General features: G+C 57.2%; 53 protein-coding genes (2 of these 53 cut by a window edge). 21 read left to right on the top strand and 32 right to left on the bottom strand.

Translation table 11 applies throughout. From position 1 onward, the window contains the following. The 7 genes in view from ACMGGQ_RS10175 to ACMGGQ_RS10145 are tightly spaced (at most 28 nt apart) and all read right to left on the bottom strand, a layout consistent with a single transcriptional unit that may run on beyond the window. Positions 1-425 carry the 5' portion of a Zn-dependent hydrolase gene (locus tag ACMGGQ_RS10175; protein WP_420289970.1) on the bottom strand. 802 nt of this gene lie to the left of the window's left edge, so only the first 425 of its 1,227 coding nucleotides appear in the window; its start codon is at positions 423-425; its stop codon lies off the left edge, out of view. Then, positions 422-904 (bottom strand): L-2-amino-thiazoline-4-carboxylic acid hydrolase, encoded by a 483-nt coding sequence (locus ACMGGQ_RS10170; RefSeq protein WP_023619185.1) that lies wholly within the window; start codon positions 902-904, stop codon positions 422-424. Before ACMGGQ_RS10170 ends, ACMGGQ_RS10175 begins: the two co-directional genes overlap by 4 nt. Before the next feature lie 17 nt (positions 905-921). Then, complete coding sequence (locus ACMGGQ_RS10165) at positions 922-2,079, bottom strand: branched-chain amino acid ABC transporter substrate-binding protein (RefSeq protein ID WP_045908804.1); 1,158 nt, start codon at positions 2,077-2,079, stop codon at positions 922-924. Positions 2,080-2,107: 28 nt separating this feature from the next. Then, entirely contained in the window at positions 2,108-2,827 is a 720-nt protein-coding gene (locus ACMGGQ_RS10160) for an ABC transporter ATP-binding protein (RefSeq protein ID WP_420289969.1), read from the bottom strand. After that, the gene (locus ACMGGQ_RS10155) at positions 2,820-3,587 is read right to left on the bottom strand and encodes an ABC transporter ATP-binding protein (protein ID WP_420289968.1); all 768 of its coding nucleotides are present in this window, start codon (positions 3,585-3,587) and stop codon (positions 2,820-2,822) included. Before ACMGGQ_RS10155 ends, ACMGGQ_RS10160 begins: the two co-directional genes overlap by 8 nt. Next, a complete protein-coding gene (locus tag ACMGGQ_RS10150) occupies positions 3,584-4,690 on the bottom strand; it encodes a branched-chain amino acid ABC transporter permease (protein ID WP_420289967.1) in 1,107 nt (368 codons plus the stop codon). The genes ACMGGQ_RS10155 and ACMGGQ_RS10150 overlap by 4 nt, the downstream gene beginning before the upstream one ends. An 8-nt stretch (positions 4,691-4,698) precedes the next feature. Further along, entirely contained in the window at positions 4,699-5,649 is a 951-nt protein-coding gene (locus ACMGGQ_RS10145; protein ID WP_069719169.1) for a branched-chain amino acid ABC transporter permease, read from the bottom strand. A 170-nt stretch (positions 5,650-5,819) separates the two neighbouring features. Here ACMGGQ_RS10145 and ACMGGQ_RS10140 point away from each other — a divergent pair, with 170 nt between their 5' ends. Beyond that, positions 5,820-6,764: a LysR substrate-binding domain-containing protein gene (locus ACMGGQ_RS10140; RefSeq protein WP_048223352.1), complete on the top strand. Its 945-nt coding sequence runs from the start codon at positions 5,820-5,822 to the stop codon at positions 6,762-6,764. Between the two features lie 54 nt (positions 6,765-6,818). Here the strand turns inward: ACMGGQ_RS10140 and ACMGGQ_RS10135 are convergent, their stop codons facing one another. After that, positions 6,819-7,928 (bottom strand): porin OmpC, encoded by a 1,110-nt coding sequence (locus tag ACMGGQ_RS10135; RefSeq protein WP_032647384.1) that lies wholly within the window; start codon positions 7,926-7,928, stop codon positions 6,819-6,821. A gap of 630 nt (positions 7,929-8,558) precedes the next feature. Next, complete coding sequence (gene yddG, locus ACMGGQ_RS10130; protein WP_262749864.1) at positions 8,559-9,437, bottom strand: aromatic amino acid DMT transporter YddG; 879 nt, start codon at positions 9,435-9,437, stop codon at positions 8,559-8,561. A gap of 221 nt (positions 9,438-9,658) precedes the next feature. On the opposite strand from yddG, the gene fdnG reads away from it, so the two are divergent. From fdnG to fdnI, 3 genes are read left to right on the top strand one after another with little or no spacing between them, the layout of a single operon-like run. Continuing rightward, positions 9,659-12,706, top strand: coding sequence for a formate dehydrogenase-N subunit alpha (gene fdnG / locus ACMGGQ_RS10125; RefSeq protein WP_420289966.1), 3,048 nt, complete (start codon positions 9,659-9,661; stop codon positions 12,704-12,706). A gap of 11 nt (positions 12,707-12,717) precedes the next feature. Continuing rightward, entirely contained in the window at positions 12,718-13,602 is an 885-nt protein-coding gene (gene fdxH, locus ACMGGQ_RS10120) for a formate dehydrogenase subunit beta (protein ID WP_048029865.1), read from the top strand. After that, positions 13,595-14,251 (top strand): formate dehydrogenase-N subunit gamma, encoded by a 657-nt coding sequence (fdnI, locus tag ACMGGQ_RS10115; protein ID WP_252073249.1) that lies wholly within the window; start codon positions 13,595-13,597, stop codon positions 14,249-14,251. Before fdxH ends, fdnI begins: the two co-directional genes overlap by 8 nt. A gap of 58 nt (positions 14,252-14,309) precedes the next feature. Here the strand turns inward: fdnI and ppk2 are convergent, their stop codons facing one another. Beyond that, the gene (ppk2, locus tag ACMGGQ_RS10110; protein WP_045908792.1) at positions 14,310-15,128 is read right to left on the bottom strand and encodes a polyphosphate kinase 2; all 819 of its coding nucleotides are present in this window, start codon (positions 15,126-15,128) and stop codon (positions 14,310-14,312) included. A 165-nt stretch (positions 15,129-15,293) separates the two neighbouring features. On the opposite strand from ppk2, the gene araJ reads away from it, so the two are divergent. Next, positions 15,294-16,469 (top strand): MFS transporter AraJ, encoded by a 1,176-nt coding sequence (gene araJ / locus ACMGGQ_RS10105; protein ID WP_420289965.1) that lies wholly within the window; start codon positions 15,294-15,296, stop codon positions 16,467-16,469. 6 nt (positions 16,470-16,475) lie between these two features. Here araJ and ACMGGQ_RS10100 read toward each other — a convergent pair whose 3' ends face one another. The 14 genes from ACMGGQ_RS10100 to ACMGGQ_RS10035 all read right to left on the bottom strand — a co-directional run bounded on the left by ACMGGQ_RS10100 (position 16,476) and on the right by ACMGGQ_RS10035 (position 32,121). Beyond that, complete coding sequence (locus ACMGGQ_RS10100; RefSeq protein ID WP_023327543.1) at positions 16,476-17,567, bottom strand: alkylhydroperoxidase domain protein; 1,092 nt, start codon at positions 17,565-17,567, stop codon at positions 16,476-16,478. A gap of 10 nt (positions 17,568-17,577) precedes the next feature. Continuing rightward, positions 17,578-18,567: a putative FMN-dependent luciferase-like monooxygenase gene (locus tag ACMGGQ_RS10095; RefSeq protein WP_325818288.1), complete on the bottom strand. Its 990-nt coding sequence runs from the start codon at positions 18,565-18,567 to the stop codon at positions 17,578-17,580. After that, positions 18,564-20,171 (bottom strand): dipeptide ABC transporter ATP-binding protein, encoded by a 1,608-nt coding sequence (locus ACMGGQ_RS10090; RefSeq protein WP_229225921.1) that lies wholly within the window; start codon positions 20,169-20,171, stop codon positions 18,564-18,566. Before ACMGGQ_RS10090 ends, ACMGGQ_RS10095 begins: the two co-directional genes overlap by 4 nt. Next, positions 20,168-21,019 (bottom strand): ABC transporter permease, encoded by an 852-nt coding sequence (locus ACMGGQ_RS10085; protein WP_420289964.1) that lies wholly within the window; start codon positions 21,017-21,019, stop codon positions 20,168-20,170. Before ACMGGQ_RS10085 ends, ACMGGQ_RS10090 begins: the two co-directional genes overlap by 4 nt. Beyond that, the gene (locus ACMGGQ_RS10080) at positions 21,016-21,960 is read right to left on the bottom strand and encodes an ABC transporter permease (protein WP_023327539.1); all 945 of its coding nucleotides are present in this window, start codon (positions 21,958-21,960) and stop codon (positions 21,016-21,018) included. The genes ACMGGQ_RS10085 and ACMGGQ_RS10080 overlap by 4 nt, the downstream gene beginning before the upstream one ends. Positions 21,961-21,970: 10 nt before the next feature. Then, positions 21,971-23,590: a TIGR04028 family ABC transporter substrate-binding protein gene (locus tag ACMGGQ_RS10075; protein ID WP_048029875.1), complete on the bottom strand. Its 1,620-nt coding sequence runs from the start codon at positions 23,588-23,590 to the stop codon at positions 21,971-21,973. 150 nt (positions 23,591-23,740) lie between these two features. Further along, positions 23,741-24,751 carry an alcohol dehydrogenase AdhP gene (adhP, locus tag ACMGGQ_RS10070; protein WP_045908784.1) on the bottom strand — a complete coding sequence of 337 codons (1,011 nt, stop codon included), beginning with the start codon at positions 24,749-24,751 and terminating at the stop codon, positions 23,741-23,743. A 196-nt stretch (positions 24,752-24,947) separates the two neighbouring features. Further along, on the bottom strand, positions 24,948-26,660 hold the full coding sequence (locus ACMGGQ_RS10065) for an ABC-F family ATP-binding cassette domain-containing protein (protein ID WP_420289963.1): 1,713 nt from the start codon (positions 26,658-26,660) through the stop codon (positions 24,948-24,950). A gap of 313 nt (positions 26,661-26,973) precedes the next feature. Further along, positions 26,974-27,453: an Hcp family type VI secretion system effector gene (locus tag ACMGGQ_RS10060; protein ID WP_028013237.1), complete on the bottom strand. Its 480-nt coding sequence runs from the start codon at positions 27,451-27,453 to the stop codon at positions 26,974-26,976. Positions 27,454-27,687: 234 nt separating this feature from the next. Next, positions 27,688-28,380, bottom strand: a complete 693-nt coding sequence (locus ACMGGQ_RS10055; RefSeq protein WP_048029878.1) for a hypothetical protein — start codon at positions 28,378-28,380, stop codon at positions 27,688-27,690. Between the two features lie 334 nt (positions 28,381-28,714). Then, positions 28,715-30,412 (bottom strand): NAD-dependent malic enzyme, encoded by a 1,698-nt coding sequence (locus tag ACMGGQ_RS10050; protein ID WP_032674848.1) that lies wholly within the window; start codon positions 30,410-30,412, stop codon positions 28,715-28,717. Positions 30,413-30,588: 176 nt separating this feature from the next. After that, complete coding sequence (sra, locus tag ACMGGQ_RS10045; RefSeq protein ID WP_008501714.1) at positions 30,589-30,726, bottom strand: stationary-phase-induced ribosome-associated protein; 138 nt, start codon at positions 30,724-30,726, stop codon at positions 30,589-30,591. A 95-nt stretch (positions 30,727-30,821) separates the two neighbouring features. Further along, positions 30,822-31,037: a biofilm-dependent modulation protein gene (bdm, locus tag ACMGGQ_RS10040; protein ID WP_262805204.1), complete on the bottom strand. Its 216-nt coding sequence runs from the start codon at positions 31,035-31,037 to the stop codon at positions 30,822-30,824. 232 nt (positions 31,038-31,269) lie between these two features. Further along, the gene (locus tag ACMGGQ_RS10035) at positions 31,270-32,121 is read right to left on the bottom strand and encodes a Vmh family MBL fold metallo-hydrolase (protein WP_420289962.1); all 852 of its coding nucleotides are present in this window, start codon (positions 32,119-32,121) and stop codon (positions 31,270-31,272) included. A 110-nt stretch (positions 32,122-32,231) separates the two neighbouring features. Here ACMGGQ_RS10035 and ACMGGQ_RS10030 point away from each other — a divergent pair, with 110 nt between their 5' ends. Continuing rightward, on the top strand, positions 32,232-33,113 hold the full coding sequence (locus ACMGGQ_RS10030; RefSeq protein ID WP_063621742.1) for a LysR family transcriptional regulator: 882 nt from the start codon (positions 32,232-32,234) through the stop codon (positions 33,111-33,113). A 75-nt stretch (positions 33,114-33,188) separates the two neighbouring features. Beyond that, positions 33,189-33,617, top strand: a complete 429-nt coding sequence (locus ACMGGQ_RS10025; RefSeq protein WP_008501708.1) for an OsmC family protein — start codon at positions 33,189-33,191, stop codon at positions 33,615-33,617. A gap of 23 nt (positions 33,618-33,640) precedes the next feature. Here the strand turns inward: ACMGGQ_RS10025 and ACMGGQ_RS10020 are convergent, their stop codons facing one another. Then, entirely contained in the window at positions 33,641-34,546 is a 906-nt protein-coding gene (locus ACMGGQ_RS10020) for a LysR family transcriptional regulator (protein WP_420289961.1), read from the bottom strand. Positions 34,547-34,661: 115 nt separating this feature from the next. Between ACMGGQ_RS10020 and ACMGGQ_RS10015 the strand changes: the two genes are divergently transcribed. After that, positions 34,662-35,411, top strand: coding sequence for an SDR family NAD(P)-dependent oxidoreductase (locus ACMGGQ_RS10015; RefSeq protein ID WP_008501706.1), 750 nt, complete (start codon positions 34,662-34,664; stop codon positions 35,409-35,411). On the opposite strand, the gene ACMGGQ_RS10010 is transcribed toward ACMGGQ_RS10015, so the two are convergent. Genes ACMGGQ_RS10010 through ACMGGQ_RS09980 form a run of 7 tightly spaced genes read right to left on the bottom strand, consistent with a single transcriptional unit; the run spans position 35,408 to position 42,241 of the window. After that, on the bottom strand, positions 35,408-36,337 hold the full coding sequence (locus ACMGGQ_RS10010; RefSeq protein ID WP_045908778.1) for an oligopeptide/dipeptide ABC transporter ATP-binding protein: 930 nt from the start codon (positions 36,335-36,337) through the stop codon (positions 35,408-35,410). The genes ACMGGQ_RS10015 and ACMGGQ_RS10010 overlap by 4 nt on opposite strands. Then, positions 36,330-37,316: an ABC transporter ATP-binding protein gene (locus tag ACMGGQ_RS10005; protein WP_420289960.1), complete on the bottom strand. Its 987-nt coding sequence runs from the start codon at positions 37,314-37,316 to the stop codon at positions 36,330-36,332. Before ACMGGQ_RS10005 ends, ACMGGQ_RS10010 begins: the two co-directional genes overlap by 8 nt. Beyond that, a complete protein-coding gene (ddpC, locus tag ACMGGQ_RS10000; protein ID WP_420289959.1) occupies positions 37,316-38,209 on the bottom strand; it encodes a D,D-dipeptide ABC transporter permease in 894 nt (297 codons plus the stop codon). Before ddpC ends, ACMGGQ_RS10005 begins: the two co-directional genes overlap by 1 nt. Next, the gene (locus tag ACMGGQ_RS09995; protein ID WP_023327529.1) at positions 38,206-39,228 is read right to left on the bottom strand and encodes an ABC transporter permease; all 1,023 of its coding nucleotides are present in this window, start codon (positions 39,226-39,228) and stop codon (positions 38,206-38,208) included. The genes ddpC and ACMGGQ_RS09995 overlap by 4 nt, the downstream gene beginning before the upstream one ends. Before the next feature lie 22 nt (positions 39,229-39,250). Then, entirely contained in the window at positions 39,251-40,783 is a 1,533-nt protein-coding gene (locus ACMGGQ_RS09990; protein ID WP_325841348.1) for an ABC transporter substrate-binding protein, read from the bottom strand. 15 nt (positions 40,784-40,798) lie between these two features. After that, entirely contained in the window at positions 40,799-41,374 is a 576-nt protein-coding gene (gene ddpX / locus ACMGGQ_RS09985; protein ID WP_025911023.1) for a D-alanyl-D-alanine dipeptidase, read from the bottom strand. A 12-nt stretch (positions 41,375-41,386) separates the two neighbouring features. Next, entirely contained in the window at positions 41,387-42,241 is an 855-nt protein-coding gene (locus ACMGGQ_RS09980; RefSeq protein ID WP_045410261.1) for a MurR/RpiR family transcriptional regulator, read from the bottom strand. Positions 42,242-42,506: 265 nt separating this feature from the next. On the opposite strand from ACMGGQ_RS09980, the gene ACMGGQ_RS09975 reads away from it, so the two are divergent. From ACMGGQ_RS09975 to ACMGGQ_RS09915, 13 genes are all read left to right on the top strand, one after another. Beyond that, entirely contained in the window at positions 42,507-43,988 is a 1,482-nt protein-coding gene (locus ACMGGQ_RS09975) for an alpha/beta hydrolase (RefSeq protein WP_420289958.1), read from the top strand. Positions 43,989-44,083: 95 nt separating this feature from the next. Next, positions 44,084-45,295, top strand: a complete 1,212-nt coding sequence (locus ACMGGQ_RS09970) for a diguanylate phosphodiesterase (RefSeq protein WP_420289957.1) — start codon at positions 44,084-44,086, stop codon at positions 45,293-45,295. Between the two features lie 88 nt (positions 45,296-45,383). Continuing rightward, complete coding sequence (locus ACMGGQ_RS09965) at positions 45,384-46,274, top strand: aminoimidazole riboside kinase (RefSeq protein ID WP_420289956.1); 891 nt, start codon at positions 45,384-45,386, stop codon at positions 46,272-46,274. Positions 46,275-46,446: 172 nt separating this feature from the next. Beyond that, on the top strand, positions 46,447-47,964 hold the full coding sequence (locus tag ACMGGQ_RS09960; protein WP_111966628.1) for a carbohydrate porin: 1,518 nt from the start codon (positions 46,447-46,449) through the stop codon (positions 47,962-47,964). A 66-nt stretch (positions 47,965-48,030) separates the two neighbouring features. Then, a complete protein-coding gene (locus tag ACMGGQ_RS09955) occupies positions 48,031-49,401 on the top strand; it encodes a sucrose-specific PTS transporter subunit IIBC (protein ID WP_023619263.1) in 1,371 nt (456 codons plus the stop codon). Next, positions 49,401-50,807, top strand: a complete 1,407-nt coding sequence (locus ACMGGQ_RS09950) for a sucrose-6-phosphate hydrolase (RefSeq protein ID WP_420289955.1) — start codon at positions 49,401-49,403, stop codon at positions 50,805-50,807. The genes ACMGGQ_RS09955 and ACMGGQ_RS09950 overlap by 1 nt, the downstream gene beginning before the upstream one ends. Positions 50,808-50,835: 28 nt before the next feature. After that, positions 50,836-51,852: a LacI family DNA-binding transcriptional regulator gene (locus tag ACMGGQ_RS09945; protein ID WP_023344186.1), complete on the top strand. Its 1,017-nt coding sequence runs from the start codon at positions 50,836-50,838 to the stop codon at positions 51,850-51,852. Between the two features lie 89 nt (positions 51,853-51,941). Beyond that, positions 51,942-53,492: a methyl-accepting chemotaxis protein gene (locus tag ACMGGQ_RS09940; RefSeq protein WP_420289954.1), complete on the top strand. Its 1,551-nt coding sequence runs from the start codon at positions 51,942-51,944 to the stop codon at positions 53,490-53,492. Between the two features lie 197 nt (positions 53,493-53,689). Further along, complete coding sequence (locus ACMGGQ_RS09935) at positions 53,690-54,433, top strand: hypothetical protein (protein ID WP_420289953.1); 744 nt, start codon at positions 53,690-53,692, stop codon at positions 54,431-54,433. Positions 54,434-54,851: 418 nt separating this feature from the next. Then, positions 54,852-55,091, top strand: a complete 240-nt coding sequence (locus ACMGGQ_RS09930; RefSeq protein WP_420289952.1) for a hypothetical protein — start codon at positions 54,852-54,854, stop codon at positions 55,089-55,091. 156 nt (positions 55,092-55,247) lie between these two features. Further along, positions 55,248-55,667 (top strand): hypothetical protein, encoded by a 420-nt coding sequence (locus tag ACMGGQ_RS09925; RefSeq protein ID WP_063617702.1) that lies wholly within the window; start codon positions 55,248-55,250, stop codon positions 55,665-55,667. Between the two features lie 5 nt (positions 55,668-55,672). Then, positions 55,673-56,230 (top strand): RNA polymerase sigma factor, encoded by a 558-nt coding sequence (locus ACMGGQ_RS09920; RefSeq protein ID WP_420290563.1) that lies wholly within the window; start codon positions 55,673-55,675, stop codon positions 56,228-56,230. 87 nt (positions 56,231-56,317) lie between these two features. Beyond that, positions 56,318-56,479, top strand: partial view of a hypothetical protein gene (locus tag ACMGGQ_RS09915; RefSeq protein WP_045910602.1) — the beginning only. The gene runs 210 nt beyond the window's last position; 162 of the gene's 372 nt are visible here — the first part of the coding sequence; its start codon is at positions 56,318-56,320; its stop codon lies beyond the right edge, outside the window.

Raw genomic sequence — 56,479 nt, 5'->3', positions numbered from 1 at the left:
GTCCAGACCCCTGAAGCGAGCATGGCTGGCGCGAAGCGCGCGCCTTCTTCATTGGTCCAGTTAACCAGCACGATGTCACGCTCCGTCTCAACGTGATGGTCATTGAGGGTACGCAGCAGCTCCAGCCCGGCCAGCACGCCGTAAACCCCGTCGTAGTTCCCCCCCAGCGGCTGGGTATCCACGTGCGAACCGGTCATAACCGGGGCAAGCTGCGGGTTTTTTCCCGCGCGGCGGATAAACATATTGCCCATGCTGTCGACGTCACAGGTAAAACCGGCGTCCAGCGCCCAGTCGCGCAGCAGGTTACGCGCAACACGATCTTCCTCGCTTAATGCCAGACGGGTGACGCCACCGGCAGGCGTGCCGCCGATCTGCGCCATCATCTCAAGCGTTGACCACAACCGTTCGGCGTTGACGCGCATCATGGCTTGTCCTTGCTGCTGCGGTAGCGGAAATCACAGCACGCACCGCCTTGCATAATGGTAGTGGTGCGGGTTAGCTCAACGTCCGGCGCATAGCCAACGATGAATTTTTCATCGCGCGCGCAGGAGAGCAGGTGGCCAATCTCGCCCAGCCCCATCTCGTGGTACATCTCCGCGTAGCGACAGCGGGTCACGTTGTAGTTGTACTGCTGGTCGTCGGCGTCGATCACCTTCACCTCCAGGGCGTTATCTTTCTCCCACAGATACTGCAGGGCGATAAAGCTCTTGATGTTCGCGCCGTTGGGTTCTTTGCTGGCAAACGCTTTGCCAGCGTCAATCGCGGCCTGCTCAATGGCCTCGCCAATCACCGCCTGGGCGCGGGCTTTCCCTATCTCGCGCACCAGGATTTCATAAATTGGCTTAATAATTTCGGCTTCAATTTTGCGGCGGGCGAGAATGCCCAGCTCGTTATTATCACTCATCACATTGCCTCGCTGCGTTACTTCGCTTTTGCGCCGCCCAGCACGGTCTGCGGCTGCCATTTGCCGTCGACAACCTTGTAGACCGTGAACGACGGCGATTTCAGGTTGCCCTCTTTATCAAACGCGATCTGCCCGGTGACGCCGGAATAGCTGATGGCGCGCAGGGCAGGCAGATACGCGGAAGGCTCAACGGAGTCTGCTTTTTCCATCGCCGCAACCAGCACGCGGGTGGCGTCATAGGCGAACGGGGCGTGCAGTTCGATATGGGTGTGGTAGCGGGACTGATAGGCCTGCTCGAATGCCTTTCCACCCGGCATCTGGTCAACGGGCAGACCCGGCTCCAGCGCCACAACGCCTTCGCCTTCTTTCTGCGCCAGCTTCAGGAACGTCTGGCTGACGAATCCGCCTGCGCCCATCAGCGTGGCATTCATGCCCAGCTGTTTGATGCGACGGGCCAGCGGTGCGGCCTGGCTGTCGACGCCGCCGAAGAAGATCAGATCGGCGTTTTTACTGCGGATAGCGGTCAGTACGGCGCTGAAATCGACCGTTTTGTCATCCACGTACTGACGATCGACAATTTTCACGCCCTGGGCTTCCAGCGATTTAATAAACTGGTCTGCAAGCCCCTGACCAAATGCGGTGCGGTCGTCGATCACCGCGATGCGTTTGGCTTTCAGGGTATTGACCGCATACTGACCGGCGAGCTGGCCGCCGTCATCGTCGTGTCCCATCACGCGGAAGCTGGTATCAAAACCTTGTTGCGTATAGGCGTGACCGGTCGCGACCGGTGCCACCTGGGCGATGCCTGCATCGTGATAAATGCGGGCCGCAGGAATGCTGGTGCCGGTGTTCCAGTGGCCGACCACGCCCGCCACATCGCTGTCCACCAGACGCTGCGCGACGGCCACGGCGGTACGCGGGTCAGACTGATCGTCTTCGGACTGCAGTTTAAAGGTGACCGCTTTGCCGCCGATGGTCGGGTGCTGCTTGTTAATATCGTCAATGGCCAGCTGCGCGCCGTTCTCCAGATCTTTCCCGATACGGGCTGATGGGCCGGTCAGCGGCCCCGCCAGACCGATGACCACGGTTTCGCTGTCAGCGGCCCACGTGGCCGTCGAGGCAAAGCTGCCGAGGAGAATAGCGGCGCTGAGCGCACTGATTTTTACTGTTTTCATTGTATTTCCCTGATATTGGCTGGTGTGGTTAAACGGGCATTTCGCCCAAATAAATCTGTGCAATCTGGTCGTCGTTAAGCAGTGCAGTCGATTCGCCATGATGAACAATGCTGCCGCTGTCCATCACCCACGCGCTGTCGGTCACTTCCAGCGCGAGCCGGGCGTTTTGTTCAATAAGCAGCAGGGCGACACCGCGCTCACGCAGCCCGGCGATCACGGCAAAAATGTTCTCGACCATTTTCGGGGCAAGGCCCATCGAGGGCTCGTCGAGGATCAGCAGACGTGGGCGGCTGAGCAGGGCGCGGTTAAGGGCCAGCAGCTGTTGCTCACCGCCGGACAACAGCCCGGCAAGCTGATGCTGGCGTTCGCCCAGACGCGGGAAGCGCTCGAATATCTCGTTCATTTCGCGTTTAACGGTGACCGTGTCACGCCTTAGCCAGGCGCCCATCTGCAGGTTTTCCAGTACCGTCATGCGGGAGAAGATCCCGCGGCCCTCCGGGACCATCACCAGTCCATCGCGAAGCAGGGTCTCCGGGCTCTGTTTACACACCGCTTTACCGCTGAATTCAATACTGCCGCTAAAGCTTTCCAGCCCGGTAATGGCGCGTACGGTGGAGCTTTTCCCCGCGCCGTTCGCGCCGATCAGCGTAGCCTGTTCGCCCTCGCGCAGGGTAAAGGAGACGTCGCGTACGGCCTGAATGCCGCCGTAATGCACGTCCAGACGTTCTACCTTCAGTAATTCAGACATGGGCGTTGCCTCCAAGCCAGGCGGCGATCACTGCCGGATCGCGCCGCACGTTTTCCGGCGTGCCGCTGGCAAGCGTTTTGCCGTAATCAAGGACCGTCAGGCGGTCGCAGATGCCCATCACCAGCTTGACGTCATGTTCAATCATCAGCAGGGTTTTGCCGTCATCGCGGATGCGGATGAGCAGCTCGCCGAGCGCCACTTTTTCCGCCGCGTTCATCCCGGCGGCGGGTTCGTCCAGCGCCAGCAGCAGCGGATCTGTTGCCAGCGCGCGGGCGATTTCAAGGCGACGCTGATGGCCATAGGCCAGATCGCAGGCGCGATAGTGGGCGAACTGCGCAATGCCGGTATAGTCCAGCCAGTGCCAGGCCAGTTCGCGGGTCTTTTTCTCTTCCTCACGGGCGCGTTTGTGGTGGCTCAGCGCGGCCCACAGGCCGTTACGGGTGCGCACGTGGCGGCCCACCATCACGTTTTCCAGTACCGACATGTCGTTGAAGAGGCGCACGTTCTGGAAGGTGCGCGCAATCCCGGCGGCGGTCACTTTCTCTATGTGTTTAGGGAAATAGGGCTTATCCGCTATCGAAAACTCGCCGCTGTCCGCCGGATAAAGGCCAGTGATGAGGTTAAAGCAGGTGGTTTTTCCTGCGCCGTTGGGGCCGATCAGCCCGTAGATCTCGCCTCTGTTCACGGTTATCGAAACGTCATCTACAGCAGTCAGCCCGCCGAAGCGTTTTGTCATGTTGCGTACGGTTAACAGGCTCATGCCTTCGCCTCCTTGTGGCGTACCGGCCAGATCCCGGACGGGCGTACCAGCATGACTAGCACCAGTGCCAGACCGTAAAACAGCTGGCGCAGCACTTCCGGGTCAATCAGCACCGTACCGAACAGCGCCTGCTGAACCGGCGCTGCCTGGCTGCGCAGCAGTTCCGGCAGGGCGGTAAGCAGTACCGCGCCCAGGATCACGCCCGGAATGTGCCCCATGCCGCCCAGCACCACCATTGCCAGTACGGCAATCGATTCCTGTAACGTGAAGGATTCCGGGGAGACAAACCCCTGAAACGCGCCGAAAAGCGCACCCGCCACGCCGCCAAAGGAGGCGCCCATCGCAAAGGCGAGCAGCTTATAGTTACGCACGTTGATGCCCATCGCGCGCGCCACATCTTCATCCTCGCGGATGGCGTGCCAGGCGCGACCAATGCGGGAATGCTGCAGGCGCAGGCAGACAAAAATAATCGCCACAATGACCAGCATCAGCAGGTAGTACCACAGCCACAGGGCAGGCACTTTGAAACCAAACCAGTGGTATACGCCGCTGAACTTCAGGCCGAACAGGTTCAGCGTATCCACCCCGGTAATGCCCTTTGCGCCGTTGGTAATGTTTACCGGACGGTCGAGGTTACGCATCAGGATGCGGATAATTTCGCCAAAGCCGAGGGTCACTATCGCCAGGTAGTCCCCGCGCAGCTTGAGCGTAGGAGCACCGAGTAAAATCCCGCAGACTGCCGCGACGAGGGCGGCCAGCGGAATAATGAGCAAATACGAGGTGTGCAGCCCGCCCGGGAACCAGACGCCGAGGATCGGAAACACCTCCAGCAGGTGTGGGGAGGCCATCAGTGCCGCGAGGTAGGCGCCGACCGCGTAAAAGGCGATAAAGCCCATGTCCAGCAGGCCGGTATAGCCGACCACAATATTAAGCCCGAGCGCCAGCATGATGTAGAGCAGAGCGAAGTCGATGACGCGCACCCAGTAGTTGCCGCCAAGCTGCGTGGCCACCACGGGAGCAATCAGCAGCGCAAGGCAGAACAGGCTCATGCCTGACCAGAATTTGCGTGTCGTCGTCGGGGTCTGGAGTTGAAGTGTTGTCATGGTATTCCTTACGCCCTGTGCGCCACGCGCTCGCCCAGCAGGCCAGCCGGACGAAAGACCAACACCAGGATCAGCACCATAAAGGCAAAGACATCCTGATAGTTGCTGCCAAATACGCCATGGGTCAGTTCACCGAGGTAACCTGCGCCCAGCGCTTCGATAATGCCGAGCAGGATACCGCCAATCATGGCGCCACGAATGTTACCAATGCCCCCCAGCACGGCGGCGGTAAAGGCCTTGATCCCGGGCAAAAAGCCCATCGAGAAGCTGGCGTTACCGTAGTTGCTGGCCATCATCACGCCTGCCAGCGCGGCAAACACGCCGCCAATGGCAAACGTCAGGGTGATGATGGCGTTTGGGTTAACCCCCATCAGCGTGGCCACGCGTGGGTTTTCCGCCACGGCGCGCATGCCGCGCCCCAGACGGGTGTATTCCACCAGCAGCCACAGGCCGGTCATCACAGCCAGCGCCAGCGCCACGGTGACAATGCCGGTAACGGTCACGATGGCGGGCGGGTGCGTTTCACTTCCAGACGTCACGGCAATCGGATCCATGGGCAGGATCTGCGGGAACATCAGCGGGTTGCGCGTCCAGATAATCATCGCCACGGTTTGCAGCAGGACGGAGACGCCGATACCCGAGATCAGCGGCGCGAGCCGCGGAGCGTTGCGCAGTCGACGGTAGGCAAAGCGTTCCACGGCCATCGCCAGCACGGCGCAAACGGCCATGGCAATCATCAGGGCAATGCCAAGCTGCAACAGCAGCGGCATATGCGGGAAGGTGGTGTTCAGGGCGTTCATGGCGGAGAGCGTGGTGAGCGCGCCGACCATCAGAATATCGCCGTGAGCAAAGTTAATAATGCGCAAAATGCCATACACCATGGTATAGCCCAGCGCGATCAGCGCGTAGATGCTTCCCAGCATCACACCGTTGATCAGTTGTTGTATGAGTGTATCCAACGTCTGTACCCGCAAAGTGCTCGTTCTGCGGCTACCATCCAATAAATGAATTAAATTGTAAAATACGCATCTATTATTTCTTATGATAAATAAATATTGTTTTATCTTTATGATTTATATGAAAATAGTTTATGCCTGCTTTTGGGTGAAAAGCCTAAAGAAATCAACATATGAATAAAACAGAACAATTGGCGAATCTGGCGGCGTATGCAGAAAGCCGCCTGGCAAACGATCCGCCGCTTCGGGCCGTACGTGCCTTTGAGGCCATCGCCCGGCTGGGCAGCGTCACGCTGGCCGCACAGGAGCTGAATATCTCTCCGTCGGCCGTCAGCCATCAGCTCAAGGTGCTCGAAGGATACCTGCAAATGCCGCTCACGGAACGTCAGGGGCGCAGGCTGGTGCTGAGCCAGCACGGGCGGGAATATTACCGCTCGATCCGTGCGGCGTTTAACGTGCTGCGCCAGGCGACGGAGCACCTGGCGGAGCAGGCGCAAACGCGTCAGGTCACCATCAGCCTGATCCCGCTGTTTGGTATGGGGTGGTTTATTCCACGTTTGCCTGCGTTTATGCGCGCCAATCCCCAAACCGAGATCAACGTGGTGTATGCCAACCACCGTAACTATCTGAGCGACGCGTCGGATATGTCGATTCGTTTTGGCAACGGGCAGTGGGCGGGCTATCAGAGTGAAAAGCTGATTTCCGGTCAGATGGTGCCGGTGTGCAGCCGTGCGTTTTTACGCATTCATGGCCATATCGATACGCCTGAGCAGTTGCTGCAAATGCCGCTCCTGCACGATGAAGAGCGTACAAGCTGGACGCAGTGGTTTTTGTTGCAGGGGGTAAAACGTCCTCTCCGGCGCAGCGGCCCGCTGTTTGAAGACGGACTGTTGACGCTGGCGGGCGTACAGGCTGGTCTGGGCTGTGCGCTAATGCGTGAGCCGCTGATTGCGCCGTATCTTGAGAGCGGTGAGCTGGTGAAGATATTTGACCTACCGATTGATGACGGGCGCGATTATTACCTCTGCGTGCGTTCGGATTCAGAGATGACCGAGGACGGCAAGCTGCTGCAAACCTGGCTGCGTCGGGCGGCGGGCGGGGAGTCGTCCGTCGGGTAAAGGACGGCGAAAAAAAAGCCAGCTTGTTCAGCTGGCTTTTGGACAGACAAGGTTTTAGAACTGGTAGGTCAGACCCAGCGCCACGATGTTGTCGGTACCGATGCCTGCCTGGCGAGTGAACTTGTTGTCGTCGAGCAGGTTGATTTTGTAATCCACGTAGGTGGACATGTTTTTGTTAAAATAATAGGTCGTGCCAACATCGATGTATTTAACCAGATCCTGGTCGCCGAAGTTTTCGATGTCTTTGCCTTTAGACTGCAGGTAAGCGATGGATGGACGCAGGCCAAAGTCGAACTGATACTGAGCCACAACTTCGAAGTTTTGCGCCTTGTTTGCAAAGCCGTAGATGTCGGTACGCTTGTTGTTAGAAGTACCGAAGCGGGTTGCGTTATAGGTCTGAGAGTACTGCGCCGCGAGGTAAACGTTGTTCGCGTCGTATTTCACACCACCGCTGTACACTTCTGCGCGGTCGCCTTCACCGTATACGCCAGCCGCATTCTGGTCAGCGGTACGACGGGAAGAAGACATTGCACCACCTACGCTGAAGCCTTCGCCCAGATCGTAAGTCAGGGATGCGCCATAGCCGTCACCGTTCTGGTTCAGCAGGCTGCGGCCGCTGGTGTTTTCACCGCTTACGCTGCCGTTTTTACCCTGATACTGCAGAGCAAAGTTCAGGCCATCAACCAGACCGAAGAAGTCCTGGTTACGGTAGGTTGCCACGCCGTTAGCACGAGACTGCAGGAAGTTGTCGGCACCATAGGTGTCACCGCCGAATTCTGGCAGCACGTCGGTCCAGGAGGTCACGTCGTAAATCACGCCGTAGTTACGACCGTAATCGAATGAACCCGCTTCCGCGAATTTCAGACCTGCAAACGCCACACGCGTCCAGGACTGGTTGTCGCCTTCGTCTTTGTTGCCCTGAATCTGGTATTCCCACTGGCCGTAACCGGACAGCTGATCGTTAACCTGGGTTTCACCCTTGAAGCCGATACGCATGTAGGTTTTATCGCCATCTGCGCCAGCGTCATCAGAGAAATAGTGCAGACCTGTCACTTTACCGTACAGATCCAGCTTGTTACCGTCTTTGTTGTAAATTTCGGCAGCGTTAACAACGCCTGCTGCCAGCATGGAAGTGACTGCCACTGCAACTAATTTAAGTTTCATCTTAAATGTTCCTTATAATTTTTTTGGGTATTTCCTGAACCACTTTGAACGATTTCTAAACGAGGCTGTTCGTCAATGGCATGCTATTCTTAAAAATCTCGTAGTCTTATTTCAATAATAAGTTTCAAAATATTAGAGATAATTTCAATTAGTGTGATCTCGATCGTGTGGGGAGGGTGTTATTTAAACAATGTGACCGGAATTTATACGATTAATATGTGTTTAATGCGTGGGATTATTGCTGTCGCTATAATTTCTAAACGTTTTAGTATCGTGCGTTAGATTTCGGTATATTCGAGGGTTTGAGGCGGATTCTATTACTGTTTTTCTTTAAAATTAGTGGGTTGGTCTGAATATTCGACGGCTATTCCGCATATTTCCACAAATGTGTCAGATCTGAATTATTGCAGTCATGGCTATCCATGGCGTTAATATTGATGGTTGAGTAATTTCAAGTCGTTGTCAGTTTATGTCAATTCCTTTCAGGGGGCTTTACAGATAACAGCAAATATAAACCGAATTTAAACAGACTGTCTGTTATCAGGATAAATATTCTGAAGTGCGATCACATTTTAAATTTATGTTAATTATGTTGCCGGGTTGATATTCCCCCGGCCACGGGAGAAAACCTTATTTTCGCGTTGCGTACCAGCAGAGCAACGACCCGGCGCAGACCATCAGCGCGCCTTGCCAGAACGAGAATGAAAGGGGGGAGCTTAACACTGCGGCAGCAAGCGCAGCAGAGAGGACGGGGGTAAAATAGGACACGGCAGCCAGCACCGTGACGTTACCGTGCAGAATACCAATATTCCATGCGGCATAACCAAACCCAAGCGCAATGCCGCACATAACGAGCTTCACCACCACCGGGAGGGTAAACACCATGTCGGGCTGATCGCTCAGGGCATATTTCACCCACAGACTTAGCGCGGTCAGCAAGACAAACAGGGTGATGCCGTTTTGTCCTTTCGCAAATTTGCTGGTGACCGTGCAATAGGCGGCCCAGATAAAGGCCCCGGCAAACGCCAGCGCATAGCTGAGAGGGCTGGAAACGACATTGCGGGTTATTTCTTCAAGGTGTAATCCTTCTCCGCCACCCAATACCCAGCAGACGCCCAGCAGCGAAATGACCAGGCCTGGGATCACCCACAGGGTAGATTTTTGCCCGTTGAACAAAATCGCAAATACGATCGTCAGGCTCGGCCAGAGGTAATTCACCATACCGACTTCAATCGCCTGCGCGCGCGTGGCGGCATAGCCCAGCGACAGCGCCAGGCATATTTCGTAGCTGACAAATAAAACGCTGCCCGCAATAAGATACCGCGGCGAGAACCGTCTGATATCAGGAAATCCTACCGTCACCAGGCACAGCAATCCGCTGAGGGTATAGATCATCGCTGCACCGCCTACCGGGCCCAGTCCCTCACTCACGCTGCGAATAAGGCCGACCATGGTGCTCCATAACAATATCGCCGCCAGCCCAATAAGCGTTGCTCTCTTTCTGTCCATTACTTCGCCATCGCAATAAAAATCAAAGGAAAAATGTATCGCATTACGCCTGTCGCTGTCGTGAATTATTCTCTTAAGCCGTTAATCAAAAAGGGGTAATGAAATATTGCGGGGGTGACTATTAAGGGGGGGAAGACAGATGACCTTGATTTGACGCAAAAAAATCAGGGGCTTTGCTGTTAGTTTGCGGCGCGAAGTCTTTTCAGATAACGAGGACAACAATGGACGTCAGCCGCAGACAATTTTTTAAAATCTGCGCGGGCGGTATGGCCGGAACAACAGCCGCAATGCTGGGATTTGCTCCCAAAATGGCGCTGGCTCAGGCACGCAACTATAAGCTGCTGCGCGCGAAAGAGATCCGTAACACCTGCACATACTGCTCCGTGGGTTGTGGGCTTTTAATGTATAGCCTGGGCGATGGCGCGAAGAACGCCAGAGAAGCGATTTACCACATTGAAGGGGATCCGGATCATCCGGTGAGCCGCGGGGCGCTTTGCCCGAAAGGGGCGGGGCTGTTGGACTACGTTCACAGCGAAAACCGCCTGCGCTACCCGGAATACCGCGCGCCGGGTTCTGATAAATGGCAGCGTATCTCCTGGGATGAGGCCTTCTCCCGTATTGCAAAATTAATGAAAGCCGACCGCGACGCCAACTTTATTGAAAAGAACGCGCAGGGCGTGACGGTCAACCGCTGGCTGACCACCGGCATGTTATGCGCATCTGCGGCCAGTAATGAAACCGGCATGTTGACGCAAAAATTTGTGCGCTCTCTCGGCATGCTGGCGGTAGACAACCAGGCGCGCGTCTGACACGGACCAACGGTAGCAAGTCTTGCTCCAACATTTGGTCGCGGTGCGATGACCAACCACTGGGTTGATATCAAAAACGCGAACGTCGTGGTGGTGATGGGCGGTAACGCCGCTGAAGCCCATCCGGTGGGGTTCCGCTGGGCGATGGAAGCGAAAAACAACAATGATGCGACGCTTATCGTCGTCGATCCGCGCTTTACGCGTACGGCATCGGTGGCCGATATCTATGCGCCAATCCGCTCCGGTACGGACATTACGTTCCTGTCCGGTGTGCTGCTGTACCTGATCGAAAACAACAAAATTAACGCGGAATACGTTAAGCACTACACCAACGCGAACCTGCTGGTGCGGGATGACTTTGCCTTCGATGACGGACTGTTTAGCGGCTATGACGCCGAAAAACGCCAGTACGATAAAACGTCCTGGAACTATCAGTTCGATGAAAACGGCTATGCGATGCGGGATGAAACCCTGACGCATCCGCGCTGCGTGTGGAGCCTGCTGAAACAGCATGTTTCCCGCTACACGCCGGAGGTTGTGGAAAACATCTGCGGCACGCCGAAAGCGGACTTCCTGAAGGTGTGTGAGGTGCTGGCCTCCACCAGCGCCGCCGACAGAACCACCACGTTCCTGTACGCGCTGGGCTGGACGCAGCACACCGTTGGCGCGCAGAACATCCGCACCATGGCGATGATCCAGCTGCTGCTCGGCAACATGGGCATGGCCGGGGGTGGCGTGAACGCGCTGCGGGGTCACTCCAACATTCAGGGGCTGACCGACCTCGGCCTGCTCTCGACCAGCCTGCCGGGCTACCTGACGCTGCCATCTGAAAAGCAGACGGATCTGCAAAGCTATCTGGCGGAGAACACGCCAAAAGCGACGCTGCCGGACCAGGTGAACTACTGGAGCAACTATCCGAAGTTCTACGTCAGCCTGATGAAATCCTTCTACGGTGATGCGGCGCAGAAAGAGAACGACTGGGGCTTTGAGTGGCTGCCGAAATGGGATCAGGCTTATGACGTCATCAAGTATTTCAACATGATGGATAAGGGCGACGTCACGGGATATATCTGCCAGGGCTTCAACCCGGTGGCCTCCTTCCCGGACAAGAACAAAGTCGTTCGCAGCCTGAGCAAGCTGAAGTACATGGTCGTTATCGATCCGCTGGTGACCGAGACCTCCACCTTCTGGCAGAACCACGGGGAATCAAACGATGTCGATCCGGCGTCGATTCAGACCGAAGTGTTCCGCCTGCCGTCCACCTGCTTTGCGGAAGAGGATGGCTCCATTGCCAACTCCGGCCGCTGGCTGCAGTGGCACTGGAAAGGTCAGGATGCACCGGGTGAAGCGCGCAACGACGGCGAGATCCTGGCCGGGATTTATCACCGTCTGCGCGAAATGTACCGCACCGAAGGCGGCAAAGGCGCGGAGCCGCTGCTGAAGATGAGCTGGCGCTACAAGCAGCCGGATCGTCCCGAGTCTGAAGAAGTCGCGAAAGAGAACAACGGCGTGGCGCTGGCGGATCTGTATGACGCGAGCGGCAATCTGGTGGCGAAGAAAGGTCAGCTGCTGAACAGCTTCGCGCTGCTGCGCGACGACGGCACCACGGCATCGTCCTGCTGGATCTACATCGGTAGCTGGACCGAGCAGGGTAACCAGATGGCCAACCGCGATAACGCCGATCCGTCAGGTCTGGGCAATACCCTGGGCTGGGCATGGGCGTGGCCGCTGAACCGTCGCGTGCTGTACAACCGCGCGTCGGCGGACATCAACGGCAAGCCGTGGGATCCGAAGCGCATGCTGATCCAGTGGAACGGGGCGAAATGGACGGGGAACGATATCCCGGACTACAGCACCGCCGCACCGGGCAGCAACACCGGGCCGTTTATCATGCAGCCGGAAGGGCTGGGGCGCCTGTTTGCTCTCAACAAGCTGGCGGAAGGGCCATTCCCGGAGCACTACGAGCCGATGGAAACGCCGCTGGGGACAAATCCGCTGCACCCGAACGTGGTCTCCAGTCCGGTGGTGCGTATCTACGAAGACGACGCGCTGCGTCTGGGCAAAAAGGACAAATTCCCGTACGTGGGGACGACCTACCGCCTGACCGAGCATTTCCATACCTGGACCAAGCACGCGCGGCTTAACGCTATCGCGCAGCCGGAACAGTTTGTGGAGATAAGCGAAACGCTGGCGAAGGCGAAAGGCATTGCCAACGGCGATCGCGTGAAGGTGAGCAGCAAGCGCGGCTTTATTCGCGCGGTGGCGGTGGTCACCCGCCGCCTGCAGTCGCTGAACGTGCACGGCCAGCGGGTGGAAACCGTCGGCATCCCGCTGCACTGGGGCTTTGAAGGGGTGGCGCAGAAAGGCTACATCGCTAATACCCTGACGCCAAACGTTGGCGATTCCAACTCGCAAACGCCGGAGTACAAAGCGTTTCTGGTCAACATCGAGAAAGCGTAAGGAGCGATTAAATGACGATGGAAACACAAGACATTATTAAACGCTCCGCGACGAACCCGATTACCCCCGCGCCTCGCGCGCGGGACTACAAGGCAGAAGTCGCCAAGCTTATCGACGTCTCCTCCTGCGTGGGCTGTAAGGCCTGCCAGGTGGCCTGCTCGGAGTGGAACGACATCCGCGATGAGGTGGGGCATTGCGTAGGGGTTTACGATAATCCGGCGGATCTGAGCGCCAAATCCTGGACGGTGATGCGTTTTAGCGAAACCGACCAGAACGGCAAGCTGGAGTGGCTGATCCGCAAAGACGGCTGCATGCACTGTGAAGATCCGGGCTGCCTGAAGGCGTGCCCGTCTGCCGGGGCAATTATCCAGTATGCCAACGGGATCGTTGATTTCCAGCAGGACAACTGCATCGGCTGCGGCTACTGCATCGCGGGCTGTCCGTTTAATATTCCGCGCCTCAATAAAGAGGATAACCGGGTATACAAATGTACCCTGTGCGTGGACCGCGTCAGCGTCGGTCAGGAACCTGCCTGCGTGAAGACCTGTCCCACCGGGGCGATCCACTTCGGCACCAAAAAAGAGATGCTGGAGGTGGCGCAGCAGCGCGTCGATAAGCTCAAAGCACGGGGCTACAACAAAGCGGGCATTTACAACCCGCAGGGCGTGGGCGGTACGCACGTGATGTATGTGCTGCACCATAGCGACCAGCCGGAGCTGTACCACAACCTGCCGAAGGATCCGGCGATCGATACCTCCATCAACCTGTGGAAAGGGGCGCTTAAACCGCTCTCCGCGGCGGGCTTTATCGCCACCTTTGCCGGGTTGATCTATCACTACATCGGTATCGGGCCAAACAAAGAGGTGGATGACGACGAGGAGGAGCATCATGAGTAAGTCGAAAATGATCGTGCGCACCAAATTTGTCGATCGCGCCTGTCACTGGACGGTGGTGGTCTGCTTCTTCCTGGTGGCGGTATCGGGAATTTCGTTCTTCTTCCCGACGCTGCAGTGGCTGACCGAAACCTTCGGTACGCCGCAGATGGGGCGCATTCTGCACCCGTTCTTCGGCGTGCTGATTTTCGTGGTGCTGATGTTTATGTTCGTGCGCTTCGTCCATCACAATATTCCTGACAAGCAGGATATCCCGTGGGTGAAAGGGATTGTCGAAGTCCTGAAGGGTAACGAGCATAAAGTCGCGAAGGTGGGGAAATACAACGCCGGGCAGAAGATGATGTTCTGGACCATCATGAGCATGATTTTTGTGCTGCTGGTGACCGGCGTGATGATCTGGCGTCCGTATTTTGCGCATTATTTCCCGATTCAGGTGGTGCGTTACGCGCTGCTGATCCACGCGACGTCGGCCATCATCCTGATTCATGCCATCCTGATCCATATGTATATGGCGTTCTGGGTGAAAGGGTCAATCAAAGGGATGATTGAAGGGAAGGTGAGCCGCCGCTGGGCCCAGAAACACCACCCGCGCTGGTACCGTGATGTGGAGCGACTGGAAGCAAAACAGGAAAGTACGGAAGGGATTAAGTAAGACCTGCGCCGTCGGCTTTGCCCGGCGGCGCTGCGCTTGCGCGGGCCTACTCTTCAAATCAGAACCGCTCCTCCACATACCGGAACGGATATTTTGTGGGTTTGATTTTACCGATTTTGCGTTTCGGTAAATCCACTTTCTCAACGTGTATTTCTTTATACGGGATCTGCGAAAGCAGATGCGAAATAATGTTCAATCGCACGCGTTTTTTATCCTCTGAACGCGCCACAAACCACGGTGCCCAGGCTGTGTCGGTGGCTTCAAACATGGCGTCGCGGGCGCGGGTGTACTCGTCCCACAGGTTAAAGGATTTAATATCCATCGGCGACAGCTTCCAGATCTTACGCCCATCGTTAATACGGTCGCGCAGGCGTCGCTCCTGCTCTTTCGGCGTCACCTCCAGCCAGTACTTCAGGAGGATAATCCCGGCATCGACCATCGCTTTTTCCATAACCGGCGCGCCGTCTAAAAATTTCTCCGCCTGTTCCTCCGTGCAGAACCCCATCACTCGCTCAACGCCCGCGCGGTTATACCAGCTGCGATCGAAGATCACGATTTCACCCGCCGAAGGCAGGTGGGGCACATAGCGCTGGAAGTAAAGCTGGCTTTTTTCCTTTTCAGTCGGCGCAGGGAGCGCAACAACGCGAAACACGCGCGGGCTGACGCGCTCGGTGATCGCTTTAATGGTGCCGCCTTTGCCGGCACCGTCGCGTCCTTCAAAAACAATACACACTTTTAACCCTTTGGCGACGACCCATTGCTGGAGCTTAACCAGTTCGACGTGCAGGCGGCGGAGCTCTTTCTCATACTCTTTGGTCTTAAGCGGTGCATTCGTTACGACATCAACAGCGACAGGGGTTTTCTTTTTGCTTCCCATGATTGTCATCCTCAGGTTGTCCGGTGCGGAAAAAGCGAGGCCGCACTATGAAGTGTAATCCACCTGAATTAATGGATTAACCTGTCAGCCAGCTGATTTGAACTGGCTCACCATACAAGATTATTCAATAATGCCCGTTGCGAGTGATTAACCCGTGGTTGAGGTATGAAAAAGACAATAATTTCGTTGGCGCTTGGCACATTTGGCCTGGGCATGGCTGAATTTGGCATTATGGGCGTGTTAACCGAGCTGGCGCATGACACCGGTATTTCGATACCCTCCGCCGGGAATATGATCTCGTTTTATGCCTTCGGCGTGGTGATTGGCGCCCCGATTGTGGCGCTGTTCTCAGGCAAGTTCTCGTTAAAAACCACGCTGCTGTTTCTGGTTGCCCTGTGCGCGGTCGGGAACGCTCTGTTTACGTTTTCTACGTCATATTTCTGGCTGGCGACCGGGCGCCTGATTTCCGGTTTTCCGCACGGCGCGATTTTCGGCGTCGGGGCGATTATTCTGTCTAAAATTGCGCCGCCGGGGAAGGTGACGGTCGCGGTGGCCGGGATGATCGCCGGGATGACCGTGGCTAACCTGGTGGGCGTCCCGCTCGGCACCTGGCTGGGACACCAGTTCAGCTGGCGTTATACCTTTTTCCTGATCGCCCTGTTCGATGCGCTGGTGATCCTCTCGGTGCTGATCTGGGTACCGGACATCCATGACAAATCAGAAATTAAACTGACCGAGCAGTTCCAGTTCCTGAAGAAACCGGAGCCCTGGCTGATTTTTGCCGCCACGATGTTTGGCAATGCTGGTGTATTCGCGTGGTTCAGCTTCGTTAAACCGTTTATGGTCAACGTTTCTGGCTTCTCCGAAGGCATGATGACCATCATCATGATGTTGATGGGCCTTGGCATGGTGTTGGGCAATCTGTTGAGCGGCAAACTCTCGGGACGCTTTAGCCCGCTGCGCATTGCGGCAACCACCGACATGGTGATTGTTGCCTCGCTGCTGCTGCTTTTCGCCTGCGGTGAACTGAAAACGGCTTCGCTAATCACGGGCTTTATCTGCTGTGCCGGGCTGTTCGCGCTCTCTGCGCCGCTGCAGATCCTCCTTCTGCAAAATGCGAAGGGCGGCGAGATGCTGGGGGCGGCCGGAGGGCAGATGGCGTTTAATCTCGGCAGTGCGATCGGGGCGTACTTTGGCGGGATGATGATTACCCTCGGCTTTAGCTGGCGCTACGTCACGCTGCCTGCGGCGTTACTCTCGTTCTCGGCCATGAGTGCATTACTGATCTACGGTTATCTGCGGGCCAGACAGGCTCAGGCTAACGCTCGCGCGCTAGCCTGAATGAAGTCAGGCAAGCCAGGGCTCGCCCAGGGTCAGCATCAGGCGGTTGGCCCAGGCGAAGAACGCGGCGGACTGCACCAGGTCAAGCTGGGCTAAGGTGTCCAGCCCCTCTTTTTCCAGCGCGGCAAGGTGCAGCGGCGTGGCGGCAGGCGGGGTTACCGACAGCGCTGCCGCAAAATTAATCTCCGCCTGCCAGCGCGCAGATTGCCCCTCGCTCAGGGATTGTCCCGGACGCACGGCCAGCAGGGCCTCTACCGCCGCGTCATCCTTTGACAGCTGGCTGGCTTTCCGCGCATGGACAGATGCGCAGTAGATGCAGCCGTTAATTTTACTGGCGACCGTTGCGGCCAGCTCGCGCTCGGCGCGCGGTAATCCCCCCGGCGTATAAAAAATCCCTTTATCCGTTAGCGTACGCTGTTCAAGCACCGGCAGGTTGCGCCCCAGCAGGCGGAAATAATCGGAATCGGTGTGGCCAAACTTCGCCAGTATAGCAACCTCGTCATCACGAAAATCCGCCAGCGGTTTGGCGGCGATCCACGGCTCCCAGCCCAGTTCCTGCTGGGTGAAGGCGACGGGAGCCGCCTTTCCGGTGGCCGTGGTGGCGGTCGTGTGCCAGACGCCTGCCGCGACCGGCGCATCGCTTGTGGCGACAGGCCTGTCGTTCAGCAGCCGCAGCCCGGCAATCAGTCGGCTCTGGAAGCTGACAAAGGCGATCAGCTGCGCCAGAGTCACGATGCCTTCCTTGCTCCATCCCGCCTGGGTCAGCGCCCTTAACGATGTCGGCGTGGCTTCGACGGGGGAGAAGGTCAGCAGGCGCGCGAAATTGAGTGCAGGGGTCAGACGGTCTGAGGTCGGGTCTGCCAGGCCAAACCCCGCATAGTGCGCGGCCAGCGCCTCCGCGTTGTGCCACCTCGCGACTTTTGCCGCGACGGCGAAGCGCTCGTCCAGCGCAAAATCGCTATCCTGCTGAGTAAATAAGATTTCGTAGCTGCCCTGTGCGTGGCGCGTGGCGGCGTCCCGCGTGGCGCGCGCCTCTGCCAGAGGGGAACCGGGTTTAATTTCCGCCAGCTCGGCGAGAATGTCGTGACTTAATGACATAGGTATCTCCTCAATGGATATGGGGGGCAATATGTTCGGCGATCAGTTCGATGGAGCGCAGCGTGTCGCGATGGGTGGGCTCGACCGAATGGACCTGGAATGAGATGTCCGTGGCGCGCCGGAGAACGGAATCGGCCTGCAGCGAACGCAGCACCGTCTCGGGCGAACCGATATGGGCATCGAACTGGCGACGAAAATCTGTGACAGTGTCACTTTTAACCACGTGTCCGGCAGCGCGATGCTGCTGGGCCTGTTTCGTGAGACCCGGCGTTGCAACCTTCAGCGCATAGTCATCGCTGTCGGCGACGAATGCCGTACGAGAAGCCAGAATGCGCGGTGAGGTACCGGCGGGTAGCGCCTCAAGATAGGCATCCACAATCGGGTTCTGGATCGCGTCGAGCGTTAAATCCAACTGGTCTGCCGGGCGCGGCTGCGTGCGGGAGAGCATTAAACCGTGTCCGGCTTGCGCGGCGCGAACGGCACCGTCGACGGAAAAGGTGGCAATCCAGATCCGGTCAGCGAGCTGTGGCGCTGGCGGGTAAAGGTGGTTATCCGGATGGGTGAGCGAATCCCCGCGCCAGGCGCTCTGGATCACATGTAGATGGTCGGCAAAGACCGCACTGCGCTGTTCAAACGTCAGTCCGAACGGCAGGAAAGAGGTCGGTGTGCCGCCCGAACCAAAACCGACTTCGAGACGTCCATCGGCGAGTAAGTCCAGCACGGCGGCATCTTCCGCCACACGCAGCGGGTTTTCCATCGGCAGGGTTATGATGGCCGTACCCAGCCGAATGGTTTCGGTATGCGCCGCAACGTGGGCCAGAAACAGCAGTGGCGACGGCAGGCCGCCTTCATTCTCATGGAAGTGGTGCTGCGCAATCCAGGCGCTGTCAAAACCGTGGCGTTCAGCGTGGCGGATCTGTTCTGTAGCAAGACGATAGCGCTCTTTTGGCGTGGCATCGTCAAGCAGGCGGGTGAAAAATCCCAGGCGTTTTCGCGTCATGCGAACTCCTCCGTAGCGGGTGAAAAATGGGGAATGGCGGCAATCAGTTCGCGGGTATAGTCGTTCTGTGGCGACGTGAATAAGGTTTCGACGTCACCGTGTTCGACCACCTGACCGCTGCGCAGCACCGTGACGCTGTGGGCGATCCGGCGAACGGTGGAGAGATCGTGCGTGATGAACAGATAGGTTAATCCCAGCTGTTGCTGCAGCTGCTGAAGCAGAGCCAGAATTTGCGCCTGTACGGTCACGTCCAGCGCGGAGGTGGCTTCGTCCAGCACCAGAATAGTCGGCTCCAGGATCAGCGCACGGGCGATGGCCACGCGCTGGCGCTGCCCGCCTGAAAGCTCTCTGGCCGTACGGGTCAGGAGTTCGACGGGCAGGGCAACCCGCTGCGCCACGGTCTCCACCCGGGCCTTTCGCTCCGCCTTAGCGAGGCGAGAAAAGTTCTTCAGGGGCTCTTCGATGATGTCAAACAGCGTCTGACGCGGGTCGAGAGAGGCGAACGGGTTCTGGTAGACAAACTGGATCTTCTGGCGCAGCTGACGGCGGGCCTCGCGGCTGAGCGCGGTGGCATCAATGTCATCAATAATGACCTGTCCGTTATCCGCCTGTTCAAAACCCAGCAAAATACGGGCGAGGGTGGTCTTTCCGGAGCCGGATTCACCGACCAGCGCATGGGTGCTGCCGCGTCTGACGTCAAACGTCACCCGATCCAGCGCCTGAAGCTGATGACCTTTACCCAGCGAGAACCGTTTGCTGATGGCGCGGGCGCGAATGGCCGGTGACGAGAGCGGAAGACCTGATACCGGGGCGATGGTCAGACGCTGGCCCTGGAGATCGCTCAGTAGCTGACGGGTGTAGGCGTGCTGCGGCGTGCGGACAATGTCGGCGGTGTCGCCGTGCTCCTGAACCTCACCGTTGCGAAACACCAGCAGCCTGTCCGCGCGCTGGGCAGCCAGCGCCAGATCGTGGGTGACAAACAGAACCGCAGTACCCGATTCCCGGCGCAGGATATCCAGCAGATCGAGAATGCGTTTTTGCACCGTCACGTCCAGCGCGCTGGTGGGCTCATCGGCAACGATCACGTCCGGGCGCAGGGCAATGGCGATGGCAATCAGCACGCGCTGTTTCATCCCGCCGGAGAGCTGATGCGGATACTGCGTCATGCGCTGTTCGGGGTGGCTCAGGCCGACCTTTCTCAGCAGGGCGAGCACCTGCTCGTCGCGCTGGAGAGCCGTTACCTTTTGGTGCAGCTGAATAATTTCCCCGACCTGCACGCCGATCGTCTTGACCGGGTTGAGGGAATTACCCGGATCCTGCGGAACCAGGCTGATTCGCGCCCCGCGAAGGGTATCGAGACGCTTCGCTGACCACCGGCTAATCTCCTCGCCGTTGAGCACGATTTTTCCCGCATCGCGCCGGGCGTTATCCGCCAGCAGGCCAATGATTGCCTGTGCCGTGGTCGTTTTGCCGGATCCGGATTCGCCGACAAAGGCCAGCATTTCCCCTCGCCTGAGGGTAAAGCTGACGTTATGTACCACCTCGCGCCACTGGCGCGCGGTACGGTAGCTGATGGTCAGGTTTTCTACCGAGAGTACGGTCATTTCTGGCCTCCGCTGAACTGTTGGCTGATACGGTTGGTGGCAAGCACCACGGCGATGACGACCACGCCGGGGAAGGTGGTTAGCCACCATGCGGTAGAGAGATAGTTACGGCCTTCGGCGATCAATAAGCCCCATTCCGGTACGGGCGGCGGGGTGCCGTAGCCGAGAAAGCTCAGCGTGGAGAGGGCCAGAATGGCCTGACCAAACTGCAGCGTGGCAAAGGCGAGGACGGCGGTTAAGGCATTGGGCAGGATGTGTCGCCACAGCACCGCCAGGAACGTCCCGCCGCTGCCGAACGCTGCCTCGACATAATCCGTATGGCGGATGCGCACCACTTCACCGCGCGCGAGGCGGGCGAAGCTGGCAATGGAGGCCACGCCGACGGCAATCGCGGCATTAACGGTGCCAAATCCGAGCAGAATAATGACCGTCAGCGAGAGCAGCAGAGACTGAATGGACAACAGCACGTCGACAAAACGCATCAGGAAAGACTCGACGCGTCCGGCGAACGCCCCGGCAATGACCCCCAGGCCGGTGCCTGCCACCAGCCCCATCGTGACGGCAGCGAGCGCCGCGCTCAGGGAGTGGGACGCACCATACACAATACGGGTATAAACATCGCGGCCAAGCTGATCGGTGCCGAGCCAGTGGCCCGCCTGCGGCGCCAGACGTTGCGCTCCGGCGATGCCCTCAATCGGGCTGTAGTGGGTTAACAGGCCGGGCGCCACGGCGGCAAAAAGCGCAATAATAATGACCGCCCATGCCAGCCACAGTCCCGGCTGCCACGCGACGCCCTGCCAGCCGGGAACGCGTTTTCGCGCGGCGGCAGCGTAATCGACCAGGCTCATGATGCACCTCCGGTAACGGTTTGCAGACGGGGATCCAGCAGCGGCATCAGCAGATCCACCAGCAGATTGATCAGGACAAAACCGAGAGCGGAAATCATGACCACCGCCTGGAGCACGGCGATGTCCTGGTTGTTCACCGCCTGCTGGGTCAGCTGCCCGAGCCCGCTGCGGCCAAAAACGGTTTCGGTGATCAGCGCCCCGGCAATCAGCTCGCCCAGCAGCAGCCCGGCAATGTTCAGGACCGGCAGCAGGGCGTTGCCGGTGACGTGACGCCACAGCACGGCGGTTTCACTCAGCCCTTTAGCCCTGGCCACGGCGACAAACGGCTGCGTCGCCACCTGGTCGAGGCTGCGCATCAGGATTTGTGCCAGCGGGGCGGAGATCGGGATCGCGACGGTCACGATCGGCAGGATCAGCCCCTGCAGCGGAGTCGGGTTAATCACCGGGATCAGCCGCAGCTGGAAAGAAAAGAGCTGGATGAGGGCAATCCCCAGCCAGAACGTCGGTAAGGAGATAAACAGGACCGGCAGAGACTGGAGGGTATTACTTAGCCAGCGCAGACCCGGCAGGCGCGACGCAAAGGCCAGCGCAAACGCCAGCAGGACCGCGAGTAAAAAGGCGGGCAGGGCGAGGCTCAGGGTATCCGGCAGATTGCTGGCAATCAGCTCGCTGACCGGCACCCCGGCCTGTAACGAGTAGCCGAAATCCCCGCGCAGCATCGCCAGCAGCGTGTGGCCGTATTGCTGCCACAGCGGGCTGTCCGCGCCATAGGCCACGCGCATCTCCTCGATTTGCGCCGGGCTTAAGCCCAGGTCCGGGTTCTGAAATTTAATCAGCACCGCGTCGCCCGGCAGCACCTGGAGCAACACGAACGAGAGGGTAAAGGCGGCCCACAAGACCAGTAGCCCGTGCCCAAAACGTTGAAGAAGTGCGTGGCGCATCGTCAGCTCCTCAGTGTTTCTCTATCCACGCGCCGTAGAACGACGGGCGGCCGACCGCTTCAAAATTGACGCCTTTCAGCCACGGCGCACCGGCAAAGACCTGCGGCTCTTCGAAAATCGGAATGACGTAGGCGTTATCCAGCAGGTAACGCTGGGCATCGCCGGTCAGCTGCAGGCGTTTTTGCGGATCAACCTCTGAGGAGATATTCACCAGCAGCGCATTCAGCTTGTCGTCACGGAAGCTTTTGACCTTGTCGCTGGAGCCGCCTTTTTGCAGCAGGGCGTCGCGGTTAGCGGGGTAGAACATGCTCTTCACCACGTCCGGATCGGCGCGGCCCACTTCGGAGACGGTTAACGGGGTTTTCAGCGGATCAAGGTTATCCAGCGTGCGGCTGCCTGCGTCGCCGGCTTTCACGTTCAGCGCCACGCCCACCTGTCGCCACTGCTGGGCAACCAGCTGCAGCACCTCTTTATTTTGTGGCTGCGGCAGGGATTCATACACCGTCAGCGCCAGCCGCTGTCCATCTTTGGCGCGGATCCCGTCGCTGCCTGCTTTCCAGCCTGCCTCGTCCAGCAGCTGGTTGGCTTTTGCCGGGTCGAAGGACAATTTGTCGCTGAGATCGACAAAGCCAGCGGCGGAATCGGCAATCACCGACTTCGCCTGCGGATAGTTAGCCGAGAAGAGGGTCTCAACCACCTGTTTTGCATTGGTGGCATGCAGCAGCGCCTGGCGCACGCGAATATCGGAGACCAGCGGGTTATCCGGACGGAAACTAATGCTGTCATTCACCCCGCGCGTCGGGGCGGCGTAGATTTTATAGCCCTGATCGGTCGCCTGCTTTTCGTCATATGCCTGCACCTGGCGAATAAAGTCGGCCTGACCGGCCAGCAGGGCGCCGACGCGCACGCTGTCTTCCTGAGTCACGATAAACTTGATGCCATCAAGATTGGCTGGCCCCTGTTGCGCCAGATTTTTGGGCCCCCATTGGTAGTCCTTACGTGCTTCCAGCGTCACTTCGCGACCCAGCTTCTCGTCCTTAACCACAAACGGGCCTGAGCCAATGATATGCCGGGCGTCACCCAGCTCTTCAAAATTGCGCTTGAGCGTGCTGAGCGAGACCAGGCCTGACCCGATGGTGGCGGTGCCCTGCAGGAATCCCGGTGACGGCTTTTTGAAGTAGAACTTCACGGTCAGCGGGTCGACCACTTCACTGCGATCGTAGTTATTGATCACTTCTGACACCGGCAGGCGCTGCGCCTTGTTACCTAAGCCGTAGGTATCAAAGTTTTTTGCTACGGCGTTGGCGTCCAGCGGCGTGCCGTCGGAGAAGGTGATCCCCGGGCGAATTTTGAAGGTGTATTCGGTTTTATCGGCATTGGTGGTCCAGCTTTCGGCCACCCACGGTTCGACCTGCAGCGTCTTTGGGTTCTGCCACGTCAGTTTGTCGGTAATCTGGTTCAGAATGCCGCCGTTCGGGTAGAAGCCGCCGGCAGGCGGATAGAGGTTGGTGTGCGCCTGTTGCTCCAGATAAATCAGCGTGCCGCCTTTAACAGGCGCATCCGCGGACCAGGCGGCGGTGGTCGTCAGAATCAGCGCCGTCAGCAGCGGCAGACGAAATGGGGTTTGCATGGTGAATTCCTTTGTTATCTTCTTGTTAGCGTCGGATTCATCATCGGGCGCAGGGGAAAACAAGGGAACAAAGGAATTAAGATAAGGATTGCCGGAAAATGGCTATAAAAAAACCGCCCCTGTCAGGAGCGGTAATTGAACGGTGGGTGATTATGAACGCAGGTCAATCACCATACGGCCACGGATCTGGCCCTGTTCCATCTCTTTGAAGATGGCGTTGATGTCCTCGATCGGGCGCATCGTGACTTTCGGCACGACTTTACCTTCAGCGGCGAACTGGAACGCTTCCTGCAGATCCTGACGGGTACCGACCAGCGAACCCACCACCTGAATGCCGTCCAGCACCAGGCGAGGAATGTCGAGGCTCATCGCTTCCGGCGGCAGGCCAACGGCGACCACTCGGCCACCGGCACGCACGGCATCCACCGCCGAGTTGAAGGCGGCTTTTGCGACGGCAGTGACGACGGCGGCATGCGCGCCGCCGGTTTTTTCCTGCACAATTTTAGCGGCATCTTCGCTGCGGGAGTTGATGGTGAGATCCGCACCCATGCTGGCCGCCAGCTTCAGCTGTTCGTCGTTAACGTCAAGGGCGATGACTTTGGCGTTAAAGACGTTTTTGGCGTACTGCAGCGCGAGGTTACCCAACCCGCCGAGACCGTAAATCGCAATCCACTGGCCCGGTTTAATACCCGATACCTTCACTGCTTTGTAGGTGGTGACCCCAGCGCAGGTAATGCTGCTGGCCGCCGCCGAATCCAGACCTTCCGGCACTTTTACCGCGTAATCCGCGGTGACGATGCACTCTTCCGCCATGCCGCCGTCAACGGAGTAACCGGCGTTTTTCACGTCACGACACAGGGTTTCGTTGCCGGAATTACAGTATTCGCAGTGCCCGCAGCCTTCAAAGAACCAGGCCACGCTTGCGCGGTCGCCGACTTTCAGCGACTTCACGCCAGGGCCGACTTCTTTCACGATACCAATCCCTTCATGGCCCAGGATGACCCCGGTTTTATCGCCGAAATCACCGTTCTTCACGTGGAGGTCGGTATGGCATACGCCACAGCACTCCATCTTCAGCAGGGCTTCCCCATGCTTTAGCGGGCGTAAGGTTTTTTCGGTAACGTTGACCTGGTGATCCTGAGTGACAACAGCAGCCTTCATGTGTATCTCCTTGTTCATGATAAGAATCTGCATAGCAGGTGTAGTACCTCTTAAGGATTAATACATTAGCCTGGTAATGCAAGGCTGCAGCAACATAATGTCATCATTTGATTCGATTTCAGATTAAGAATACGGCGTTCCTCTAATAATTAAGGGGGAAAATTCTGGCCCGGCGAGGCGCTCGCCGGGCGCAGACTTACAGCTGGGCTTCTATCTCCTCTATCTCTTTACGCCATTGCGCCTGCAGCTGCGGCTTTTGATGCTTCGGCTTACGCGCCAGATCGTTTTCCAGCAGCGTTTCCAGCGCGACCAGGCGTTCAAGCAGATCGTCATACGGCGAGGGGCGATCCGTCGGCGCCGCGATGTCAGGCGCAGTGGATGTGACCAGCCCCGCGCGTTCACGCAGCCGCTCAAACACCGCTTCTGCATCGTGCCACTCGCTCAGTTTTCCCTCTTCAATCAACCAGAAACGGTTGCAGCTTTGGCTAATTAACTGACGGTCATGGCTGACCAGCAGGACGCCGCCTTCGAACTGCTGAAGGGTGTGCGCCAGCGCCTCTTTGCCTTCCATGTCCAGGTGGTTGGTAGGCTCATCCAGCATCAGCAGGCTATAGCGGGCAAGTGTCAGGCCAACGAACAGCAGGCGTGAGCGTTCGCCTCCGCTGAGCGTGCTGACCGTTTGTCCGTGACGCGCCCACGGGAAACCGGCGCTTATCAGGGCCATTTTGCGGTTCTGCGGATCCGGAGCGAAAGGCTCCAGCGCGTCGAGTAGCGTGGCGTTGTCGGGAAGCTGATTCAGCGTCTGGTCGTAATAGCCCGTCGACACGCGCGGGTGCAGCTTCAGCCCGTCGTGGGTCAGTTCATCGGTAAACTGTCGCCAGATAAGCTTCATCAGCGACGATTTACCGCAGCCGTTACGACCGACAATCGCCACGCGATCGCCGCTTTTTAACCGCGCAACGTCGATGCTGAACAACGCAGGCAGGCCAGGAGCAGGAGGCACGTCAAGGTTTTCCATCTCCAGTAAACGGTCGGCCCGCAGCGCGTCGCCGCGAAGGGTTAGCGTCCACGGGCTACCTGCCGTGAGTTCCGTCTGGCTCTCCCTGAGCCGTTCGACCTGCTTTTCCATCTGTTTGGCTTTTCGGGCCAGGTCTTCGTTGTCGTAAACCTTGCCCCAGGTCGCCAGCCGCTTCGCGCTGGCGATCACGCGGTCGATCTCCTTTTGCTCCGCCTTGTGACGCTGCGCATCGCTCTCATCTTTTGCTTCAAGCGCCTTGCGTGCTGCCGTACAGGGAAGGGCAAAGTAGTGCAGCGTTTTATCGCGCAGGATCCAGCTGCCGTTGGTGACGGCATCCAGCAACTGTCTGTCATGCGAGACCAGCACAAAGCTGCCCGACCAGTTCTGTAGGAAGTGTTCCAGCCAGAGCATGGTCGGAAGGTCCAGGTGGTTGCTGGGTTCATCCAGCAGGAGCAGGTCCGGCTCGTGAATCAGCGCCCTCGCCAGCAGCAGGCGGGTGTGCTGTCCGCCGCTCAGCGTGGCGGATTGCAGCATCGTATCCTGCGGCGTGAAGCCCATGCTTGCCAGCAGCGTTTCGGCTTTCCAGCGCAGGCTATCGCGCTCAGCAAAAGGCAGCTGTGCGAGTACGGCATCCAGCATGGTCAGCGGAAAAATAGCGTCCGGGAGATGTTGCTCCACGCGCGCCATCAGGCAGTGCCCGGCCAGCGAGACCGTTCCGGCGGCGGGGGAGTCAGTGCCGTCCAGCACCTTCAGCAGCGTACTTTTACCGCAGCCGTTGTCGCCCAGCAGGCCAATGCGGTCGCCTTTTTTCAGCGTAAAGGAGAGTGAGTCGAAGAGCGTGCCAAACGCCGTATCAACGCGTAAAGATTGTGCAGTGAGTAAAGTGCTCATTGTTGCTTACCCAAGAGTTACAGGCATGTTTATGCCTCGTCAAACATCGCTGACGATAACTCAGTAAGCCCGAGAGAAGGGATTTCAGGGGTTGGTGTCTTCGCTCAAGCAGAAGTTATCGCAGCACGATACCGATAACGCTTGAGCGGGTGCGATCACCAAATGTATGTGAAACATTGAAAATTTCACGATACAGCATAATTGGCCTCCTTATATGTTATGAGTTTGTAGGTGACTATCACTATACAACGTTTCTTTGTATATACCAAACAGAGGGGCAGCATTGCAGCCAGTGCAAATGCCGCCTTCGTCATCATGCACAACAACGATCGTTCCATGAATCACGATAGATAATATTACCCTCCGTATACTTCCAGGTAATCGCTTCATAACGTAATTCGAGCGTTTCAAGATGTGTGCTGCTTATACCGTTAGGAGACAGGTAGGGTGCAACCGTTGTAAACTTGACGTTTTCCAGAATGATATTGAAATACTCGGCCTCAATACCTGATTCCAGAATACGGTACATTTTAATTGTGGCTTTCTTCATGGTTCGGCCTTCACAGACAGCGCGGTACAAAAGTGGTGTTGTTTGGTCAAACTCCTTTACTATCGTGATAGGGCGATGGACTCGCGTTCCTGTTAGTTTTCCCCAGCTTGGATCTACCGGGATAGTGACACCGTGAGAAAAGGATTTTAACTCGATAGACCCCAGGCGAAGTGGCATCATGCAGCTACCGATTACCGGAGAACCGTTCTCATCTTCAAGCCATAAGTGTGCGGGTGTAGACATACTATTTCCTTATAGATAAATTACGATAAAGCTAACGTTTGAGATTTACAATTTCATATAGCGATAAAATAACTATCACAAAAATGAAGAATATAGGAACAGGCCATATTGGCCCGTCAGGGCAAAGTTGGAAAAAGACAACTGCAAATAAAAGTGTCAATAGCGAAGGGCCGTACATCGATATCAATGAAAAGAATATCCGCCTGAAAAATCTTTTAATAAGATGCATCATGATTACTGAACCATCCTTGTTATGATATCTGCAATCTCACTATCCGATACCCATTGTGCTTTAAAAGCTTCAGCCCGTTTAAACAATGGCTCTATTAAGAAGTACAACATTTCCAGCTCTTTAGCGTATAGCGCTGAGTAGTACGCTGGATAAGTAATATGAAGGCGATGCGAACTATCTGCTGCTTTCTGAACAATGCCGTACAGGCCAATACCTCCAACAACCTGTCCCGCTCTTCGCCCAGCCAGTGCACTAAGTTCAAGGCTTAGATTCATACCTGCAGCAACATATGAAGCTGTTGCTAAAGCAAATCCGGCGTTTGTGAGTGAACTTGCGGCGATATGAATATTTACTGCCATTAGCAATTGTTTGATGTGCTCTAGCTGATCGGAGGTTTTGTGTCGGAATACTTCTTCAAAGTAGATGTTGAGCATTTCATACACAACATCTCTATGCCATATAATATGATAAACACCTTTAGCAAATCGGATGTCTTCGGACTTTTGTTTCTGGCATACGTCTTGATATTCATCAGTAAAGCAGGAGGTATAATACAGCGCGCGCGTTGCACCTGCGCCGATCGTTTCAATCTGATTTGATACGGCTTTTCCTACACCCGTTAATGCATGCTCGAGTTTTAACGCAAGGATGTTATTCGCCTGCAAATAACTTATCACTTCATTTTTATAGTACATAACCGCTCCTTACTTTCCTCGCAATTTTGCACGTCAATAGTACTCTTGATGTCTGCGCTTCCAACACTTTTCAGCCAATAATATCCGAGGGTTGTCATTTCAAAACGCCTATTTTTAGTAATGCAAAACGTTACTAAACTCTTAAAAAAATACGTTTGTTAGACAAAAAGTGTTATGCGAAATTTTTATATTTCAATGGGGTATGAATAGTTGTTGAAATATTTATTTTTTTAATAAAGGGAAGAGGAATGACGTAGAAGCGGCAAAGAAAATAAAGGGAGGAGGATGATGACATTCCCTCTCCCTTTTGAGGAGAGGGAACGGTCAAAGCGAATTATATCGACGTACGGCGATAGCTGCGGTATTCAGGCTTCCAGAAGTTGTCGTCGATGGCCTGCTGCAGCGCGTCGGCAGAGGTTTTCACCGCCACGCCCTGCTGCTGCGCCATTTTACCCACCGCAAACGCGATAGCGCGCGACACCTTATGAATGTCCTTCAGCTCAGGTAGAACCAGACCTTCGCCGTCGTTGACCAGCGGCGAGTGGCCCGCCAGGGTTTCGCTCGCCGACATCAGCATTTCATCGGTAATGCGGGACGCGCCGGAGGCAATCACCCCCAAACCAATGCCCGGGAAGATATAGGAGTTGTTGCACTGAGCAATCGGATAGGTTTTATCCTTCCACACCACCGGATCGAACGGGCTGCCGGTCGCAACCAGCGCGTTACCTTCGGTCCAGGCGATGATGTCCTGCGGCGTCGCCTCCACGCGGGACGTCGGGTTAGACAGCGGCATCACGATAGGGCGCTCGCAGTGCTTGTGCATCTCGCGAATAATCTCTTCGGTGAAGAGACCGGTTTGCCCGGAAACGCCGATCAGAATATCCGGCTTCACGTTGCGCACCACATCCAGCAGGGAAAGGACTTCGTTGTCGGTATCCCAGTTTTTCAGGTTGTCGCGTTTCTGCACCAGCTTCGTCTGGAACGGCAGCAGGTTCGGCATGCCGTCGGTCAGCAGGCCGAAACGGTCCACCATAAAGACGCGGGAGCGGGCCAGCTCTTCGCTTAAGCCTTCGCGCTGCGTCTGGGCGATAATCTGCTCGGCAATACCGCAGCCTGCGGAGCCTGCGCCAAGGAAGACGATTTTCTGGTAGCTCAGCTGGCTTCCCGCTGCACGGCTGGCGGCGATAAGCGTACCTACCGTGACGGCTGCGGTGCCCTGGATATCGTCGTTAAAGGAGCATATCTCATCGCGATAGCGGTTCAGCAGCGGCATCGCGTTTTTCTGCGCAAAGTCTTCAAACTGCAGCAGCACGTCCGGCCAGCGGTGCTTCACGGCCTGGATGAAGTCGTCGACAAACTGATAGTACTCGTCGTCAGTAATGCGCGGATGGCGCCAGCCCATATAGAGCGGATCGTTGAGCAACTGCTGGTTATTGGTCCCGACGTCCAGTACTACCGGCAGGGTATACGCCGGGCTGATGCCGCCGCAGGCGGTGTAGAGAGAGAGCTTACCGATTGGGATCCCCATCCCGCCAATTCCCTGGTCGCCGAGGCCGAGAATACGTTCGCCGTCGGTCACCACAATCACTTTGATATTGTGGTTAGGCACGTTCTGCAGAATATCGTCCATGTTGTGACGGTTCTGATAAGAGATGAATACCCCGCGGGAGCGACGGTAGATCTCGGAGAAACGCTCGCAGGCGGCACCCACCGTCGGGGTGTAGATCACCGGCATCATCTCTTCAAGATGGTTTTGTACCAGGCGATAGAAGAGGGTTTCGTTGGTGTCCTGAATGTTGCGCAGGTAGATGTGTTTGTCGATTTCAGTTTTGAAACCCTGGTACTGGATCCATGCGCGCTCTGCCTGTTCTTCAATGGTTTCAACCACTTCGGGCAGTAAACCCAGCAAGTTAAAGCTGCTGCGCTCTTCCATGCTGAAGGCGCTGCCTTTGTTGAGCAGGGGGAATTCGAGTAAAACCGGTCCGGCGTATGGGATGTATAAGGAACGATGTTTTTTCAGTTTGTTGTCCATGTCACTCACTCTTTTTATGAAGATCCGTCCCTGACACTGCTGTTTGTCATCTTTCTGGCCTGTGCGATGGGGTGCGGTCCGGCGGTATTATAAAGGAGCTAAATATTAATTACCGCAACACATAAACAAAAACACCATCGGGATTACCGATGGTGTTCTGGATCTCAGTCTGGAACTTACTTGCCCGCGTGGCGTTTTCTGCCGGTGGCGTGAGTGACTTGGGTTTCGTGGTCGCCTTCAATCACCACTTTACGCTGATTAGAAAGCTTGTAGTTCAGTCCCAGAATATGGCGTGCCTGACGGTTCGATTTCATATTAACTCCTCAATCCTGTTGATAGTTTTAAGGACCAGTTTGCTTACGCAAACGAAATGTAACCCCTTAGGTTGCAGATCCAGCTTAGCAGGTTTTTACAAGGGTGCGTTTTGCCTGCTGACGACGTAGTTAATGGTCTGCTGGTAGATGTCACTGAGGATGTCATTATCTGTGGATTCCACCCACCTGGTCAGTTCCATCAAAATGTCATCTTCAGTCACAGCACCGTGCTCGGCGTGAAGACCCTGTGCAATCGCGTTAACGAGTTCAGGTTGTGCTGCTGCGGTATTTGCCGGGTAATAAGTAAACATGCTGCCTCCGTGTCGTTGTCTGTTTAATGGTACGGCTCGCAAAAAATTTAATTCATAAACAGAATGGCAAATATTTTCCCGGTTGTGGCTCAGATTCATCTTAGAAATAAAAATGACATAAGTGTATGCTTTTGTGTGGTTTTGAAATGTGGGGGTAAATCGACGTGGCGTTGAGAGAATATTATGACGGTGCTCCTGCTATCACGAAAATATAGCAGGAGCAGAGTTTACATTACCACTTCATTTCGCCGGTATTCACCTTAGCGCTTAATTCCAGCGAGCTCTCTTCAGCCAGGCTCGGATACTGTTTTTTCAGGGTGCTGATGACGCCTGCAGAATCTTTATGAACGGATAAGGCCTTTTCAAAGCGCTGGAGATAGTCACGGGTAAAATCAATCGCCCCCGTCCCGGCTGGCGGGGTACCCAGATAGTGACCCGGGATGACGCGCTCGGGTTTGTGCGCCGCCATATTCACCAGCGTTTCCTGCCACTGCTTACGGCTTTCCGCTGTCTGGGTGTCTGCCGTCCAGACGTGGATCCCCCAGGCTACCCCGGTGCCGCCGAGGATGGTTTTCGCTGATGGGATCCACACATAGGCCGCGTAGCTGTCAGGCTGTTCGATATCGATCTTTTCTCCGTCCACCATAAACGTGGTGGAGGCGAGCACCTGCGGGACGACCAGCTCGGTTGGCGCACCGTCTTTCATCTGCGGACCCCAGAAGGCGAGCTTGGCGTCTTTGGTGGCCTTGATGTGGTCAACCACATGCTGCGTGGCCACCACTTTGGCGTTCGGGAAGGCTTTGACCAGCGGCTGCAGGCCAAAATAGAAATCCGGATCGCCGGAGGTGATCACAATCTTGTTCAGGGTTTTACCGCTTTGACGAATTTTCTCTACCAGCGCTTCGCCATCCTTCACGCTGAACTGCGCGTCAAACAGCACCGCTTCTTTCGGGCCGGAAACCAGCGTGGAGGAGACAGCGAAAATGCCTTTCTCCTGCGGGTTATAGGTGTCAATGCTTAACGGCGCGGCAAAAACAGCCGGAGTGAAAAGCGTGGAAAGCAGGGCTAGGTGGGTGAATTTCATGCTGTTGTCTCTGTTGTTCAGGAATGTCTCTATTGTACGGATATTCGCATTTGCCAGAATTCCTGAAACAGGACATGCTTAGTTTCATAAATCGAGCAGATGGAGTTGATATGGATCGCGTTATTGCCGCTCAGGTTTACAACCGGATATGCGAGCTGGGAAGTTTGAGCGCGGCGGCCCGCGCGCTGGGTATTTCCCGACCAATGGTGAGCCGCTACCTTGAACAGATGGAAAAGTGGGCGGGTACGCGTCTGGTAAACCGCTCCACGCGCAAGCTGACGCTGACTGCGGCAGGGGAAAAGGTGTTGCAAAAAACGCGGACGCTCTCGCAGATCTCGCAGGAAATTGAAGGCCAGTCAGAGAAAGATCTCCCGTCAGGTACCCTGCGGGTGGCCTGCGCGCACTTTACCGCGATGCACCTGATTGCGCCGGTGCTGCCCGGTCTGCTCTCGCGCTACCCGCAGCTGCGCATCGAACTGGATGTGAACAACCATCCGGTCAGCCTGGTGGGAGAACGCATTGATGTCGCCGTGCGCATTACCGACAACCCCGAACCCGGCATGATTGCCCGCAGGCTGGGGGAGTGTCGCTCGGTGCTCTGCGCTTCGCCGGAGTATCTGGCGCAGCACGGCATGCCCGTCAGCCCTGAAGAGTTAGCCCAGCATAACTGCCTGCACTACAGCTTTTTTGCCGGGCAGTCCTGGCACTTCCTGACGCCGGAAGGCGAAAGCCTGAGCGTGGCCGTCAGCGGCAACCTGAGCGCCAGCATCTCTTCGCTGCTGATGGACGCGGCGGTTAAGCACTGCGGTATCGCCATGCTGCCGGAGCGTGAGGCGCGAACCGCGCTGGCGCAGGGAATACTGGTGCCGGTACTGGAGACACTGGAGCCGAAACCGCTGGCCATCCATGGCATTTATCAGTCCCGTGAATACCAGCCTGCCGCGCTGCGGGTGTTCCTTGACGCGCTGGCGCACCATTTACTCAGTGACTAAGACTCGTCTGTCTTGCCCGCAGAATCCGGACAGCCTTCTATACTTAACCCTTTGTAAGCCAAAAGGAGAGCAAGAATGACTATTCATAAGCACGGTTCGGCACACTGGTCTGGCGACATTAAGCGCGGTAAAGGGACGGTTTCCACTGAGAGCGGCGTTCTCAATCAGCAGCCTTATGGTTTCAATACCCGCTTTGAGGGTGAAAAGGGGACCAACCCGGAAGAGCTGATCGGCGCGGCACATGCGGCCTGTTTTTCGATGGCGCTGTCGCTGATGCTTGGGGAAGCGGGCTATACCGCTGACGCTATTGATACCACCGCGGACGTCTCTCTGGATAAAACCGACGGCGGCTTTGCTATTACGAAGGTTGCCCTGAAAAGCAAGGTGACCGTTCCCGGCATCGCTCCTCAGCAGTTTGACGGTATTATTCAGAAAGCGAAAGCGGGCTGCCCGGTTTCGCAGCTCCTGAAAGCCGAGATTACCCTGGACTACACGCTAAATTAACTCCCTGCCGGGTTTGCGCCCGGCTATCCCTTCAGTGCGGCGGGAAACACCTCCGCCAGCCACGCAATAAACACCTTAAGACGGTGCGTCAGATGCCGGTTCTGAGGGTAAACCACATGAAACGGATAGGCGGCAGGGCGCCAGTCGCTCAGGATCGCCGTCAGCGTACCCGCCTGTATATACGCATTTGCCGAATACTCAAACGTCTGAACGATCCCCAATCCCGCTGCGGCAGCCGCCAGATGGGCATTACTTTCGTTTACGCCGAGATAATGCGGAATATTGATTTCCAGCGTCTCGCCGTTCTCTCTGAAGCGAAACGGAAACGCCCGCCCGGTGACGGGCGAGAGGTAGCTAATGAGCTTGTGGCCGTTGCACAGCTCCTGCGGATAGGCCGGAACGCCATGGTGTTTCAGGTAACCCGGCGTCGCGCAGGTGACCATTTCGGCGTTGCCAATATGGCGGGCGATGAGGGTCGAGTCGTTCAGCGGACCGCCGCGGATGACGCAGTCTACGTTACCGCTGATAAGATCCACCGGACGATCGGCTACTCCAAGGTCGATGCGGATTTCCGGATAGCGCTGCATAAAATCCGGCAGCAGGGGAATAAGCACGTCCCGAGCGGTGGAGCCGCCCACGTCAACCCGCAAATGCCCTTTGGGCGTCGCGCGGGAAACGCGAAACGCGGTGTCGATATCTTCTATATCTATCAAGACCCTGAGCGCTTTTTCATAGTAATCCGCCCCTTCCGGCGTCGCGACCACCCGGCGAGTCGTCCGGTGCAGGAGACGTATCTCAAGATGCGACTCAAGCGCTTTCACCAGCTTGCTCAGGGTGGCAATGGGCATGTTCAGCGAGTCCGCCGCGCGGGTAAAGCTGCCGGTTTCCACCACCCGAGTAAACGCGCGCATCGCCATTAGCTGGTCCATTAGGCTCCCCTGATTATTTCTGTGTGTGAATAGTCATTTTCATTTTTGCCGGTTTTTCACTAATCCCGCAAGGGCTAAAGTTTGTCCAACGCAAACCCAACAAAAGGTAAATGACATGAACACGACTCTCTCAGGAAAAATCGCACTGGTCACCGGCGGCAGCACCGGCATCGGTCTTGCCACGGCGCAGGAGCTTGCTGCACAGGGCGCGAAGGTGTACATCACCGGACGACGTCAGGCCGAGCTGGACGCGGCGGTGGCTGAAATCGCTTCAACGGCAGTGGGCATTCGCGCTGACGTGTCAAAACTGGCGGACCTGGACGAGGTCTATGCCCGGATAGCCAAAGAAGAAGGCCGCCTCGATATTTTGTTCGCAAATGCGGGTGGCGGCGATATGCTGCCGCTGGGCGCGATAACCGAAGAGCAGTTTGACCGGATTTTCGGCACCAACGTCCGCGGGGTGCTGTTTACGGTACAGAAGGCGCTGCCGCTGCTGTCCGCCGGATCCTCGATTATTCTGACCGGCTCGACGGTGTCCATTAAGGGGACGGCAAACTTTAGCGTCTACAGCGCCAGCAAAGCCGCCGTGCGCAACTTTGCCCGCTCCTGGGCGCTGGATTTGCAGGGCCGTGGGATCCGCGTCAACGTGGTCAGCCCGGGGCCGATCAAAACGCCTGGCCTCGGCGATCTGGTGCCGGAAGAACATCGTCAGGGGCTGTACGACGCGCTGGCCGCACAGGTGCCGCTCGGCCGTTTAGGCGCGCCGGGTGAGGTGGGTAAAGCGGTGGCGTTTCTGGCCTCCGACGCGGCCAGCTTTATTAACGCCACCGAGCTGTTCGTGGACGGTGGGATGGCGCAAATTTAACCCAGACTGCGCCAGCAGCGGACATCACGGCCCTCGCGAGAGGGCTGTAACGGCTGAGGACGTTCGCACCCCTGCGCGGCCATCGGGCATCGGTCACGGAAAAAACAGCCTTCGGGCAGATGACGGTTGCCGGGAAGCTCCGTTTTGCGTAAGGCCAGCGTCTCATCCAGCGGCTCACCGGTGCGGGGAACCGAATCGAGCAGCAGACGGGTGTAAGGATGGCGCGGCTCCCCAAGCACCTGAGCGGCGCTGCCCAGCTCCACAATCTGCCCAAGGTACATCACCGCCACGCGGTCGCTCATGTGCCTGACCACCGAGACGTTATGTGAGATCAACACGTAGGTCAGATTACGCTGCTGTTGCAGGGTCACCAGCAGGTTGAGGATCTGCGCCTGCACGGAAATATCCAGCGCGCTGGTGGGTTCATCGAGCACGATGATATCCGGATCTGACGAGAGCGCCCGGGCGATGGCAATGCGCTGGCGCTGTCCGCCGGAGAAGGCGTGCGGAAGCCGGTCGAGATACTCCGGGCGAATGCCCACCTGTAGCGCCAGGTTTTCAGCCAGCTGACGGCGTTCGCGCTCGCTGCTGCGCTTTTGTACCCACACCGGCTCGGTGATAATGCGCCAGACCGGCAGGCGCGGGTCGAGCGAAGAGAGCGGATCCTGAAACACCATCTGCATGCCGCCCGCGTGGTGCGCCCGCTGGCAGGCGCCGGTGCTGGGCTTAAGCATGCCCATCAGCAGTTGGGCCAGCGTGCTTTTCCCGCAGCCGGACTCCCCGACAATGCCAAGCGTCTCTCCCCGACGGATTTCAAGGTCGAGCCCGTTGAGGGCATGCACCTGTTCCGTCACGCGGCCCAGCCAGTTTTTACGTGCTGCAAAATTGACGTGCACGCTATCCAGTTCCAGCAGTACATCAGACATGGGCTTTCTCCCGTTGTGGATACCAGCAGGCAGCCTGTTGGCCTTCTGCGCCATGGGGCTGTAAGCGCGGCGTTTCGCTGCATTTCGTCCCGGCGGCAAAGCAGCGCTCGCGGAACGCGCATCCCTGCGGAAGCTGGCTGAGGTTGGGGACCGTGCCGGGGATGGCGGGAAGCGGGGCGCGCGGCTGGCCGTTTTCCGGCGCGCACTGCAGCAGGCCAATGGAATAGGGATGTACAGGCTGGTGGATCAGCGTTTGCGTGGCACCGCTCTCGATCACGCTGCCCGCATACATCACGTACACTCTGTCGCAGAGCTGGGACACCACGGCCATATCGTGGCTGATAAACAGCACCGAGGTGCCGCTGGCCCGTGCCTTGTGCTTCAGCAGGCGCAACACCTGCAGCTGGACGGTGACGTCCAGCGCGGTGGTCGGTTCGTCGGCGATAATCAGCTCCGGCTCGCAGGAGAAGGCAAGGGCGATCATCACCCGCTGGCGCATCCCGCCGGACAGCTCAAACGGATAGCGCGCCATGACCTCTTTTGCATCCGGGATTTGCATCTCTTCCAGCAGGGTAATCGCCTTCTGCTGCGCCTCATGCCGGGAAAGCGGCTGATGCTGGCGGATCACCTCCACCATCTGTTTGCCAATTCGCCGCGTCGGGTTGAGGGCGGTCATGGGCTCCTGAAAAATCATCGCGACCTTTGCGCCGCGCCACTGGCGAAGCTGTTTCTCGGATGCCGTCAGGACATTTTCGCCGAGTAATTTCACCTGACCATGATGAATGCGGTAGCTGCCTTCCGGCAGCAGACGCATGGCGAGCATGGCGGTCACCGATTTACCTGAACCGGATTCGCCCACCACGCCGACAATTTCACCCCTGCCGATCTCCAGCGAGACGTGGTTCAGCGCGTGAACCTCGCCGCGGAAAATCGGGAAGCTCAGATGCAGGTCTTCAATCTTGAGTACCGGATCGGTCATCACTGTTTACCTCCCGATTTCGGGTCCAGCAGATCGCGGATACCGTCGCCAAACAGGTTAAAGCCCACGGCGGTTATCAAAATCGCCGCACCGGGAAACGCGCAGTACCACCACTGGTCCAGAACGTAGTTACGGCCGACGGCCACCATCGCGCCCCATTCGGCGGTCGGCTGCTGCGCCCCCAGGCCAATAAACCCCAGCGTGGCGGCCATCAGGATGGCGCTGCCGATGTCCAGCGACGCCTGCACAATCAGCGGCGGCAGGGCGTTGCGCAGGATGTGCCAGCGGATCAAATGCCAGCGGGAGGCGCCAAAGGTGCGGGCGGCCTGCACGTAGGTAAACTGGCGTACCACCAGGGTTTGGCCGCGTGCCAGGCGGACGTAAAACGGAATGCGGACAATCGCAATCGCCAGCATGGCGTTAAACAGGCTCGGCCCGAGCGCGGCGGCCAGCGCCATGGTCAGCACCAGGGAAGGTATCGAGAGCATAATGTCCATCACCCGCATGATGACGGCGTCGCCGCGCCCGCCCAGCACGCCGGACAGACAGCCCAGCAGCGAACCGATGCCGCCCGCAATCACCACCACCGCCAGTCCGGCGGTAATGGACTGCTGGCTGCCCGCCAGCACGCGGCTGAACAGATCGCGGCCCACCTCGTCGGTACCAAACCAGTGCTGCGCAGACGGCGCCTGCAGGCGCGCGGTCAGATCCAGCGCGTTCGGGTCGTGCGGCACGATCCACGGCGCGGCCACCATAATGAAAAGCATCACAAGCATAATGACGCCGCCAACGATCGTGAGCGGGCTTTGATGCAGCATCCATAACAGCTTTGCCCAGTTGATGCGTTGTCTGACGGGTTTAATCGGGACGGGCGTTTCCTGCGTTAACATCATTCGGCACCTCCGCGCCCAATTCGCGGGTCAATCCACAGGTAAAGCAGATCGACCACCAGATTAACCAGCACGTAGGCCAGCGAAACAACGACGGCAAAGCCCATCACGGCAGGGAAATCGAGCGCCTGAATGGATGTCACCACCCAGGCCCCCATGCCCGGCCAGGCAAAGACGGTTTCGGTCAGCACGGCGCCGTACAGCAGGTCGCCCAGCGCCAGCCCGAGCACGGTAATCGACGGGATCATCGCATTCGGCAGGGCGTAGCGCAGGACGATATACCAGCCAGGCAGACCGCTGGCGCGGGCGGTGCGAATGTAGTCTTCGCTAAGCTGCTCCAGCATCGCGGAACGGACCTGACGCGCCACGATGCCCAGGTGAACAAACGCCAGCGTCAGCGAGGGCAAAATCAGGTGCTGCAGCGCATTGAAAAAGACCTCTCCGTTACCTTCCAGCAGGGCATCCAGCAGATAAAAGCCGGTGACGTGGGCAGGTGGGTCGAGCCAGTCGTCCAGCCTGCCGCCGCCCGGCAGGATCTGCAGGTGCCCATAGAACAGCACAATGACGCCCAGCCCAAGCCAGAAGGCCGGGGTGGAGATCCCGGTCATCGCCATTAAACGTACCAGGTGATCCAGCCAGCGGTTGCGGTATACCGCCGACAAAATCCCCAGCGGCACGCCGATGACCAGCGCCAGCAGGAGGGAACAAAAGGCCAGCTCCAGCGTGGCGGGGAAAAAAGCCTTCAGGTCTTCCGCAACCGGACGGCCGGTCCGGATGGAGGTGCCTAAATCACCGTGGGCCAGGGCGTCCACGTAACGGCCAAACTGAACGTACAGTGGCTGATCCAGCCCCAGCTGCTGGCGAATGTTCTGCACGATATCGTCGCTGGCGCGGTCGCCGGCCAGCAGACGGGCCGGATCGCCGGGGATCAGGTGCGAAATAATAAAAGTGATAATACAGACACCGGCCACCACCAGGAGTAACCCCCAGCAGCGCTGGCGCACGATGCTCCAGAACGTCATACACTTTCCCCCGGCGAAACGGTTACTTGCTCATGGTGGCGATGTTAAACACCTGCTCGAGCATCGGATTAAAGGTGAAGCCTTTGACCTCTTTGTTCATCGCCAGCTGGTAGTTCTTCTGGAACAGATAAACGTAGGCCGCCTCGTCGATGACTACCTTTTGCGCCTGCTGGTAATCTTTGGTGCGTTCCGCCTGGTCCGTGGTTTTCAGCGCGGCCTGCAGCAGGGAATCGACCTCTTTGTTCTCATAGAACGAGCGGTTGCCCGGCAGCCCTTTCTTGTCCGATTCGAACCAGTAGTTCATGAACATGTACGGGTCGGCAAAGTCCGGGCTCCAGTTGCCGATGGCAATGTCGTAATCGCCTTTGCCGACGCGGTCGCGCATGGTGGCGTTGGCCAGTTTTTCCAGCTTGACGTTAATGCCGATCTTGCCAAGGCTGGCCTGGGTTGAGAGCGCGATAGGCTCCCAGTTCGGATCGTTGTCAGAGTAGAGGAAGGTCAGGCTGGCGGGCTTGTCTTTAACCTTCTCCAGGGCCGCTTTGGCTTTGGCCTCGTCGAGGCTGTACTGCATGGCCGTGGCGTCAAATCCCCACATGCCTTCCGGGATCGGGCCGCGCATCTGCTTGCCGTTGCCGCTCAGAATGCCTTTCACCATCCCCTGATAGTCCGTCGCCCAGGAGACCGCGCGGCGTAAATCGACCTGATTGAGCGGCGCTTTGCTGTTGTTGAGGTAGAGATAGGTCACGCGCAGGGACGGGTATTCGGCGACGGCGACTTTCCCTTCCTGCTTCAGGGCCGCCAGCTGATCGACCGGCAGGGAGTCGGCAATGTCCAGGTCACCGCGGGAAAGCTGCAGACGACGCGACGCGCTCTCACCGATAATTTTCACCGAGACGCGCTTGAAGTGCGGCTTGTCGCCCGACCAGTGCGGGTTTGGCACCAGCACCAGCTGCTGGCCTTTCTGCCAGCTCTTCAGCATAAACGGCCCGGAGCCAGCGGTGTTTTGCGCCAGATAGCCGCGCGCGTCGTCCGCAGCATTGGCCTTCAGCACCGTCGGGTTAATGATGGAGGCGCCGTCGTTCGCCAGGGTGTAGAGGAAAGGCGCGAACGGCTGGCTGAGGGTGAATTTCACCGTATGGTCATCAACGGCATCAATTTTCAGATCTTTTGGGAAGGCTTCAGACGGCCCCTGGCTGAGCTTCAGCAGGCGTTCAAAGGAGAGTTTGACCGCCTCGGCGGTGACCGGCGTGCCGTCGGAGAATCTGGCGTTATCCGCCAGGGTGAAGGTCCACTCTTTCTGGTCGTCGGAGGCTTTCCAGCCCGTCGACAGATCGCCTTCCACCTCGGTTGAGCCTGGCTTGTACTTGACCAGACGCTGGTAGGACGGATAGGTGACGGTCCAGTCGTTGTTATCAATAGTAATGGCCGGATCGAGCGTTTGCGGGTCGGCGGCTTTCCCGATGACCAGCATGTCTTTCGGGACGGCAGCCAGCGCCAGCGGTGCACTCAGGGCCAGCGTGGCGGCAATGATGGTCGAGAGAAGCGATGTTTTCATGGCAGTGCTCCAGGTTTAAAGAGGGGTGTGCGTCAGGGGAAAACAGGCAAAACGGTCATCAAGAAGCGGGTAGCTGGCGGCGTTCGGCAGTTCGAAGTGCCACCATTCGCTGCCGATCCCGACAAAACCGCCGCCGAACATGATGGCGTTCAACAGCAGACGGTTGCGCTGGGCGTGGGGCGGCACGGAAGGGTGATACGGATGCGAGCGGTCATGCATTTCGTCAAAACCGGCGCCCATATCCAGCACGGCGTTATGCTCGTCCATCAGGGTCACGTCGATGGCCGTGCCGCGACTGTGGTTGGAGCCAATCGCCACGTCGACAACATATTCCGGGTTCGGGCAGGCCTCCCACAGCTGGGCCTGCGCCTGCTGCGGCCGATAGGCGTCGTAAACCACCAGCTTCAGTCCGGCCAGCGTGGCAATGCTGATGGCTTTTGCCAGGGCGGTGGCCGCGTCGGTATGCAGCAGGCACAGCGCCTCCTGGTAAATTGGGCGGCCGGTAATATTGTCGGCGGTGGCGTACTTCAGATCGATATGCAGCGTGGGGAACGTCTTCGCCACATCAATCAGTTCACTCTCTACGGGCATAGCTCCGCTCCTTTAGCGTTCGAATTGACCAAACTCTTGTTGTAATTGTCGGTTTACTGCCAGGCGCGCCGGGAGCGCATCACCCAGCGCTTCCACCACGCCCGACAGCAGCAGGTTGAACAAACAGCTCACAGGGGCAAGTGAATCCCAGAAATGACCGGTATCGGTTTTCACCTGCAGTAAATCAATCGGATAATCCCGCGCCCACGGGCACCAGATATCGGTGATTAAGGCCAGCGGAATGCCTTTCTCGCTCGCGACGCGGCAGTACTGTCGGGCCATCGTGGAGTAGGTACGCGTATCGGTCAGCACGACATAAGGGTGCGCAAACCCGGAGTTCAGGGATTCTACCCAGCTGCCGGATGCCCCTTCGGAGTAGCTCACCCGCGGGCGGAGGTATTCAAGGTGGCTGAAGAAGGCGTTGGCGATCCCGCGCGTGGACTGGATCCCCAGTACAAAGACCGCGTCCGCGTGGGCCAGATGGTGCACCACCTGACGAAAAGCGTCCGTTTGCGCCAGCTGATACACCTGCGTAATGGCGTCCACTTCCAGCGACAGGGCGTGCTGAAGGCGGTTGGGCAGGGGGCGCTGCTGCTGCCAGGAGTCGAGGCGCTCGTTCATGCCCCAGGGCTGGTAAGGATCGCGCAGGCTCTTTTTGGCATCCTCCAGGTTGCGATACCCCAGCTTGCGCAGAAAGCGTCCGACGGTAATCCCGCTGGTCCCGCTCGCCAGCCCGACGCTCTCCGCCGTTTCAAACGGGATTTGCGCGGCGTGCGCCAGCAGCCAGCTCCCGACCCGCTTCTCGCTGGGGGTCAGCTGGCTGAAAGTCGCTTCGATACGGCTCAACATCTCAGGTTTCGTCGTCATACCGCCTCGCTGTTAACAGGCTGTCAATGGCCGAAATTGTGTTACCTGATTAACAATGCATGACGCGTGCCATGTTCACAGGCGGGCGAAAACCCGCTGCGCAGTAAACTTCATGCAATATTTGGTTAACCAATGATCAACATTTGTGCAGCGTAGTTCACTTTTGGTGCACTGGCTGACCTGACAGGTATGAATTTGGTGAATACGTCAGCCTGTTCACATTTTTGATAAGATAGAAGCACTGAGAACATAAAAGGGATCCCTCATGGCGAATTTGCCCTGGCGAGTCAGCGTGCGCCTGATCGCGCTTGCAAAGAAAACAGGAATGGTCGTGGGGATCGTCCTGGTCGTCCTGCTGGCGGTGCGGGTGTATCTCTCGCAGCAGGGGCCGGAACTGCACCTGTGGCACACCTGGCGGGCAGATGAGATGTCCGTTCGCGAGCTGGATAACGCCGATTTTGCCGGGTACCTCGCCCGGGAAAAGGCGATTTTCACCGATCTGGATAACGCGGTGACGGCGAAAACAGCGGGCGAGGAACAAACCCCGTTAAACCGCTATTACCGCCAGAGCCTGGTGTGGCCGGGTCAGTTTGCCCCCGATGCCAACCGCTCCTTTGTGCTGATGCCAGCCGGCAAGCCCCGCGGCGCGGTGGTGCTGCTGCACGGGCTGACGGATTCGCCATACAGCGTCAGGCGCTTTGCCGTGAACTATCAGCAGCACGGCTTTGTGGCCGTGGTCCCGCGTCTTCCCGGACACGGCACCGCGCCCGGCGCGCTGACGGATGTTGACTGGGAAATGTGGCTGGCGGCCACGCGCCTTGCCGTACGGGAAGCCACGCGCCTGGCGGGTGATGCTGTGCCTCTTCATCTGGTGGGCTACTCCAACGGCGGGGCGCTGGCGATGAAATATGCCCTCGATGCGCTGGACGCGCCAGCGCTGCGTAAACCGCAGCAGGTGATCCTGCTCTCACCGATGATTGGCGTGACGGCCTTTGCGCGGTTCGCCGGTTTTGCCGGGCTACCGGCGCTGCTGCCGCCGTTTGCCAAAGCGGCCTGGCTGAATATCTCCCCGGAATATAATCCGTATAAATACAATTCGTTCCCGGTGAATGCCGCCCGCCAGTCGTGGCTGCTGACGAAGGCCCTGCAGGAGCAGATTGGCCGCGCGGCGCGGGAAAACAGGCTGGCGAATTTGCCGCCGGTGCTGGCGTTCCAGTCGGTGATGGACTCCACGGTCAGTACCCGCGCGGTGGTCAGCGGCCTGTTTGACCAGCTTCCGGCAAACGGCAGCGAACTGGTGATGTTCGATATCAACCAGGCGGCGAGCTTCCGTCCGCTCTTCAAACCGACGTCCTGGACGGCCACCACGGCGCTGCTGCCGGTCGCGCAGAGACGTTACGGTGTCACGATTATCACCAATGCCAGCGAGCACAGTTTCTCGACGGTGGCGAAAATAACCCCGGCAGGCAGAACGCAGGAGACGGTGGTGCCGCTTGCCCAGTCCTGGCCGCAGGATGTCTATTCCCTGTCGCACGTTGCGGTGCCGTTCCCGCCGGATGACGATCTCTATGGTCGCGAACCTGGGGTGAAAAACCGCTACGGTATCAGCCTGGGGACGATTGCGCTCTGGGGAGAAACGTCCGTATTAAGCGTCGGAAAAGAGGCGCTGATGCGGGTCACCTCGAATCCGTTTTACGACTTTATGCAGGAGAGGATTAACAGCCGGATTGGGGACGAGAAAAAGTAACGTTCCCCTGTAGCGTGAATATGTTAGGTCGCATTGATTAAGTATGTTACATAGTAGCTTCAAGGCACCTCTCTTTCTCATTGGAACCCCTTTTTGTGCTGACGACTCTGATCTACCGAAGCCAGTTGAATTTATCCCGCCCGTCCACTGAACTGCGGGAGCTGGTGGAGCGCGCCAGGGGCCGCAACACAAAACTGGCTATTACCGGCGTCCTCCTGGCTAATGGGAATGAGGTTCTGCAGATCCTTGAAGGGTCGGAAGAGAGTGTGGTCAAACTTTTCCATACCATCCGTGAGGACAAGCGGCACAGCGGGGTGGTAGAACTGCTGCGGGACTATGGTCCGCGCAGACGCTTCGAAAACGTCGGCATGCTGCTGTTCGATCTGCAAACGCAGTCGCCGAAAGAGGTGCTGCAGTCGGTGCTGCGCTACAGCAAGCTGGACAGCTATCTGACCTCCGACGATCGGGTGTTCAAATTTATTCAGACCTTCATAACCGGTAAACGTCCGGTCCCGTCGGGGGCACGCTACACCGCGGACAAATGGACGCTCTCGACCGAAACGCTACCCTTTGGCGAACACCTGGGCCTGATTGCCGGGCAAACCTGCCAGTTTGCGCTGCAGCCTATTGTCGAGCCCTCGGAAGGGAAGATCAGCTCCCTTGAGGCGCTTATCCGCGGCAACGACGGCGGCAGCCCGGAGCATTTCTTCAGCACCGTCAACCCGGACAACGTCTACGAAGTCGATCTCCAGACAAAAGCCTATGCCTTTGCGCTGGCGGAAAAGCTGGGCATTGGCAGCCATAAAATCGCGGTAAACCTGCTGCCCATGTCGCTGGTGAATGTCCCTGGCGCAGTGGAATTTCTGGTCGATCAGATTAAAAAACATGGCCTTCAGCCGGAGCAGGTAGTCATTGAAGTCACTGAAAACGAGATGATCTCCGGGTTCAACCAGTTTAACAGCGCCATCAAGCAGCTTCGCGGTGAGGGGATTGGCCTGGCGATCGATGATTTTGGCTCGGGCTATGCCGGACTTTCGCTGCTGACCCGGTTCCAGCCGGATAAAATTAAAATCGACCGGGAAATTGTCAGCAATATTCACCTGAGCGGCCCGAAACAGGCAATTGTGCGCTCCATCATCAGCTGCTGCTCCGATCTTGAAATCACCCTGGTGGCGGAAGGTATCGAGAAAATTGAGGAGTGGTGCTGGCTCGAATCTGCCGGGATCCGACGCTTTCAGGGATTCCTGTTTGCCCGGCCGCAGCTGAATGGCGTCGGCGATATCCACTGGCCGCATCTGGTGCGTTAACTCAAATTTCCCTCCCGTTATTTCCCCTTTGCCCGGCCTGTGCTTAAATAGCTAAAACGGTTTAACATAGTTTAGCTACGAGGATCACATGAAGAAAATCTGGGTACTTGGCGATGCGGTAGTGGATTTGCTGCCCGATGGAGAAGGTCGATTACTGCAGTGCCCTGGTGGCGCGCCAGCGAACGTCGCGGTCGGTATTGCCCGGCTGGGCGGCCAGAGCGCCTTTATTGGCAGGGTTGGCGACGATCCTTTCGGGCGGTTTATGGCGAAAACGCTCGCTGACGAGCGGGTTGACGTGACGTGGATGCGCCTTGACCCGGCGCACCGCACCTCAACGGTGGTGGTTGATTTGGACGACCACGGCGAGCGATCGTTTACCTTCATGGTGCGCCCGAGCGCCGATCTGTTTCTCGAACCCGACGACCTGCCGACGTTCAGCGCCGGGGAGTGGCTGCACGTCTGCTCCATCGCCTTAAGCGCCGAGCCGAGCCGCGCTGCGACCTTTCAGGCGATGGCCGCCATCCGGGAGGCGGGCGGTTACGTCAGTTTCGACCCCAATATTCGCCCGGATCTCTGGCCGGATGAGAACGCACTTCACCGCTGTCTTGAACAGGCGCTGCAAAGCGCTGACGTGGTGAAACTTTCGGTAGAAGAACTGGCCTTTTTCACCGGCAGCGCGGAGGTAAACGTTGGTCTGGAGGTGCTGATGCAGCGCTGCCCGGCGCGTCTGGTGCTGGTTACCCAGGGAAAAGCGGGCGTAACCGCGTGGCATGAAGGTACCGTAAAACACTACCCGGCAACGCCTGTGCAGTGCATTGATACGACCGGCGCGGGCGACGCCTTTGTGGCGGGGCTGCTCTACGGTCTGGCCGACGGTCAGGCGCTGCCTCCGGTTATCTCGCTCGCCCAGCGCTGCGGCGCGCTGGCCACCACCGCCAAAGGGGCGATGACCGCGTTGCCCTGGCAGCACGACCTGTAATTTCTCCTCTCCTGGCCGCCATCCGGCGGCCTGAATTGTCGCCTCGATCACACTTACTAAATCGGTTTAGCAAAAAAGATTGCCGATCCAAAATTCACAGGTTTAGTATCAGCAACCTAAACCGGTTTAGCAATTTAGCACGTTTAATGACTTCTTTTAGGGATGCGACAAAATGTATAAAAAACGCAGACTTGCCGTGATGATAGGCATGCTGGCCGGAAGTACCTCTGTTTTTGCCCAGACGGATATGTCCAGTATTGAAGCGCGCCTTGCCGCGATGGAGCAGCGCCTTCAGGACGCGGAGACGCGCGCGCAGGTGGCTGAGAAACGCGCCGCGGCAGCAGAACAAAAAACGCAGCAGCTGGTTGCCGCTCAGCAGCAGGCGCAAACGACGACCCAGGAGGTGGCGCAGCGCACCACCGCGCTGGAGAAAAAGGCGGATCAGACCGGCGGGTTTGAGTTCCACGGCTATGCCCGCTCTGGCCTGTTGATGAACGATGCGGCCTCCAGCAGCAAAAGCGGCCCTTACCTGACGCCAGCCGGTGAAACCGGCGGTGCGGTTGGGCGTCTGGGTAACGAAGCCGACACCTACGTCGAGCTGAACCTCGAGCACAAGCAAACCCTGGATAACGGGGCGACCACGCGCTTCAAGGCGATGCTGGCCGACGGTCAGAGAACCTATAACGACTGGTCAGCCGATACCAGCGACCTCAATATTCGCCAGGCCTTCGCAGAGCTGGGCAATCTGCCTGATTTTACCGGCGCGCTGAAGGGCAGCACCTTCTGGGCGGGTAAACGCTTCGACCGCGACAACTTTGACATTCACTGGCTGGATTCCGACGTGGTGTTCCTGGCCGGTACCGGCGGCGGCGTTTATGACGTGAAGTGGAACGATTCGCTGCGCAGCAACTTCTCCATTTATGGCCGCAACTTCGGCAGCGTGGAGCAGACCGACAACAACGTTCAGAACTATATCCTCAGCATGAACCACTTCACCGGCCCGTTCCAGCTGATGGTGAGCGGCCTGCGGGCGAAGGATAACGACGACCGTAAAGACACTAACGGCGATCTCATCAAAACGGATGCCGCCAACCACGGCGTTCATGCTCTGGTGGGCTTGCATAATGACAGCTTCTACGGCCTGCGCGAAGGGACCGCCAAAACGGCGCTGCTGTATGGTCACGGGCTGGGTGCGGAGGTGAAAAGCATCGGCTCCGATGGCGCCTTGCTGTCAGAGGCGGATACCTGGCGCTTCGCAAGTTACGGTGTCACGCCGATCGGCGGTGGCTGGAGCGTTGCGCCCGCCGTTCTGGCACAGAGCAGTAAAGATCGCTACGTCAAGGGCGATAGCTATGAGTGGGTAACACTCAACACCCGCCTGATCAAAGAGGTCACCCAGAATTTCGCGCTGGCCTTTGAGGGCAGCTATCAGTACATGGATTTAAACCCGGAAGGCTATAAGGATCGCAACGCCGTGAACGGCAGTTTCTACAAGCTGACCTTTGCGCCAACCTTAAAAGCGAGCAAAATCGGCGATTTCTTCAGCCGTCCGGAACTGCGCCTGTTTGCCACCTGGATGGACTGGAGCAGCAAACTGGATCATTACGCCAGCGATGATGCCTTTGGCAGCAGCGGCTTCAACGCCGGCGGGGAATGGAACTTTGGGGTCCAGATGGAAACCTGGTTTTAACCCATCACGCTCCCGCCTGGCGGGAGCGTTTCGCACATCATAAAAAGAAGTCAGGCAGAGGTATCTATGGATTTTAATCAAATCGCCCGCGAGCTTATTCCGCTGCTCGGTGGCAAGGAAAATATCGCCAGCGCGGCGCACTGCGCAACGCGTCTTCGTCTGGTGCTGGTCGATGACGCGCTGGCGGATCAGCAGGCTATTGGCAAGGTTGACGGCGTGAAAGGCTGCTTCCGTAACGCCGGGCAGATGCAGGTGATTTTTGGCACGGGCGTGGTCAACAAGGTGTACGCCGCATTTATTCAGGCTGCGGGGATTAGCGAATCCAGTAAATCTGAGGCTGCGGATCTGGCGGCGCGCAAGCTGAACCCGTTCCAGCGCATTGCTCGTCTGCTCTCCAATATCTTTGTGCCGATCATCCCCGCGATTGTGGCGTCCGGTCTGCTGATGGGCCTGCTCGGCATGGTAAAAACCTACGGCTGGGTCAATGCGGATAACGCCATCTACATCATGCTGGACATGTGCAGCTCGGCGGCGTTTATCATTCTGCCTATTCTGATTGGCTTTACCGCCGCGCGCGAATTTGGCGGTAACCCGTATCTCGGCGCGACGCTGGGCGGCATTCTGACCCACCCGGCGCTGACCAACGCCTGGGGCGTGGCATCGGGCTTCCACACCATGAACTTCTTCGGTCTTGAGATCGCGATGATTGGCTATCAGGGCACGGTATTCCCGGTGCTGCTGGCCGTCTGGTTTATGAGCATCGTGGAGAAAAACCTGCGCCGCGCGATCCCGGATGCGTTAGACCTGATCCTGACGCCGTTCCTCACCGTCGTCATCTCCGGCTTTATCGCCTTGCTGATTATCGGCCCGGCGGGGCGCGCTCTGGGCGACGGCATTTCCTTTATTCTGAGCACGCTGATCGCCCACGCGGGCTGGCTCGCCGGGCTGCTGTTCGGCGGACTGTATTCGGTGATTGTGATCACCGGTATTCACCACAGCTTCCACGCGATTGAAGCCGGGCTGCTGGGCAACCCGTCGATTGGCGTTAACTTCCTGCTGCCGATCTGGGCCATGGCGAACGTGGCGCAGGGCGGCGCCTGTCTGGCGGTGTGGTTCAAAACCAAAGACGCCAAAATCAAAGCCATTACCTTGCCGTCGGCGTTCTCTGCAATGCTGGGTATCACCGAAGCGGCCATTTTTGGTATCAACCTGCGCTTCGTTAAGCCGTTTATCGCTGCGCTGATTGGCGGCGCGGTGGGCGGGGCATGGGTGGTCTCCGTGCATGTGTACATGACCGCTGTCGGGCTGACCGCGATTCCGGGGATGGCCATCGTGCAGGCCAGCTCGCTGCTGAACTATATTATCGGCATGGTGATTGCCTTCGGCGTGGCGTTTACCGTCTCACTGCTGCTGAAATATAAAACGGATTCTGAATAATGACGTTACCTTCCCGCTGGCCTGCGATCCTGCAGGCCGTTATGACAGGTCAGCCGCGGGCGCTGGCGGACAGCCATTATCCGCAATGGCACGCCGCGCCGGTGACGGGGCTGATGAACGACCCGAACGGGTTTATCTGGTTCGCTGGCCGCTATCACCTGTTCTATCAGTGGAACCCGCTGGACTGCGAGCATCGCTTTAAGTGCTGGGGGCACTGGAGCTCTCCGGACCTGGTGCACTGGCGGCATGAGCCCCTGGCGCTGATGCCCGACGAAGCGTATGACCGCAACGGCTGCTACTCCGGTAGCGCCATCGATAACGAGGGCATTTTGACCCTGTGCTACACCGGCAACGTTAAGTTCGATGACGGCAGCCGTACCGCATGGCAGTGCCTGGCCGTGGAGCAGCCGGACGGGACCTTCAGGAAGCTGGGGCCGGTGCTGGCGCTGCCGGAAGGCTACACCGGCCACGTGCGCGACCCGAAGGTGTGGCAGCACGAGGGGATGTGGTACATGGTGCTCGGCGCGCAGGATGTGCAAAAGCGCGGCAAGGTGCTGCTGTTTAAATCAGCCGATTTACACGCCTGGACATCCTGCGGGGAGATCGCCGGTCACGGGGTTAACGGCCTGACGGACGCGGGTTATATGTGGGAATGTCCGGACCTGTTTGCCCTCGACGGGACACATGTCCTGATCTGCTGCCCGCAGGGGCTGGCGCGCGAGCCGCATCGCTACCTCAATACCTATCCGGCTACCTGGATGAGCGGGGCGTTTGATTACGCCAGCGCCGCATTCGATCACGGCGAGCTTCACGAGCTGGATGCGGGGTTTGAGTTTTACGCCCCACAAACCACGCTGGCGGAAGATGGACGCCGCATCCTGATTGGCTGGATGGGCGTACCGGACGGGGAAGAGATGCTTCAGCCCACCCGGGCGCACGGCTGGATGCACCAGATGACCTGCCCGCGCGAACTCCGCTATCGCGACGGCAGGCTCTGGCAGACCCCGGCGCGCGAACTGGCGGCGCTGCGTGAAGATGAGCAGCACTGGCAGGGGCGCGCCAGCGACGCGCCCGAACTGGACGCGATGCGCCTGGAGTTTGAGCTGGACGCATCGCAGGTGAACGTCGATTTTGCCGGTGCGCTGCGTCTCAAGGTCGATGAGCAGGGCGTGCGCCTGGAACGCGCGAGCCTGAAAACCGGTGAAACGCTGACCCGCTACTGGCAGGGGGACGTCCGTCATTTGCGCGTCCTGTGCGACCGCTCCAGCGTCGAAATCTTTATTAACCAGGGCGAAGGGGTGATGAGCAGCCGCTATTTTCCTGACCATCCGGCCCGGGTGCGATTCGAAGGTGCGTCCGATATCACATTACGCTACTGGTCGCTGCGCGCCTGCATGATAGAATGAGGGTTTTGGCAGCCGGATCTAAGTCGTTGTGAGAAAAACAAAACGCGTCACCATTAAAGACATCGCGGAGCTGGCGGGTGTGTCAAAAGCCACCGCCAGCCTGGTCCTGAACGGTCGCAGCAAAGAGCTTCGCGTGGCGGAAGAGACGCGCGAGCGCGTGCTGGCAATTGCAAAAGAGCACCACTATCAGCCCAGCATTCACGCCCGCTCGCTGCGCGATAACCGCAGCCACACCATTGGTCTGGTGGTCCCGGAGATCACCAACTACGGTTTTGCCGTCTTTTCTCACGAGCTGGAAACGCTGTGCCGCGAGGCGGGCGTTCAGCTGCTGATCTCCTGCAGCGATGAAAACCCGGGGCAGGAGACGGTGGTGGTGAACAACATGGTGGCGCGTCAGGTGGATGGGCTGATTGTGGCCTCCAGTATGCTCAACGACGCGGACTACCATAAGCTGAGCGAGCAGTTGCCGGTGGTTCTGTTTGACCGCCACATCAACGACAGCGCGCTGCCGCTGGTGATCACCGATTCCATTACCCCGACGACCGAACTGGTGGCCGACATTGCGCGCCAGCATCCTGATGAGTTCTACTTTCTCGGCGGCCAGCCCCGCCTGTCGCCCACGCGCGACCGCCTGGAAGGGTTTAAGCAAGGGCTGCGTGAGGCCGGTGTGGCGCTGCGCCCCGAGTGGATCATTCACGGCAACTATCATCCGAGCTCCGGATACGAGATGTTTGCTGAACTCTGCGCCCGCCTGGGGCGTCCGCCGAAAGCGCTCTTCGCCGCCGCCTGCGGGCTGCTGGAAGGGGTGCTACGCTATATGGGCCAGCATAACCTGCTGCAAAGCGATATCAGGTTAGCCAGTTTTGACGATCACTATCTCTATGATTCGCTGACGATCCCGGTGGATACCATTCGCCAGGACAACCGCCAGCTGGCGTGGCACTGCTTTGATTTGATTAGCAAATTAATCGAAGGGGAGACACCGCAGCCGTTGCAGCGCAAGCTCAATGCCACCCTGCAGCGACGCTATAAGTCAGCGAAATAGCCCGGTTCGATACTTCAATAACTTTAATTAATTTAAGTTTTGGAATGGCCGATAACCATAAGGAATAATTCTCCTTGAGGTATTGGTTTATGTCGTTGAAAAAGTCGTCCCTGATTGTCCTGTTCTCGCTGCTTTTCTTCTTTGTTGTCAGCACCGTCACCAGCGTTGGCCTCATCATTAAAAGTAATAATTCGCTGGATAACGTCAACAAAGAGATCCAGGTTGTGCTGTCCATTATTGACCCTATTAATCACAGCCGTACGCTGCGCGTGCGGGTGATGGAGTATGTGAAGATGGTGGAAGCGGGCAATGCGGCGGACGGCGCTGCAAAGCTTACCGCCGTGACAGAGGCGCTGACCAAAGCGGACCACGCCTTTGCGGCCTTTATGGCGTCGCCGCGCCTGAGCGATGAAGCGCCTCTGGTCACTGCCTATCAGGATGCCTGGCAAAACTACCGCAACCAGGGGCTGGCGCCGCTGATCGACGCCGCCGAGGCGCACGATGTTGCCAAATTCAACGCGCTGATCCCGGAAGTCTCCCGCCTCGACCGCCAGTACGAGATCGTTCTCGACCAGGTGCTTTCCGTCCACCAGAAATACGCCAAAAGCCTGAACGAGGATGCGAGCAGTAACTTCGTCTCTGGCCTGGCGATCATTGCCGCTATCGCAAGCCTGTTTGTGGTGGTGATTGTCGCCGTCAGCCTGCTGATGAAGCGCTTTGTCTTTGCGCCGCTTAACCTGGCGCGCGAGCACTGCAGCCAGATTGCGGCAGGCAAGCTGGACATTCCGGTGCCGGTGAAGGGGAGTACAGGCAACGAAATCGACCATCTGATGGGCTCGATGGAGCAGATGCGTCAGGCGCTGCTGGCGACTATCGCCCAGGTGCGCGATGCGAGCCATACCGTAACGCACGCAGCCCAGGAGATTGCCTCCGGGAATATCGACCTGGCGTCACGCACCGAGCAGCAGGCTTCGGCGTTAACCCAGACGGCGGCCAGCATGGAAGAGCTGAGCGCGACGGTGGCGAACAATACCGATAATGTGTATCAGGCCGGGAAACTGGTGCAGGACGCGGTGAAAAATGCCCACACCGGTGAAGCGGTAACCCGTGAAGTCATCGACACGATGAATACCATCGCGGCGAACTCGAAGCGCATTGAAGACATCACCAGCGTGATTAACAGCATCGCCTTCCAGACCAACATCCTGGCGCTGAACGCGGCGGTTGAAGCGGCGCGCGCCGGTACGCAGGGCCGCGGCTTTGCGGTCGTGGCCAGCGAAGTACGCACCCTGGCGCAGAAAAGCGCGGTGGCGGCGAAAGATATCGAAAGCCTGATCGCGCAGTCGGTCTCCAGCGTGAAAAACGGTGCGGAGCTGGTCAGCCGCTCGGGCGAGGTGATTGATTCGATCATTTCATCGGTGAACAAAGTGAATACGCTGATGGAGCAGATCTCCGTCGCCTCTGAAGAGCAGAGCCGCGGGATCAGTCAGGTCGGGCAGGCGGTGACCGAGATGGACGGCGTGACCCAGCAGAACGCCGCGCTGGTGCAGCAGTCCGCTGCGGCAGCGGCCTCGCTGGAAGAGCAGGCGCAGCAGCTTTCACGGAGTATTTCGAGTTTTAGTTTGCCGGTGCAGGCTTGATTGATGGTGAGAGGCTCCTTAGGGGGCCTTTTGATAGCACGGCGCGCAAATATGCTGACAGCATTTTTTTGCTTATTTGTTCGCTTCTCTGCGGCTTATGATAAAACAGTAATAGTGATTAGATATTGACGAAATAATATCTTTCAACTATTCCCTTTATGGTTTTGTGCTCTATTTTTTAAATTCAGGATGGATAAATGTTTACTTATATGTTTTGGGGTAAGGTCTTGCCAGAGCGAGCGCAGTTAGATATGAACTTCAAAGTTAATTTCATAGCTGATAAATTTGACTTAAAGGGTGATGCATTTATAAGCATTATCCTTAATCAAGTTTTGGTGACTTTGAAGATTGATAAAGAGGTGAATATACTAACTCTAAAAAGAATTGTGAGTTCTTTACTAGATAAGGAAATGGCTAAGCTTGCATTTATTAGAGGGTTTGATTATACGGTTGTTATTGATAGATGTTTAAAAGAAGATTTGACAGAGGATTGGGTTTATGGAATTGATTATCCATTGGAGAGCGGCGTTCATACTCTTAAAGAAATTAATGAGCGAATGAACTGGCTAAGGATGCTATCAGTCGGAATGGATGGTCTTCTTATTGATCGCTGTCTAAATGATTTTAAATCATCACTTACTCATATTGAAGATGCCCCATTTTATTGTTACAGGGCCATTGAATCCTTGAGAAATCACTGTTCGGAGCAAAATGATATTAATGATGAGCCCAGGTCTATACAATGGGAATTTTTCCGAAATACAGCTTTGATTTCAACGGAGGATATTAATTTCTTTACTAAATGGTCGAGAGATATAAGGCATGGTCGTGCAGTTTATATGTCAGATGATGAAGAGGTGACAGTTATTAATAAAGCACATCAAATAATTTCCTCATACTTGGAAAATATAAATAAAAAGTGGTTAGATAATCCCCTGTAAATCATTTCACAAAGAATAGGGGTTGATTTTATTGATTCAACTCCTAATAGAATATTTTCTTTAAACCATTTTTGTAAGGTTTACAATCTTCTTAATATTTCTCATTCTGGTTTATAGTCCTGAATAAAAAACACTCTAAGAGCATCGTGTAAAACAATCAATATTTTATACTTATTGTGAAATACATCTCTCGAGGGTAATTTACTTAGTAGCACGCTCTTAAAGCAATCCGGCTTCCCATTTCATGCATTATCTTTTCCAGTGTTGCTATATGGTCTTCATGCATATCTCGAAGTGAGTTTGTTAGAGCAACAGCTAACTGTTTATTCGACTACATTTTGATTTGTTCTATTTTATATAACCTTGTAGTATCATTACCTTATTATTAATCATGATTGAGAAAGGGGCAACATCGAAAATGGCAAAGCGCAAGAGTGCTCTGATTTATGTCCTGACCGTAATTATATTTTTGCTTATTATTCCTGAGATCATTCTGCGTATATGCACATCTGAGCAACTTGAACGTCTCAGCGACTTCACCAGTTTAGGTGGCTTGTTAAATCCACTCTTATCCTTGCTCATCTTCCTCGCACTGGTGTCGATCATACTGGCTGCCATCGCTATCGCATTCGTTAAGCGAATATTTCGAAAAAAGTGATGCTCTGAATGAGACTCATAGCGCTCGCAAGCACTAACAGCTATGAGTCCAAATCCGACAGCACAAAAAATTTTATTCTCCCCAGCAATATTTCCCTTCCTCATCCGTCTACCTCATCACAAGCCATAATCAGTTACGATAAATGAGGTAAACACCATGAGAGATTTTGAACTGCACGGCAGAGGTCACGGGCGCGGATTCGGTCGCCACCGTATGGGCAAGGGCTTAGTCATTGGCGCGGTGATTTTCATCGTGCTCGGCCTGCTGGTGATGTCCCTGTGGAACGCCTTACTCCCGGCCATCCTCGGCGTGAAGGCCATCGGATTCTGGCAGGCGCTGGGCATTCTGGTGCTGAGCCGCATTCTGTTTGGCGGCTTAGGTTTCCGCCCCGGAATGTTTGGCGCGCACCGCCGGATGCACGAGCGCTGGATGAATATGACGCCCGAACAGCGTGAGGCGTTTATTCAGCAGCGCCGTGAAGGGTTCGGTCGCCATGGTCGCGGCCACTGCGGCTGGCACGGCCATCGTGACGATAAGCGCGATGAAGCCACGCCAAAAGCGCCGGACGCGGAGTGAGCGAGATGAAAGCCGGGGAGGCGGGCGGATCCATGCTGATGTCGGCGCTCAATGCCTGCCGCGCCCGGCTGAAAGCCTTCATTCGCGGACGGACGTCCGTGCGCGATGATGCCGACGACATTTTGCAGGAAGTGACGTATCAGCTGATGAAAGTGGAGCAGCCGGTCGAAAACGTCGCCGCCTGGCTGTTCCGCGCGGCGCGTAACGAAATGACCGACCGGGCGCGTAAAAAGCGCGAGGTGTCGCTCTCCGGCTATTTTACGGGCGAAGACGACGGTTATCCGGAAGACGAGCTGGCAGAAACCCTCTTCGGCGTACCGCACACGCCGGAGGAGGAGTACCTCAAAACGCTGCTGTGGGAAGAGCTGGGCCAGGCTCTGTCTGAACTTCCGCCGCCGCAGCGGGAGGTATTTGAAAAGACCGAGCTCCACGGCTACAGCATTAACATGCTGGCAGAGGAGACCGGCGCCAGCGAACAGGCGCTGTTATCCCGCAAGCACAAGGCGGTGCTGTTTCTCCGCACGCGGCTGCGGGACGTCTATGACGCGCTGACGGGCGAATAGCGGCGGCAGACAAAACCTTACACTTCCGGCACTTGTAGATTCATCACTATCGTTTATGATCGGGGCGTCTTGTCACTCTGGAATCTTATGCGCAACCGTCAGCTCCTCGGAAAATGGCTTTTGATTATCACCTGTCTCGCGATGGCGCTTTGCCTCGTGCAGCGTGCGGTGATGCTCAACCATTTTTTACAGGGACTGGATCCGCAGATTTCGCTGAGTGCAGATGCCCCGGCTCAAACCAGCAACACT

The organism is Enterobacter sp. BNK-13 (assembly GCF_048685015.1).
GTDB lineage: Bacteria > Pseudomonadota > Gammaproteobacteria > Enterobacterales > Enterobacteriaceae > Enterobacter > Enterobacter quasiroggenkampii.
The sequence above is the reverse complement of the archived record's forward strand: the minus strand, read 5'-3'. Positions and strand labels throughout refer to the sequence as shown.

What these genes read in the sequence shown, in the direction of transcription:
- ACMGGQ_RS10075 (WP_048029875.1), bottom strand. Translation starts at nt 23,590, where the DNA reads ATGCAAACCCCATTTCGTCTGCCGCTGCTGACGGCGCTGATTCTGACG.
- ACMGGQ_RS10170 (WP_023619185.1), bottom strand. Translation starts at nt 904, where the DNA reads ATGAGTGATAATAACGAGCTGGGCATTCTCGCCCGCCGCAAAATTGAA.
- ACMGGQ_RS10030 (WP_063621742.1), top strand. Translation starts at nt 32,232, where the DNA reads ATGGATCGCGTTATTGCCGCTCAGGTTTACAACCGGATATGCGAGCTG.
- ddpX (WP_025911023.1), bottom strand. Translation starts at nt 41,374, where the DNA reads ATGCCCGTAGAGAGTGAACTGATTGATGTGGCGAAGACGTTCCCCACG.
- ACMGGQ_RS10020 (WP_420289961.1), bottom strand. Translation starts at nt 34,546, where the DNA reads ATGGACCAGCTAATGGCGATGCGCGCGTTTACTCGGGTGGTGGAAACC.
- ACMGGQ_RS10050 (WP_032674848.1), bottom strand. Translation starts at nt 30,412, where the DNA reads ATGGACAACAAACTGAAAAAACATCGTTCCTTATACATCCCATACGCC.
- ACMGGQ_RS10080 (WP_023327539.1), bottom strand. Translation starts at nt 21,960, where the DNA reads ATGCGCCACGCACTTCTTCAACGTTTTGGGCACGGGCTACTGGTCTTG.
- ACMGGQ_RS10025 (WP_008501708.1), top strand. Translation starts at nt 33,189, where the DNA reads ATGACTATTCATAAGCACGGTTCGGCACACTGGTCTGGCGACATTAAG.
- sra (WP_008501714.1), bottom strand. Translation starts at nt 30,726, where the DNA reads ATGAAATCGAACCGTCAGGCACGCCATATTCTGGGACTGAACTACAAG.
- ACMGGQ_RS09930 (WP_420289952.1), top strand. Translation starts at nt 54,852, where the DNA reads ATGGCAAAGCGCAAGAGTGCTCTGATTTATGTCCTGACCGTAATTATA.
- ACMGGQ_RS10100 (WP_023327543.1), bottom strand. Translation starts at nt 17,567, where the DNA reads ATGTCATTAAGTCACGACATTCTCGCCGAGCTGGCGGAAATTAAACCC.
- ACMGGQ_RS09960 (WP_111966628.1), top strand. Translation starts at nt 46,447, where the DNA reads ATGTATAAAAAACGCAGACTTGCCGTGATGATAGGCATGCTGGCCGGA.
- ACMGGQ_RS10150 (WP_420289967.1), bottom strand. Translation starts at nt 4,690, where the DNA reads ATGACAACACTTCAACTCCAGACCCCGACGACGACACGCAAATTCTGG.
- yddG (WP_262749864.1), bottom strand. Translation starts at nt 9,437, where the DNA reads ATGGACAGAAAGAGAGCAACGCTTATTGGGCTGGCGGCGATATTGTTA.
- ACMGGQ_RS10015 (WP_008501706.1), top strand. Translation starts at nt 34,662, where the DNA reads ATGAACACGACTCTCTCAGGAAAAATCGCACTGGTCACCGGCGGCAGC.
- ACMGGQ_RS09950 (WP_420289955.1), top strand. Translation starts at nt 49,401, where the DNA reads ATGACGTTACCTTCCCGCTGGCCTGCGATCCTGCAGGCCGTTATGACA.
- ACMGGQ_RS09965 (WP_420289956.1), top strand. Translation starts at nt 45,384, where the DNA reads ATGAAGAAAATCTGGGTACTTGGCGATGCGGTAGTGGATTTGCTGCCC.
- ACMGGQ_RS10155 (WP_420289968.1), bottom strand. Translation starts at nt 3,587, where the DNA reads ATGAGCCTGTTAACCGTACGCAACATGACAAAACGCTTCGGCGGGCTG.
- ddpC (WP_420289959.1), bottom strand. Translation starts at nt 38,209, where the DNA reads ATGATGTTAACGCAGGAAACGCCCGTCCCGATTAAACCCGTCAGACAA.
- ACMGGQ_RS09940 (WP_420289954.1), top strand. Translation starts at nt 51,942, where the DNA reads ATGTCGTTGAAAAAGTCGTCCCTGATTGTCCTGTTCTCGCTGCTTTTC.
- ACMGGQ_RS10090 (WP_229225921.1), bottom strand. Translation starts at nt 20,171, where the DNA reads ATGACCGTACTCTCGGTAGAAAACCTGACCATCAGCTACCGTACCGCG.
- ppk2 (WP_045908792.1), bottom strand. Translation starts at nt 15,128, where the DNA reads ATGGGAAGCAAAAAGAAAACCCCTGTCGCTGTTGATGTCGTAACGAAT.
- ACMGGQ_RS09975 (WP_420289958.1), top strand. Translation starts at nt 42,507, where the DNA reads ATGGCGAATTTGCCCTGGCGAGTCAGCGTGCGCCTGATCGCGCTTGCA.
- ACMGGQ_RS10010 (WP_045908778.1), bottom strand. Translation starts at nt 36,337, where the DNA reads ATGTCTGATGTACTGCTGGAACTGGATAGCGTGCACGTCAATTTTGCA.
- ACMGGQ_RS10005 (WP_420289960.1), bottom strand. Translation starts at nt 37,316, where the DNA reads ATGACCGATCCGGTACTCAAGATTGAAGACCTGCATCTGAGCTTCCCG.
- ACMGGQ_RS10135 (WP_032647384.1), bottom strand. Translation starts at nt 7,928, where the DNA reads ATGAAACTTAAATTAGTTGCAGTGGCAGTCACTTCCATGCTGGCAGCA.
- ACMGGQ_RS09995 (WP_023327529.1), bottom strand. Translation starts at nt 39,228, where the DNA reads ATGACGTTCTGGAGCATCGTGCGCCAGCGCTGCTGGGGGTTACTCCTG.
- ACMGGQ_RS10160 (WP_420289969.1), bottom strand. Translation starts at nt 2,827, where the DNA reads ATGTCTGAATTACTGAAGGTAGAACGTCTGGACGTGCATTACGGCGGC.
- adhP (WP_045908784.1), bottom strand. Translation starts at nt 24,751, where the DNA reads ATGAAGGCTGCTGTTGTCACTCAGGATCACCAGGTCAACGTTACCGAA.
- ACMGGQ_RS09935 (WP_420289953.1), top strand. Translation starts at nt 53,690, where the DNA reads ATGTTTACTTATATGTTTTGGGGTAAGGTCTTGCCAGAGCGAGCGCAG.
- ACMGGQ_RS10165 (WP_045908804.1), bottom strand. Translation starts at nt 2,079, where the DNA reads ATGAAAACAGTAAAAATCAGTGCGCTCAGCGCCGCTATTCTCCTCGGC.
- ACMGGQ_RS09980 (WP_045410261.1), bottom strand. Translation starts at nt 42,241, where the DNA reads ATGACGACGAAACCTGAGATGTTGAGCCGTATCGAAGCGACTTTCAGC.
- ACMGGQ_RS10095 (WP_325818288.1), bottom strand. Translation starts at nt 18,567, where the DNA reads ATGACGCGAAAACGCCTGGGATTTTTCACCCGCCTGCTTGACGATGCC.
- ACMGGQ_RS10035 (WP_420289962.1), bottom strand. Translation starts at nt 32,121, where the DNA reads ATGAAATTCACCCACCTAGCCCTGCTTTCCACGCTTTTCACTCCGGCT.
- araJ (WP_420289965.1), top strand. Translation starts at nt 15,294, where the DNA reads ATGAAAAAGACAATAATTTCGTTGGCGCTTGGCACATTTGGCCTGGGC.
- fdxH (WP_048029865.1), top strand. Translation starts at nt 12,718, where the DNA reads ATGACGATGGAAACACAAGACATTATTAAACGCTCCGCGACGAACCCG.
- fdnI (WP_252073249.1), top strand. Translation starts at nt 13,595, where the DNA reads ATGAGTAAGTCGAAAATGATCGTGCGCACCAAATTTGTCGATCGCGCC.
- ACMGGQ_RS10085 (WP_420289964.1), bottom strand. Translation starts at nt 21,019, where the DNA reads ATGAGCCTGGTCGATTACGCTGCCGCCGCGCGAAAACGCGTTCCCGGC.
- ACMGGQ_RS09925 (WP_063617702.1), top strand. Translation starts at nt 55,248, where the DNA reads ATGAGAGATTTTGAACTGCACGGCAGAGGTCACGGGCGCGGATTCGGT.
- ACMGGQ_RS09920 (WP_420290563.1), top strand. Translation starts at nt 55,673, where the DNA reads ATGAAAGCCGGGGAGGCGGGCGGATCCATGCTGATGTCGGCGCTCAAT.
- ACMGGQ_RS10065 (WP_420289963.1), bottom strand. Translation starts at nt 26,660, where the DNA reads ATGAGCACTTTACTCACTGCACAATCTTTACGCGTTGATACGGCGTTT.
- ACMGGQ_RS10055 (WP_048029878.1), bottom strand. Translation starts at nt 28,380, where the DNA reads ATGTACTATAAAAATGAAGTGATAAGTTATTTGCAGGCGAATAACATC.
- ACMGGQ_RS09990 (WP_325841348.1), bottom strand. Translation starts at nt 40,783, where the DNA reads ATGAAAACATCGCTTCTCTCGACCATCATTGCCGCCACGCTGGCCCTG.
- ACMGGQ_RS10140 (WP_048223352.1), top strand. Translation starts at nt 5,820, where the DNA reads ATGAATAAAACAGAACAATTGGCGAATCTGGCGGCGTATGCAGAAAGC.
- ACMGGQ_RS10060 (WP_028013237.1), bottom strand. Translation starts at nt 27,453, where the DNA reads ATGTCTACACCCGCACACTTATGGCTTGAAGATGAGAACGGTTCTCCG.
- bdm (WP_262805204.1), bottom strand. Translation starts at nt 31,037, where the DNA reads ATGTTTACTTATTACCCGGCAAATACCGCAGCAGCACAACCTGAACTC.
- ACMGGQ_RS09955 (WP_023619263.1), top strand. Translation starts at nt 48,031, where the DNA reads ATGGATTTTAATCAAATCGCCCGCGAGCTTATTCCGCTGCTCGGTGGC.